Raw genomic sequence first — 57,671 nt, forward strand, 5'->3', positions numbered from 1 at the left:
TGCACGAGCTGGTTGGCGATGCGCTGGGCCGATTCGGCCGCATCGGGCACCACCGCGCGGTGCGGCAGCTCGGGCCGCATCCACTGCGATATCTCGTCCTTGAAGTAGCTCACGGTACCCGTGAGAAACATCGCATACAGGAACCAGCCACACAGCAGGCCGGCCCAGGTGTGCAGGTCCGACATGGTCTGGCGGATGCCCGGCGCCTTGGGCTCGTCCAACGGCACGTCGTCGTTGTTGTTCGTCGTCATTGGGAAGCTCCTGCAGAGGACCACACGGTCCATGCGGCCAGCAGCAGCGGCACGGCCGCCACCACCAGCCCGGCCCAGGCGCGCCAGGCGCTGCGCACCGCAAACACCCAGATCACCGCGCCCGTGTAGATGGCAAAGCTGGCCAGCATGCCCGTGATCACGGCCTGCGCCCGGGCCATGGGCAGGGCCAGCACCGCCACGCTGAACAGCGCCGCCAGCACATAGCCGCCGCCGATGGCCGCAACGATGCGCGACACCAGCGGCCCGGCGCGCCAGATACCGCGCAGCACGGGCATCATGGCAAGACTCCGGTCATGCCCATACCTCAGAAGTCCACTGCGGCCGACAGCATCAGCGTGCGGGGCGCGCCCACGGTCACGTAGTTGCTGATGACCCAGTAGTTCTTGTCGCTCACGTTCTCCAGGTTGGCGCGCAGCACCACGGGCTTGCCGGCCACCTTGGTGGCGTAGCGGGCACCGATGTCCAGGCGCGTCCAGGCAGGCACGCGCAGGCGGTTGGTGGCGTCGGCGTACATGCCGGAGGTATTGATCACGCGGCCGTTCACGCTCAGGCCCTGCAGCGGCGTATCCCAGTCCAGGCCCAGGTTGAAGGTGCGGTCCGGCACGCCGGCCGCGTCGTTGCCCTGGTTCACGCCACCGGCGGTGCGCGTGAGCTTGGCGGTGTTGAACGAGGCGCTGGCCATGGCACGCAGGCCACGCTGGACTTCGCCATAGGCCGTCAGCTCCAGGCCGCGGTTGCGCTGCTCGCCACCAAAGCTGTAGCGGTTGGTGGCCGGGTCGGTCAGGGCGCTGGGGCGCTTGATCTGGTAGATGGCGGCCTGGGTGGTCAGTTGGCCCCAGTCCACCTTGATGCCCACTTCGTTCTGCTTGGACTTCTGCGGCGCAAACGTCTCGCCCGCATTGGCCGTGCCGGGGCCGGCCGTGCCGCCACGGGTCAGGCCGGCGGTGTAGTTGGTGTAGACCGAGATGTTCTTCGTCGGCTTGATCACCAGGCCCGCCAGCGGTGTCACGGCACTGGCCTTGTAGTAGCCGGTGCCTGCGCCGGTGTTGACGTTGAAGCTGCCCTGCTCGATGGTCTGGTCGCGCACGCCCAGCGTCAGCAGGTAGCGGCCATTGTCGAACGACATGGTGTCGGCCAGCGCCAGGCTGTGCTGCTTGAGCTCGCTGCTCTTGCTGGGGTTGCCGCGCGGGAAGTTGATGGTCGGCAGTGGTGCGGGGTTGTAGATGTTGGACGGGGCGTAGGTGCTGGTCAGCTGGTAGAAGTAACCGATCTCCTGGTCCAGGTAGTTTGTGGCCAGGGCCACGGTGTGGCCGATGGCGCCGGTCTGGAACTTGGTGCGCAGGCCTGCGTCCATCGACGAGGTCTTGTTGTAGGCATCGTAGTAGCCGTTGGCCACCGTGAAGTTGCCCAGAGCGTCAACGCGCAGCCCGGCGGTCGGGAAGTGCTGCTCGTTGGTGTTGTGGGTGTAGCCCACGCCGCCGTACACGGTGGTGCTGTCGTTGATGTCGTACTCCAGGCGCGACATCACGGTGCGCATGTCGTCCGTCAGGTTGGCGCCGGGGTAGATGCTGGTGCGGTTGTCCGGCGCCGCAGGCATCTGCGTGACGCCGGCGCGGAAGGCCGTCTGGGGGCGGAACTGCCGGGTTTCGCCTTCGGTGGCGAAGGCGTCCAGCGACCAGCGCAGGCGGCTGCCGGCGTAGTCCACCCCAAGGGCCGCCACGTCGGCGCGCTGGCGGCCACCGTCGACATTGCCTTCGCCGTTGCGCACCAGCGCATTGGCGCGCACGCCCCACTGGTTGTCTTCACCAAAGCGGCGGCCCACGTCCAGGTGGGCACCGAACTGGGCCTTGCCCATGTAGCTGGTGGTCAGGCGCGTCAACGGCGTATCGGCCGCGCGCTTGGTCACCAGGTTGATGCTGCCGCCCACGCTGCCGCCGGGGCCCACGCCGTTGGTCAGGGCGCCAGGGCCCTTGAGCACTTCCACGCGCTCAATCATTTCCAGCGGGATGCGGGTGGACGGGCTCAGGCCGAACAAACCGTTCAGGCTCACGTCGGTGTTGGACACCGTGAGGCCGCGCACCTGGAAGTCATCGCCGTAGCCGCCACGCGCCTGCAGGCTGCGCACGGAGGCGTCGTTCATCACCACGTCGGCCACCGTCAGGGCCTGCTGGTTCTGGATCAGCTCGTTCGTGTAGTTGGTGGTGCTGAACGGCACGTTCATCTGGTCGGTGCGGCCCAGGATGCCCAGATCACCGCCGCGCGCGAACTGGCCGCCGTGGTAGGTCTTCTGCAGGCCGCCGATGGCCTCGGCCTGCTCGCGCACCTTCACCTCGTCGAGCGTGGTGCCGGAAGTGCTGGTCTGCGCAGCCACGCCCACGGCGGCAATGGCCAGCCCGGCGCCCAGGTATTGGCGGATCAGCAGGGGACGGGGAGCGAAGCGATGGAACGCGCGGACGGTCGAGGAATGCATGGTGGGTGGGGCCAGGAAACAAGAAAAAGACGAGCGAACCAAAACCGGCAGGGCCGGGTCGAATCCAGAAAAGGAGGTCATACAACCAGCGGCAGAGCCCTTGGCCTGCCGCCCTGGTTCTAGAAACAAATCAGAACGACAACTATTCGCATTTTAATTTAGCAATCTCTGAACGTGTTGGCCCTCCCCGGTAAAGCCCGCCAGAGGCCCATCCGTGCCGTGCCAGGAAAACCCCAATCCACCGCAATGCGTGGCCCGTTGCTACAAAATTCGCAGCAAAGTAGTTATCAATACGTTGCATCGTTGCAACGAAAATGGGCATTCCGGGGCATGCGACGCCGCCTGTCTGGGGGCAGTTGCACTCCGAGAATGAAGGTCGTATGGGTCCCCTCCACCCCGATTGGCCCCCAGAGGTAGGAGGACTGATCGACCGACTGCCGCAATCCCTGCCGGCGAGCCGACCCATCGATGGTGGAATGGAACCACGTACCGCCGCCCTGCGTCACACTGCCAACCATTCAAGGAGAAACGCGCCATGTCGCTGCTGCTGCCATTGCTGCACCCACCAAGCCCCGCCCGCCTTCTGGCTGCCGGCCTGCTCGCCGCCTGCGCCGCCATCACGGCGACCAGCGCGGCGGCGGGCACTGCCAGCGTCACGTTCACAGCGCCGGAGAAGTACACCGACGCCAGTTACGCCCACCCCGTGGCGAACGAATCCGACCGCGCCCAGGTGCTGCGCGACGTGGAGCAGCACCTGCAGCGCCTGGCCACGCGGGGCCTGGCACCCACCGACACCCTCAAGGTCGAGGTGCTGGACATCGACCTGGCCGGCCACTTCCCGCCCATGGGCGTGGGTGGCTCGGACGTGCGGGTGGTCACCGATGTCACGGGCCCGCGCATCAAGCTGCGCTACAGCCTGGTGCGCGATGACAGCGCCCCGGTTTCCGGCGGCGAAGAGGTGCTCAGCGACCTGAACTTCATGGTGCCCAGCAACAGGTATTCGAGCGGGGACCGGCTGCGGTACGAGAAGGCGTTGCTGGATCGGTGGTTCGAGAAGCGGTTTGGCACGCGGTAACAAGCAGGCGCTCACCTTGGGCGCACGCAGGTTCACGACCGATGTCTAATCTCGGCCAGGAAATCCATACCTGGTTGCTACTAACAAAGGGTGGTCATTACGTTAGCTCCAGCTAACGACTTTGTGGTCCTCTACATTTCCCATCAAAGTGCAAAGAGTGGTCATCGTCGCCATTTTTCGAGGCTTTTTAACAGAGTGTGGTCATCGCGGTCTAACTGATCAATCCGAGCATGCTTGCTGCCATGTCTATTCGAGAACTGCTGCCTTCTCCAACAGACGACGTCTTCGATTGATTCGCGTGTACACCTTCACCGCCACGGTTCTTCGCCGAGCGTCAAGGACGCGCTTTCGCTGTCTATGGTCTAACTCCGGCAGAAGGGATTGAACGATCCCTAAGGCACCACCTCTCTTTACAGCAACCCAATTTCCCTTGATTAGGAAATAGACAATCTTCATAGGCACCCCAAGCTGGTGTGCCCGCTTGCGAATCGTCTCGTCCACCTTGTATGGGTTCATGAATGTCCAGAGTGGAAAGTGCTTAGATAGCCCCACCGGCAGGGAGCTGTCCTCCTTAATACACGAGTGATAGAAGCTCGCGAGACCATAGACGGCCAGCACGGATTGAGGCGGTGTTCCTAGCGCAAGCGACTTTTTCAGCTCTCCTGGCGTGACGCCAATGCGTTCGCAAACTTTTTCCCAAGTCTTCACTCGCCAGAACTTCGCCATGACCTGACGTAGATCTATCCCATGCTCGATCGTCAGGTCAGAAAACCTGTCCAGAGCGATCTTCAACTGCTGCGGATGCACTTCAGGAGCGTTGCCCACAATCCCGCGCGCTATCATTTCCACATAGGCTTGGTAGCCGTCTGATCTATCACGGGTCATCGACCTTCCCGCCCTCGACCCGCAGCGTCGGCAGACATCAATAGGTCTGCGGGACCTTGCTTGGGTAGACCTGCTATCGAGCCCAGCACCGCAGTCACCGCAGGTTTCTTGCAACGAGCTGCCGTGCCCCGGACAGGTCCTAACGGTAGATATTTGGTGCACCGATCTTGCGAAAGCAAAGCCGCGGGCTTTCAAATCCTCTGAAACGCATTTCGGACACCGCCTGACAGTTGGCGCATCAAATCGCAGCATCAACGATGCCCTTCGCAGGGCGTCTGGAGGGGGCGATTTTGATGAAAGACCACTCAGAAGTTCCTGCCGCTCCTCCACATCCAAGGTCTCAAGTGCAATAGGCAAAGTCGAGTGCTCTAGTGCTATCTCGCCTGGAGTTCTGAGGTCACCAAACCGGGCATATGAAGAACTCGTCGAGCATTTGACTACGCATTTGTAGAAGATTCCGCCCGTAGAGCATTGAAGGAACTGCATGGCCCTTATCAGCGACGTGAAAGCGCATCCGCTAGGTGTTGTTGGAATCATCGCCGCACCGTCCAGTGCGAGGTTGCGCCCGCCAGCGCTGCATTTATTCGCACCCAATCGCGGACAGTTCCCGGCGTCACGCCGATTATTTTTGCGGCCTGGTTAGCATTCGCCGATCTCGTGCATGCGTGGAGAATCAATGAGGGCACATCGGCTGCATCGCCCCAGAACGATAGTTGGTGGCTTGACAGGTCCCGATCTCCGCTGAAGAAAACTTTGGCCGATGACCAAGAGCGCTCTTCAAAGTATGCGACCAAGAATGCCCAGCGCAGCGGACTTCTTTCCGACCGTCGGGATCGCAGGACATTTGTGATCCACATCGGGGGAAACGCGTTCGAGTCGGGGAACACGCGTTTGCACCATTGCGAAAGCGGTGAGCCTTGCCAGTCTGAATCCACTCTCTCTGGATCCAGGCGCTTGGCATCAAGCACCCCATAGGCTTCACTCACAACCGACTGAGCTCGCTCTCGCAACTCCTCGACCTCCAAGCCTCCGCTTTCAAATATGCAGACCGCAGCTTCGGCGGCCACGCTGAGGGACCGTATTTCTGATCTAGAGGCGACATCGATCTCGCGCACAGTGCCGTTGTCGGGCAAGCTCCAAAGTTGGCGTTGCTCCACCAATTCAATCAGCGGCCTTCCATGGTCCAGGCAGATGACTGCCCCTGGAAGCTGATGAGGCACGCGCCAAATTGCCATGCCCCAGAGGTTCTGATGTCGCTTTACACATCCACTGCAGTACCGCAGCCTCAGGGCGATACCCGTTTTTTCGCTCAGCACATGCGCAGGGTTCAAAGCTCCAGCCTCAATTCGATGCCGATCTGTATTCCGAGCCATCGCGAGAAACGATCCGACCGCAGTCCTTCGCCGCACGATATCTGCGGGTGAGCCAAGCAATCCCTTCGTCACAGTGCTGAAGTGGCCGAACGGATTGGGTGCGATACGCACTTTCGCGGCGCTGGGCACGCCGAACAATGCAAGGCCGGACACCCGAGTGCTATATAGGGTGAGGCGATGCCAACGGCAGCACCAAGAGTAAAGCGTCTCGTCGCCCGTCCAAGAAGGCGCGATAGGCAGCTCTGCGAGAGGCATGCCCGTAGCGCTCATGCTGGGGCCCTCATGCGCCTTTCTCGCGCCCATATCTCCTCAAGATATGCGACCGGCTGGTCGGTATAGCGCTGATTCAGAGCGTTGAGGTCCTTGTTCCTGTAAGCTTCAACGAGATCGTGCATTCCGCACATTGACGGGGACCAGAAGGCGGCGTCCATGTGCTTTACCGTGACCTGGCTTGCACGCGCTCTGAGTGCCTCGACCATGCACTCTCGGCGATAGAGGCTGAGCAGCGCAGGGATTCCTCCGGTACGCTCGTAAAGCACCTGCGCCAGATTTGGAACAGCTTCATCTGGGTGCGGGAGCAAGCTCCAACCCCACACACCCGGTACCAAGTCCTGTTCCCACTCTTCGTCCCGGTGGTCATACGCCGGCGTGAAGTCGAAAAGTCCCCCGCTGGTAAGCCGGCGCCGATCCTGGGTAAAGCTCATGATGTGGTCGAACGACAAAGGATTGCCCACCAGCACCAGCGGGATGCCTGCATTGAGAAATTTCAGAAATACATTGGCGAATTCGCTCCCCAGAATCTGGGCCTGAACGTTGCGCTCTTGGACTTCCTCAAGAACCAGCAAGGAACAACGGTGTACGGTCAGAAGCTTGAGTACCTCCACAAGCAGAACTTCCTGCGTCATCCGTGCAGTGATTCCTGATGCGTAGTCTGTGCCAAGCGCCTCGTCCAGCTTCCAGATGATGTTTATCAGCAATCCCTTCCTACTAGCATCCGAAGGCATTGGGACGCGCAGGTACACCAGCTGTTTGAGTGATATCCAGCCGCATTCGTCGTGGGGCCCGTGTTCGATGCACTGTGGAATCAGCCGCAGGAATGCATCGCAGGAGTGGGTCTTTGAACATCCAGTCGGCCCGCGCAGAATCATTCCCGAAGCGCCTTCACCGAGCCAAGGAATCTTGTTGATGTTCTTCGCATCGGCTTGGTCTGCGAACGTAGCAAGCTGGAAGAGGTATTTACGGTTGGCCGATACTCTCGGATCCCGTCGCCTGAGACTACCTATCATCATGGCGGAAAGATTCATCGCCAACGTGATGGCGCGTCGCGTGGTGATGAAAAGCTGGTCGATGTACTGAAAGTGACTTTCAGATATGAATTCCAGCGCTGGAATTATTCCGTCCCGCGGGTCGTAAGAAAGGCTCTCGCCCCACTCGACAAATGACCTCTCCGGTAGCAATGGCGCTAGGAGTGGGTTGCCTTCGTCGGATGAGAAAAGGTTTATTTGGGTACTCATAAGACCGAACCCTTTCGGCTACGCAGTTCCGCCATCAAATCGTTCGCAGCGCTGCGCGGTGGAGGCGATGACAGTGCTACGAATGAGGGCGCAGTGACGGGTTGCGCGGGCGCCCGTCGCTTGATATCCAACCCTTCGAGGTAAGCCCGTTCCAACTCCTTGTCACGGTTCTCCCGTTTGTCATAGCCTTTGGTCTTACCCTTTTTCGGACGGCTGGTCCCATTGGACAACGCGGCCTGCGCCGCCTTTTTGGCCCTTTTCGCCGACCTGTTCAATTCATCATTGCTCGCGAACGCCTGTGCATCGGAAGCTTCCAGAGCCTCTTGCATCCCATCCACCGTCTTCTTATCGCAGTCCGTCATATCCAGGTATTCGCACAGTGCTAGGCGACTAACCAATGGGTCCGTAGACTTGCGCCGCAGTTCATGCAGCTCGTCGTCCTTGTAGAGGTAGCAGACATCCAAATTCTGGGGATCAAGCTGAACTTCGCAACGGATGGATTTTTTGGCCGCCTTCTCACCCAACCCTGACGAAATCAACCACTTACCCGTATAAACCAAACCAGGGATCAACACCCGCTCATCTCGCGGATCGAAAATATGAAGGCCATTTCGATGCAGAACCGCTTTCAGCTTAGGCAGGCAATGGGCCTTAAGTGTTTCCAGAGCGAGTGGCTCGCTGGCTTCATAGTTCTGAGCGATGTTCCACTCGTAGATGGCGCGGCGCGTGGGTTCTACGCCATCACGGCGCATTTCGACCGAAAGCATGTGAGGCACTGGCTCCTCATTGTTGTGTCGCAGGATGGCTTTTATGACGTGCGGCATGTTTTGCTCGAAGGTTCTGCAAGCTTCTTCTTCCCTCGGCGCCTCTCCCCGCTCTTTTTTCTTCCCACGGGTTGAACCTGCGGAGTGGTGATCAGCTTGCCGGTGTATTTTCTTGTGGACAGCCTCCACAGGGCCCTTCATGTCGCCGCTGTATGACCGTACGAACTCGGCCGCTACCTCCATCAAACCGAGCGTTTTTATACCTTTTTCACTTTTTAGTTCGCCGTTATCTGCTCGAATGCGTTTGCACAATCGCGAATGCCATTCCCCGTCTTCAAGGACGATCCCATACTGCTGGCAGAAATCTGCTTTTGGCGATGCGCTGTTGAGGATGGCAAGGAGGCTCGTAAGGGTGCTGGGATACTCAAATCCACAGTAGAGGCCGAGGATGTACTCAGTGCACACGTCCATGCAGATTGTTCGATAGGTCGATGGCAAAACCCGGAGAGGATCGATGGAAGAAACAGGGGTTTGATCCTCGCTAGTGCTGTCAATCAAGCACACCTGCCCTACCGCGAAAACGCCGTCATTCGCATTGCCGGTTAGCGCGCGTTGCGTGAGCCGCCGAACGCGTTCGCCCATGTTGATACTTGAAGCAGAGAGCCGGCCCCGCACCTTTGCTGCTCGCCTGAATTGAGCGATGGTTGGGCGTTGGGAACGAGACGCGATGGAGTACTTCCGTTCTTGCTCATCCGCTTCAACCTCATTGCCTGGGAAGTATTTCACGCACATCCGCAGATAGGCGCACCGATCCGATACCCTCGGTTTCTTGAAGTAGTCCCATCCGTCGCACAACCGCCTACGATCGTTCTCAGTGACCACGTATTCGGATTCGGCATTTGGCTCCGCCCGACGCTTGCTAGGCCGCCCAGTTTTTACCCGACAGAATTTTTCAGTGCCCTTCGCGCCGATCTTTTCCCAATGTGGCAGCAGAGAATTCGGATGGCCACAGCCGAAGAGAAATCTGCGCATCGCCTGCACGATCTTTCGCTGACTTTCAGCATCTTGCTTCTCCGCAAGATCTTGAATCACATCGTTTAACAATCCAAGCTCTAGCAGCTCATAGGCACCGTAGGACGATGTGATTGGTGCAATCAGCGCCGCCCATTCTTCACGCTGCTCCAACCAACGCGGCAAGTCTCGGCGATTCTTGTCCAGACCCACGCCATGCCTCAACTGATCGTCGGTGAGATTCCATGTGCGAGGGACAACATAATCCACCAGTGTCACCTCGTATCCATCGCAAAGCAAGGCTATGTCTTTGCGTACAACTCGCCGAGGAGCCAGCAGCCTACGCCCTTTCTGAGAAGATTTTTCAGAGGGATCATTCGGAAATGGAATGTAGATGACGTCATCAGCATCTCTGCATTCATAAATTATTCGACCTAGGTCCTGGTGATTTTCGCCAACATGAATCCGGATCACCTTCCCCATTAGCACCTCAGACATTGTCTCCTCCAAACAATTTGACTCGCAGTGCATGCTTACGCTTTTTGGTATCAAAGCGTAAAGGTAAGCTCATAATCACGCGCTCGAAGGGATCGATGTCGATGTCTCCTCGCCAAGCACATGCACGAAACAGAGCGCGCGCCAATGCATCCTCTAACTTCATTCTTTCCGCCGCGTGTTTTATAGCCATTCTCACGGGCTCTCCCGAGGAACGCATAAACCAACCTGCAAATTCCGGCATGCGATCTTTGATATTTGGATTTACCCATTGAGATCGCAATGGACACAACCAATCCAAGTTTCCGATTAGCTGGGTCGTAAAATCAGTACCGTCAACTATCTTGTGGGTGATGCCAGTCGCTCGGCTGTAAGATCTCTCTAGCTCGATACGCTCCCATATCCGCTTCTTGTTGCGCGCCCCTTCTAGGACATCCTTCGGTTTGCAGCTCCAATGGACGAGCCTTGTTCCCCCTGGTAGACCGACTTCAAGCGTGAAGTCGATCGTGGCCACGTAGGGGATGCGCGTGCCCGGAAATACCCCGTGCTTGACGCCGATGTCTTTCGCCAAGCTCAGAAGACCCGGGGCGACGGGACTTGCAATAGAAGGGTGCCTGAGGCGACCCGTGCTTGGATGCGGATGAGGGTCCGGCCAAAGCGGATGCTGCTCTCTAAGCTCAAGGCATCCAAGCCAAAGAGCGACATTCGCTGCTGCAAACTCCAACCCGGAAAGTAGTTGCAGCGGCCGGCTATACAGCGGCGATGGAAGGCCATACAAATTCGACACCGGTGAGCTCAGTTTGCGCCGGATCCGTATCCAGGCCTTGTAGTCTTCATCTCGACCCATGCCGCAACCCTCGCCCGTCATCTTGTTCAGCCTGGCAAGTGTCATCACGCCTGTCATCGGCCTACCCCCGTCAAGGGCACTCCAGTATTGTGAGAAGCACCGCAGCCAGAATGCCAGGCAACTCGAATGCGCATGGCTCCGCCGCCGCGGCGGATACTTGACTGGTGAAATTTTTTTGCCCGTACTACCCGGTGCGCGCAAGCGTTGCAGATAGCGCGAAGTGTGCGTGGCCGAAACCCCGGGTTTAAAGGGCGAACGATCTCCGCACGGCACGCGCGGAGGATCAGCGGGAATACCTGCATAGGTAGCTCCTGTAGTGATGGAAAGATGACTGCCCAAGAATTAAGGCGAGTTGATCCAACCGACTCCGTCTCTTGACGAAGAACGTGGACCAGTCCATACTGCAGGCTTCCTTAGCCGGATAGAACGCAGTTGGACTGCACAGACAAGCCTGAGTTGACGCTCAGGCTTTTTTGTTGGCGAATTTAGGCGATAGGTTTTCCTCGGTTATTTTTTGACCTAGCAGGACCTTGTTCGTGCGCGCTGGATAGAAGGTCTTTCTGGTGCCGGACATTGCATTCCGCTTGCTCATGAGGCGAGTTCTTGGCGGACGCAGCTTGCGCTTCAGCAAGCTCAAGCAACTTCTTGCGAATCTCGAATGCTTCTCCTGACTTGCCCTTGACCCGCCCCAACAGCACGGAATAGACCAGGTCACGTGAGAAGCCGTTTTCTGACGCCCACACGCTGATCAAAGCTCCACGTTCGGCAAACCACTGCCGCGACAGATCAAAATTCATTTTGGACGGAATGCTCAGTTCTGCTCAGTTCTGCTCATCTACTCATATCTGCTCAGAGGATATCGAAGCACTCTTTGGGTGTCAAACGAACAAAATCAACTCAATAATCGTAACGACGCGATTTCAACAATTTCATTAAAAGCGGTGTCAATTCTCTGGATTCCTTGCATCTCAAAACTCTTGATCAAGCAAAAATCAATAGAGTTGACGCCAACTTACGCTGGCTACTAGAAATCTAGATTGCTGATTATTTTGGTGTCGCATCGACGAATAAGGCCGCCCTTACCGTGACTTCTAACAAGCGGCTTACTCGTTCTACTGGTGCCGACCACCCGCCCGAACACCGTGGGGCAACACCAGTTTTTATGAAGTCTGTGGTCCGGAAACTACAGCGCCCGTCCACCGCTGACCGGAATTGAAGGCCACGATTTGGGTCACGCAGATCGCTGAGCTCTAAGCGATGAGCTCCTGTACGAAAGCAACCATATCGCTGTCGAGAGCTTCGAGCCACAGCTTGAGCTCAATCACATCCAGTCGCCGCACGCCTGTTTCACACTTGCTCACCTCAGCCTGAGTCCATTCGAGGCGTTCGGCAAGATCAGCCTGGCTGAGGGCGGCGAGGACGCGCTTTTCCCTCAGCAACCTGAGCATGTGCTGGTATTGGCGACTGTAGAGCGTCTTTTGCATGGGCGAAAAGGAGCCCATGAGCTTCCATGCGATTTTGGAATATGCGAAAATCGCATTTTTTGCCGCAGTTTCGAAAGCGCTTCAGAGCAAAAAAGCAGCTTGTCGCTCACCAGCCCCCTCGGAGATTCCATGAGTCGGTTTGACCCCCAGGCACTGCCTGGAAATGCCTTGGGCAGCGCCGGCCCAATGGTCTTCTTGGCAAGCAACGCGCGGCTCGTGATGACGTTCGAGGACGGAGAGTCTCAACTTTGGTCGGCCGACATCCATGCTTCCAGGAGCGGTGGCGTGACCCGCGACTTCGCGAACGTGCTGTTCCTGGAGTCGGGCCCTAGAGCTAGCATCTATGGGATCGCGGTCGCTGACGAGTCGCGGAACATGCACGCCCCCGAGCTGGGGACACCCCAGGTGCAGTTCGTCCAATTCCTTCGCTTGGAGACTGCGCTGGATTTGGCCCTACTCGGACCGTTGAAAGCCCTATTTGGGAGCAGCCGTTACTCGTGTGAACTCAGGGTCACGACGGCATATCTCACACTGCGCAAATCGACTCTTCAAGCAGGCGTGGGGTTTCACGACGCCACGGGTGTCTATACCCTGAAGACAGTAGATCCCTTTGAGTGTTGACGGACGCGTCAACGAAACCCTCGATGAGGAAAATCCTGTATGTCCCGATGGAGACCGCCATGATCGAGCAGCACGACCCAAAGACTTCCCCCGTGGCTTGCCCTCGCTGCGACTGGCTGGGAAGCATTGACCAGGCAGGCGATGAATCAAGGTGCCCGGAGTGCGGGACCATTGTGTGTCCGCTGCGTCAAAAGGGCTTGGATAGCTTGCGAGCCCACCACCGTCAGCTGCTCAAAATGGGCTACAAGGTGGAGTGGACGCTGGAGCAGCGTGCCGCAGAGCAGGAACGAGTGGAGCGATTCTTCCAGCGCATTGGTCAGCCGCTGCGTGGCGATCAAAACCGTGACCGAGCCTGAACGAACCCCAGTCGGCTGTCATCACTGCGATTGCCTCAGAACTTTGAACGAGGTGGAAAACGTTGGAGCCTGCCCAGTTTTCCAACGAACGGGGAACCTGTTAAGGCAAAAGGGGTTGGAGAAGCTGCGCTCGCAATACATCTACCTTCGAATGGGGTGTTCGCCCAGGTGGATGCGCGAGCAGCTTGGACCCGAGATCGAAGGACTTTAGTATCTTTCACCCGCGATGGACCTAAACCATGAGCCTGGCTGACCTAGAAGCGAAATACCCTCTGATCTATACCCGCTGCCACCCCCGTGGGGGGCCAGGATGGATTGCTTTGCTTGATGTGTTGCTGGCGCAGCTTCAGGCGCGCGCGGACGCGGGTGGAATTCAGGCGAAGGCCCTTCACACGCGCGAGAAGTGGGGGCGTTTGAGCCTTCGCTTTCTTCCACTGGACCCTGCGGATCAAGCTATGGTCGATTACGTAACCGAGCTATCGATGCGCGTGTGCGATGTGTGTGGCGGACCGGGCGAGCACATTGTCGGTTGGCATCGCACTCGTTGCGAACTTCATAGTGATTTAAAACCCACGTGGCCAACTTCCGCTCAATGAGCCGCACCAGTTCCGACACTGTCAGACGTCTAACCTAGAGCTTCGAGCCAGCGCTCGAAGTCTTGAACGAACGCATAGCGGTTGAGGCCATCGCCGACCGGTTGGGCAGACCCCCGCAGGAAGCTCGCGAACTGGTCTTGGTAAGGCTGTGGTAGCGAATCGACCACGATATGGATCGAGTCGCGGTATCGATAGGTGCGAACGATGTCGCGGAGTCCAGCCACCGAGATCCGGGCCTCGGGCACTTTCACGTTTGTGTCGGACCGGCCCCGTCTCCAGACCTCCATGTCGTCGAATTCATTCGCGCATCCGGAGCAGACGATCCGATCCCCATGGCGCCTCACGCCATGGGCGTCACGCTCAACGACCTGGCGGTAACTGCTCGCCCCGCAAAGGCCACATCGATTTTGAGGTGCAGATTGATTGGCTTCCATCTCTAATTTGCTGTGTCGTAGCGCCGCCGCGATTTCCAGGAGGCAGGGAATGGAACATGGGCTGGGATGCCTGTGCGATATTCTCGTGGACACGCGGTTGAATTTAGCGCTTGAGCCGAGTCTCGCGAAAAGCAACGATTGATGCTACCTCCCGGCCGGCCGTATCATGCAGTCTCCCAAATTGAAAGCGAACATGCCCAGCTACAAGGAACTTCTCGCGCAGCGGCAAAACCTCGATGCACAGATAGAGGCTATGCGTAAATCGGAGTCTCAAGATGCGCTTGCAACCGTCCGCCAACTGATTTCCGAGTTCGGTCTCACCCAGGCTGATATCTTTCCTACTGGCCGAGCCAAGAGCCCGCTCAAGGGCAACACGGTCGCTCCCAAGTACCGTGACCCGGCCACAGGCTCCACCTGGACCGGACGTGGCAAGCCACCACTCTGGATTGCAAAACAAGACCGCGCCCAGTTCGAAATCAAGTAACTCATCTGACGGCAATGAAAACAGACCCGCAGCCAATTGAGCCTCATCTCACGCCAGAGGCATTTGCCCTCCGACGTAGGCTGAGCGAGCAGTTTGATCGCGCTGCGCACACTTTTGAAGAGTCGCTAGAGCACGCACGAGGGCTGATCGAAGAACTGAAGCGTGACCCCCGGTACAAACCCGTGCCGCCCTCCCATCTTGCCCGGGTAGGTCTTGGGGATGTGAATCAGGAGTAAGGGAACGGCGAATGGAAACCGCTGCACTTGGCGCTATCAGAAGCAAGGTCGGGGGTCAGCGTGCAGCCCGGTGAGCTCGTGCGGAACGCTGCGAACATCTGAGCAAGTGGGCAGGGGCATATATGTCGCCTGTCAATCGTGGCACGACTTAGAGCATGGCGGTTCGGGGGCAAGTGAGGGTACGACCAACTAGTTGGCTTAAGACAGATGCTGAATTCCAGCATGAGCCACAAACCTCGCGTGCGACTCCCATTGGCAAGCCTCAGAGAAGAACCTTCGGGCCTCTCTTCGTTGGTGCGCGGGCTTGCTGGCGCATTTGGGACAATCCCTTCATCCTTACCCCCCAACGATGAAGCACTTCCAATTCAAATGGGTCCTGCGCGACCAACAGTACGAGTTCTCGGCCCTGGCTCAGACCAGCCGCGGCCAGCAGCTAGAAGTCGAAGCAGAGCTGGTAGAAATTTGGACCTGGCTGCTGCGCCAGAAGCTGCGCCCAGGCCAGTTCGGCTGGGATGCAACCCGCAAGACCCTTACCAGCAAGATCGAGACTCTCTCCGTGAGGCAAGGCACTATCGATAGCGATGGTGAGACCATCTTCCATCCTCAGGAAACCCGTCTGGTGTTGACGTTGCCCGACACGGTTGCCGTCAACTTCCGATTCGAGTTCAACGTGGTGGACGATCGAGGGTAGAACTGCAGGCATGGAGTCATCTCAACCATCTCCCAGAAACTACGTAAGGGGCTGGTCATCCCATCTTGACGTGGGGCTGCTTGCGGTCGCGGAGTCTAGACTTTAGGACTCGACCACAAGCAATGACAACCACATCATCCATCGCCATGCTCACAATCATTCGTTCTGAAGAACCACGCGATGAACCCGCAATCGAGCTTGTCACCATCGAAGCATTCAAGCTTGCACCCCACACGGACCACACTGAACAGTTCATCGTCCGTGAATTGAGGTTGGCCAACGCACTCACGGTATCGCTCGTGGCCGAAGCCAACGAGCAGATCATCGGGCACGTGGCAATTTCACCCGTTCAGATCAGCAACGGAGCTGACTCATGGTTTGGGCTAGGACCCATCTCTGTGCTCCCCGCGCATCAGGGCCAAGGGATTGGCACACAACTCATGGAGGCGGCAATGCAGAAGCTCCATGCGAGATCGGCGAAGGGATGCGTTGTGCTGGGAGACCCCAACTACTACGGCCGATTTGGTTTTGTGCCCGTTGCAGGCCTGGTGCTCCCCGGCGTTCCTGCCGAGTACTTCCAAGCCGTGTTGTTGAACTCTGATACCCCGCAAGGCGAGGTCACGTATCACCTGGCATTTGAAGCAAAGCAGTGAAGCGTCGGCATGGCTCGGATAGAGTGAGCATCGGACGAGATGCACGTTCGTTTGGAGGCCTAAATTGCCACCAAATTGCGCTGCCAATTGTTCGGCAGCAGCTCGCCGATCTGACTGGCGCGCTGCATGGGCAGGCGTGCCATCACATCGCGCAGGTACGCGTAAGGGTCATGCCCGTTCATGCGCGCGGACTGAATCAGGCTCATGACCGCTGCTGCCCGCTGGCCCGCGCGCAGGCTGCCCGCGAAGAGCCAGTTGTTGCGGCCAATGGCAATCGGCCGGATCTGGTTCTCGATCCAGTTGTTGTCCAAGGGCAGTTGCCCGTCGCCCGCGAACCGGGTCAAGGCCTCCCAGCGCCGCAGGCTGTAGTCCAGCGCCTTGGCGCTTGCCGAACCCTCGGGCACCTTCTGGCGTTGCAGCACCATCCACTGGTTCAAGGCATCGAGCAGCGGCTTCGTTTGTTGTTGCCGGATGGCCCGGCGCTGATCTGCGCTGAGCTCCTTGACCTCGCGCTCAATCTCGTAGACCCGCGCGAACTGCTGCAGCGCGAACTCGGCGATCTGGCTCTGGTTCGCCGCGTGCAAGTCGAAGAACTTGCGCCGCGCGTGCGCCAGGCAACCTACCTCGGTCACGCCACTGGCGATCAAGGCCTTGTAGCCGCTGAAGTCGTCACAGGTGAGGCTGCCTCTCCAGTCGCCCAGGAAGCGCCGGGCATGTTCGCCCGAGCGTGATTCACAGAAGTCGTAGACGACCACCTTGGTGTTCTCGAAGGCGCCTGTGGCGTAGGCCCAGAGATAGGCGCGGTGCGTCTTGCCATTGCCCGGTTTGAGCATAGACACCGGCGTCTCGTCGGCATGCAGCACGCGGTGCTGCAGCAGTTCATTTCTCATGGCATCCACCAGCGGCTGCAATTGCACGCCACACGAGCCCACCCATTGAGCGAGTGTGGAGCGCGGGATGGCGAGACCAGAGCGACCAAAGATCGCTTCCTGGCGGTATAGCGGCAGGTGGTCGGCGTACTTGGCCACCAGCACCTGCGCCAGCAGCCCGGTGGTGGGGATGCCTTTGTCGATGATGTGCGGATCGACGGGTACCTGGTGAATGATCTCGAACTTCGCGCAGGCCCACTTGCCCCGGATGTGGCGATCCACCGTGAACACACCGGGCACGTAGTCCAACTTCTCGGCCACGTCCTCGCCGACGCGCTTCATCTGGCAGCCGCACTGGCACATGGTGGATTCGGGCTCATGGCGGATCTCGCGCCGCGGGAGGTTGGCTGGCAGCGGCGCACGCTTGGGAACCTTCTTCTCTTCAACCTTGGCGGGCGCCTGCGCTTCTTGTAGCGCATCGATCTCGGTGGCCACTGCCGCCAGGTCGGCCTCGATCTCGTCTTCGAGCAGGCTCTTCTGCTCGGGATTGAAGCGTTCGGATTGAGCCGCGAACTTCATGCGCTTCAAGAGCGCGTTCTCGTGGGTGAGTTTGTCCAGCAGTGCGCTCTGGTGGCGCAGTTGCGTCATGAGGCGCGTGGTCAGCTCACGCAGCTCTTCTGCGCTCAGGCTTTGCAGGGATTGAGGCTCGACCACCATGGGCATTCACTGTGCCAGCACTGGCGCACGCGCACCATTGGAGCATGCCCCAATTGGCAAACACCGGTCTGTGCGTATTTCGGGCTTCTTGGACATCAAGTTCGACATCGTTGACACCGTGTTCGGCACCGCAGTCAGCGAGCTTCTTTGAGCTCCCTCGAGAACTCCCAGGGGGCCATGCATTGTTGACAACTCACTGATTGGACTGAGTGGTGTCCTTGATCCTGCCAGGCGCCGCAGGCTTGCCTGCACCCCGTCGCTGGCCGCCCCAACCCTCTCTGCCCTTCCAAGCGCAAAGCCAGGCCTCTGCTCTGGCAGTGGTAGGAGTGAGCAGGTGCACTGATCCTCCAATGGCCTGCGCCACATCTACCCCTTTGTCCCCATACAGAACCCGTAGCAAAGCAGGCAGCAGACGGATTTCACCCTTGCGACCAGCAGCTTCCAGCTGTTGCGACCTGTGGGGCCTGTTGACAGTACCCGCGGGCGTCCCGGGGTTAGCGCAAGCCGGTCAAGGCTTAGGCCGCCAATGCTTGCCCAGGGGTGAAACGCGTGCGCACCGCGCCGTATTCCCCCGTCCGCCCAACATTCCGGCACGCAGCAGTCGGTGCCTTGTCGATGGCGTGACAGAAAAACTCTTTGCGTGCTCTGGAATAAACCACGTGCCGGCGCCGTCTGCCCTAGTGTCGGGACCTCTCGGACCCTTCATCCAGCACTCACCCAACCTGCATCGGAGCCCACCATGTTCAAGACTTTCGCTTTCGCCGCCACCGCCCTGACGCTCGCCGCCGGAAGCGTCTTCGCCGCCCCCAGCGACGACGCCCGCACGCACTTCCAGGCCATCGCCTCGGGCGACACCCAGATCGTGATGCGTGCCTATGCCGATCAGGCGCAGCTGAACTGGGTCGGTGGCCCGCTCGACGGCACCTACGCCACCACGGATGCCATCCGCGGCACCTGGGAGAAGTTCGGCAAGGCCGTCGGCCCGCTGAAACTGAACATCGGCTCGATCGAAGAGTCGGCCAACCCCAAGGGCGCCACCGTCTCGGCCAACGTCGTCTTCGAAGGCAAGATGCCCATCAAGGTGCGCTACGTGCTGACCTTCCGTGAAGGCAAGATCGTCAGCGAAACCTGGCAGATCGACCCCAAGCTGGCGGTGGCTGCGGCCTACTGATCGGCACGCAGCGCGGCCCCACGACCCTCAACTCACCGGTCATCACCATGAAGCACCTTCTCAACCTGGCCGCGCTGTCGATCGCCGCGGCTTCCTTCGCCGCGCCGCTCTCCAGCGCCATGGCCGCAGACGCCCCGGCCAAGCTCGTCAACGGCGCGCTGGTCGACGCCAAGGGCATGACGCTCTACACCTTCGACAAGGACGTGGCCGGCAGCGGCAAGAGCACCTGCAACGGCGGCTGCGCCGCGCTGTGGCCGCCAGCCATGGCCGGCGCAACCGACCAGCCCGCTGGTGCGCACACCATCGTCACGCGCGACGACGGCGCGCGTCAGTGGGCCTACAAGGGCAAGCCGGTCTACACCTACCAGGCCGACCAGAAGCCCGGCGACCGTGGCGGTGACAACTTCAAGGACGTCTGGCACATCATCGAGGAATGACATCCATTGGCGACCCACACCCAGTCCCACAGGCCACGACCCACCGATGCAAGACGACGCAAGCCTGCTGAGCTGGGTACCGCGCCTGCGCCGCTATTCGCGCGCGCTGGTGAACAACCGTGACGACGCCGACGACCTGGTGCAGGACACGCTGGAGCGGGCCTGGGCCAAGTCGAGCCTGTGGGGCGAGGTGGCTGACATGCGCGCTTGGCTCTTCAGCATCATGCACAACCTGCACGTCGATGGCGTGCGCCGGCCCAGGCTTCATACCGTGACCATGGACGACGACACGCCTGAAGTGCCGGTGGCGCCGACGCAAGGTGACCGCCTGGCGGTGATGGATCTGCAGGCCGCGCTGGACCTGATGCCCGCCGAGCAGAAGCAAGTGCTCCTGCTGGTGGCGCTGGAAGACATGGCCTATGCCGATGTGGCGCAGGCCCTGGGCATCCCCATCGGCACCGTGATGTCGCGCCTGTCGCGTGGCCGTGAGCGCCTGCGCAGCCTGATGGAAGGCAGGGAAGGCCGCGCCGAACCGGCGCGGCTGAAGGTCGTCAAATGAATGCATTGGAAAGCACCCCATGAATACCGACCGTCCGCCACCGTCCATTCCCCCGGTCACCGAGGCCGACCTGCATGCCTTCGTCGATGGCCGCCTGCCCGCTGAGCGCCAGGTCGAGATCGCCGCTTATCTGGCCGCACGCCCTGAAGACGCGCAGCGCCTGGAGGCCTACCGGGCGCAGAAGCGCGAACTGCACGCCTTGTTCGATCCCGTGCTGGATGAACAGCCGCCGCAGCGCCTGCTGAAATCGGCGCGCCCGCGCGCCGTGCCGCAGACGCCTTGGTACCTCCAGCGTCTGGCCGCTGGGATCGCCATCGCCGTCATCAGCGGCGCGACTGGCTGGGGCTTGCGGGGCGGCCTGCCCGCGGGGGGCGACGATGCCGGCCGCATGGCCGCCGCGGCACCGGCCGAGCGCGGCCTGACGCTGGTATCAGCGGGCGGCTTCGCGCAGCGCGCGGCGGTGGCCCACGCGGTGTACAGCCCCGACACGCGCCGCCCGGTCGAGGTGGACGCGGCGCACGAAGACCAGCTCGTGGCATGGCTGTCCAAGCGCATGGGCGCGCCGATGAAGCCGCCGCACCTGCAGGCCCAGGGTTACACGCTGGAAGGCGGGCGCCTGTTGCCGGGTGGCCAGGGGCCGGTTGCGCAGTTCATGTACCGCAACGAGCTCGGCAGCAAGCTGACGCTCTACGTATCCAACGATGTCGCCGACGTGGGCAGCGCAGCAGGCCCGGGCGCAGCCACCAAGCCAGGGGCGAAGAACACCGACACCGCCTTCCGCTTCGCGCGGGAAGGCACGGTCAATGTCTTCTACTGGGTCGACGGGCCTTTCGGCTACGCGCTCTCATCAGACGCCGACCGCAGCGTGCTGGCGCAGGTGTCGGCCGAGGTCTATCGGCAACTGGGCGCCCCGCGCTGAAGGCAGGGCGGCGTCAGCGCGACGCGCTGTCGGCAGGCGCCAGGGAATGAAACGGCCCGCGCCGCGCTCTTGATGTGAACCAAGCGCTGGGCTGCCGTGCCCGACTGTTCGTACGACTGCCCAGCGCACAGACATCTTCGGTCGATGCCGACAGCCTAGCCCGCGACACCACCGATCACCCCATCCCGACTACGAAAGCACCCATGACCACCCAACGCCGCGACATCCTCAAATTCTCACTGGCCGCCGCGGCAGCCAGCGCGCTGCCCGCAGCACAAGCCCAGGCACCGGCCGCCAGCACAAGCACCAGCACGACCGCGCCTGGCCCCGGCATCGACCCGCGCGACCGCGTCTTCATCACCAACGAAGACTCCAACACGCTCGTCGTCATCGATCCCAAGACCAACACCGTCGAGAGCACGATCAACCTGACCAGCTTCGACGAAGACCCGCGGCCGCCGTTCCGCTACGTCACCGCCGGCGTGGCGCCCACGCACGCGGCGATGATCCACAAGCCGCTGTACCACGGCTGCATCGACGCCCACGGCGCGGTGCCGTCGCCCGACGGCCGGCTGCTGGCCACCAGTGGGCGTGGCTCGAGCAACATCTATCTCATCGATACCGAACAGCGCCGCGTCATCGGCAACACGCCGAACCCGGCCGCCGGCCCCAGCACCAACCCCGAACGGTTGAGCAGCGGCCTGCTGCTGGGCCGCGAACCGCACGAGCCCACCTTCACGCGCAATGGCCGTGAACTGTGGGTCACGCTGCGCGGCGAAGACCGTATCGCCATCCTCGGCGTTGACCAGGCGGTGCGTCAGTTGAAAGGCGCCGACAGCCCGGGTTCAACCGCCATCCGCCAGTTCCTGCCGACGATCAACGGCCCGGCGCAAGTGTGGTTCAACCGCGAGGGAACACTCGCCTTCGTGGCCAGCCAGAAGGTGTCGCAGATCGACGTGTTCCGCGTCAACCCGGGCGCCGACGGCCACAGCCGGCCGCAGCGCGTGACAACCCTGGACATCAGCGCACAGGACAAGCCCGGCTTCACGCCCTTCATGAAGACCACGCCTGACGGCGCCGAGGTGTGGTTCTCGCACAAGCTGGCCGATGCGCTGTCGTGCCGCTCGACGCAGGGCGGCTTCGACCTGATCGACAGCGTGCCGCTGGGCATGGGCGCGCGGCCCAACCACGTCGAGTTCGTCAGCAATGCGCGCGGCAGCGTGGTCTATGCCAGCCTGGCGCGCATCGACGACGGCGGGCCCGGCGGCGTGGCGTCCAGCCCCATCGCCATCATCGACCGCAGCGCCCCCGGCGGCCAGCGCAAGGTGGTGGGTACCTTCTTCAGCCACGGGCGCGAGTCGCATGGGCTGTGGACCAACCCCGAAAACACACTGCTGTACGTGGCGCACGAGCAGGACGAGCTGCCTGGCACGCCCAACGCCGGCCAGACGGTGTGCAGCGCCTTCGACGTCAGCGACCCGCTGCGGCCTGCCTTCATCGCGCAGATCCCTCTGGGCAACCTGGCCCTGCCTTCAGGCGCGTTGCGCAACAAGAAGAGCATCAACCTGGTTTACGTGCGCGTGGGTGCGAAGGGGCAGACCGCATGAACGGCGGGGGAGCCAGCGCCTTCCAGCGCGAGATGGACGAATCGATGACGCGGATGATGCAAGACATGCACGGCACAGGCCACGTGGGCCATGCCGACATCGACTTCCTGGCGATGATGATTCCGCACCACGCCGGCGCCGTCGAGATGGCGCGGCTGGTGTTGCAGCATGGCCGCGACCCGGCCACGCGGCAACTGGCGGAGGAAATCATTGCCGGGCAGACCATCGAGATTGAAAGCATGACGCGGCGGCTGGCGGCTTTGCGGCAAGGGCGCAGCGGCGATGCGGCGGCCGAGTTCCCGTCGCTGGGCGGCACGCGCGGCCCCTAAGGGTCAGCCCTGAGGGTAACTACCAATGATCGGTATGGAATGAGCGGGCGCACCCAGCGCTCTTGATCAACATGCTCTTCCAGTCGGCCGAATCCCGCTACAACCAATGGGTGCGTGAGCACTACCGTTTCCTGCTGCGCAGCGCGTGGGCGTTGACCGGCTCGCGTGCGACGGCTGAAGACGTGGTGCAGGACTGCTTTGCCAACGCCTGGAAACATCGCGAGCAGTTGCGCGATGCAACGCTGGCTCGGGCCTGGCTGTTCCAGATCATGCGTCGCGCGGCCTTCCGCCAGGCTACGCCGGGCATGCAGTCGCTGGACGATGAAGAGCGTCCCGAGCAGGCCGCGCCCGACAGCGGGCTGGACGACAAGCTCGACGTCGTCAAGGCCCTGGCGCGTCTGGCGCCGATGCACCGCGAGGTGCTGGTGCTGTTTTATTTTGACGATATGCCCACCGCCCAGATGGCCGAGGCGCTGGAGATCGCGCCGGGCACCGTGCTGTCGCGCCTGGCGCGCGCGCGCGACGCGCTCAAGCGCGTGATGGGCGTGCCCGTGCAAGCACCCTCAGGCGCGCGCGTGACGCCGCTGAGAAAAACCTCAACATGAAGCTCCGAATCACCACCGAACCCGAGGACAGTGCATTCGACCTGCGCGCCCGCGCCGAGCTGGCGCTGGCCTTCGAAGCCACCGACCCACCGCCTCACCTGTACCGCAAGGCGCAGCCGATGCTGTCGCGACGCGGCTTCCAGCGGTCTGTGCTGGCCCTGCTGCTGGTCGGCAGCGGGACCGGCACCGTCTTGGCGATGCGCCCACCCGAGCTGGTGCGGGGTGCCATCGAGCATGAATATTTTGAGCGCACGCTGCGCGGCACCTTCATGGAACCTGCACCGCTGTTGCAGCACCTGGGGCTTGGCGGCAAACAAGTGGTCCCTGGCTTCCCGCAGTTGATGCGGCCTTGCGACATCGACGGCCACCTTGCCTATCACCTCACCACGTTCTTCGAGAAGGGCGGCATGGTCACCGTGTTTGCTTTCGACAAGGCCGTGGCGCTGAAGGAAGGCGGCGGCTGGTGGGGCAATGTCTACTGGAAAGTCATCACCTCGCGCGACGGCAAGCCGCTGGTGCTGGTTGCGCAAAAGAAACAAGCACTGGCCGTGGCGCAGAACCAGTTCGGCAAGACCAGTGAAACACCTACACCCACATCCACACCCACCACCACCCCCAAGGAGACACGATGAAACAGACCCTGAACTTCCTGCAGCGGCGCCAGTTGCTCGCCGGCAGCGCCAGCGCCGTGGCCGCTGCCGGACTAGCGACTTTTGCGCGCGGCGCCGCCGCTGCTGGCGAAACTCCTGTGGCCAGCGCCACGCTGAAGCCGCTGCCCGCCTACGTGAACTGGAAAGACCCGGCCAGCGTCATCGTGCACAGCAGCACCACCATCGAGACCAAGCGCACGGCCTTCGGCAGCGGTGTCATCACGCCGGCCGAGCAGCTCTACATCCGCAACAATCTGCCTGCGCCAGACGCATCCATCATTGCCGACCGCGACGCCTGGGAAGTGGCCATCGAAGGCGTGAAGGCCCCGCGCACACTGACGCTGCGCGAACTCAAGACCCTGGGCGTGGAGACCACCGCCATGGTGCTGCAATGCTCTGGCAATGGCCGTGGCTACTTCCCCAGCAAGCCCAGCGGCACGCCGTGGCAAGTGGGGGCAGCCGGCTGCGTGATCTGGAGTGGCGTGCCGGTGCGGGTAGTGGCCGAGGCGCTGGGCGGCATGGTGCCGGGCGCAGGCTTCATGACCGGCACCGGCGGCGAGAAGCTGCCCGAAGGGCTGGACCCGCTGAGCATCATCGTTGAGCGCTCGGTACCGGCCGCGGCGATGGCCGATGCGCTGCTGGCGTGGGAAATGAACGGTGTGCCTATCTCGCTGGCCCACGGCGGCCCGCTGCGCCTGATCGTGCCCGGCTACACCGGCGTGAACAACATCAAGTACATCAAGCGCTTGGCCTTCACGGCCAAGGAGACGGACGCGAAGATCATGTCGCACGGCTACCGCATCTCGCCGCCGGGCGGCAAGGGCGACCCCAGCCAACCTTCGGTGCAGGAGATGACGGTCAAGTCGTGGATCAACTCGCCTGGGCCCGACGCAGCCGGCGTGAAAGCCGGTCTGGTGCAGGTGCAGGGCGTTGCCTTTGGAGGGCTGAACGGTGTCAAGCGCGTCGAGGTGTCGCTGGACGGCGGCAAGACCTGGAGCGACGCGCGCTTCGTCGGCCCCGACCTCGGTCGCTATGCCTGGCGCCAGTTCGTGCTGGCTGCCAGGCTGCCCGCCGGCAGCCACACGCTGGCCAGCCGCGCCACCGACTCCGCAGGCAACGTGCAACCCGAGCAGCGGCAGGAAAACGCCGGCGGCTACAACAACACGAGCTGGTCCGACCACGCCGTGAAAGTGACGGTGGCCTGATCATGCGCAGCACCATTCAGCAGCACCCTGTGTTGCATGCCTTGAGAGTTGCGTCGATGCTTGGTGCCTGCCTGGCGCTGCCCGTTCTGCCCGCGCTGGCGGCCGACGACAGCGCGCAGTTCGCCCTGGGGAAGAAGCTGTTCCTGGAAGGCGTCGTGCCTTCGTGCGCGGTTTGCCACACCTTGCAGGCCGCGGGCGCCGAGGGCGCCGTCGGCCCGGTGCTGGACGAGTTGAAGCCCGACGCTGCGCGCGTGGCGAAGGCGCTGCGCAACGGGCTGGGCCAGATGCCTTCGTACAAGGAAAAGCTCACCGATGCAGAGATCGCGGCGCTGGCGCTGTATGTGTCCAAGGCCAGCGGGGGTGCCAAGTGAGACTCTGTGCGGGTGGAATCTGCGGGTTAGCCCGCACCGATGAACGCTCACCCGCGCGGGCCGCAAGAAACTGATCGACACCGAATCGCAGGGCATCTTCAGCGGTTGCCGCCGTCGAGGGCCTACCCGTCCTGGCAACCACGGGGTCACACCCCGCCAGGATTGAAGATGGCGTTGGTCGAGCCCTGCGTCTGCCCGGAATCAACAGGTGTCAAGCGAATGGGGCCCGCCTTCGCGGTCTAGGTCCGCTTCCCTGCAGTCTCGACGGTCGGCAACGGGTCGGGAGCTGCCGGTTACGCATAGAGAGAGGACGACTCTGCCCAGTCTTGACCGTTCAGTGGACAGCTCGGGGCGAACGACTGCTCGTGGCGATTGGTGAAGTCTAGCCGGCCGCGCACCTGCCCGCCTAACCAACATGGCGACTGGGCGCCGCAGCGTCGACGCCTACTGGCAGCACATTGTGCGTGTCCATGAGTGCCGAACTGGGTCCCATCTCCCGCCGTTCCCGCTGTCCAAGAGAAACCGAAATGAGTGTCCAGCAGCGACCGAAATACGCAGTCTGCGCTCCAGAGTCAGACCACGGTGATTACACCACCGTCGCCAAGGCGCTGCCAGGGCAGGCCCAGCACCAGCGCATCGAACTGTGCGCGGGTGAGCGCGGCGGTGCTTGCCGCATCACGCGGCCAGACGAACTTGCCGCTGTTCAGGCGCCGCGCTGCCAGCCACACCCCGATGCCGTCGTGCACCAGCACTTTCATGCGGTTGGCTCTTCTGTTGGCGAACAGATAGGCGTGGTGCGGGCGTGCAGCGCCAAAGACCGACACCACACGGGCCAGCGCCGTCTGGGTGCCCGCTCGCATGTCCAGCGGCTCGGTGGCCAGCCACAGGGCATCCACCCGGATCACTTGAGCAGCTCTCGCATCCATACTGCGCACTGATCGGCCGCCGCCAGGGGCCAGGTCACTGACACGCTGGTGGCACCACGGCGCAACTCGATGCGGATGTCCGGTGCAGATGCACACGCCGCTGGTGGCAGCGGCACTGGAACAAATGCGGGAGCCTGCAGGGCAGGCAGCGCCCTACATCCCTCTCGACGCCACTTGTGCACGACATTGGCGTTGATGCCGTGGGACAAGGCAATGCTGGCCACCGATGCACCCGGCTCGTCGCACTGAATGAGGATCTGCTGCTTGAGCTCGGCGTCGTATCGCCGGCGGGTCTTCTTCTTGGCTTCATTCATGGTGTCCACCTAACTTGTTTGGTGGACACCATCGTTGCCGCTTAGACCGTTCCCTTCAAGGGTGGGATGACCGCACGCTTACGAAACTACTGCGGCATCTGCCGGGCGACCAGCTACCGCAAGGTGATCGCGCGCGACGACAGCGGCGCCATGCGCACAACGGAGCGGCTGCGATGCACTGGCTGTGGGCGCGAGTTCCTGGATGTGCAGTCCTGGCGCCAGGGCTTGCCACGGATTGATGCGCCACCCGAGGACGACCAATGAGCGGTACCTACCTTGTGTCTGTGTACAAGGACAGGGACCGCGTCAATACGCTGGGTGCCCGCTGGGATCCGGCGCGCAAGCAGTGGTACGTCCCCGATCGCCTGGCGCTCACGCCGTTCGCCGAGTGGCTTCCCGCCGCCGGCGATGCGTCTCCATCCTCTTTACCGCATTCATCAGCCCAGAGCTGGACCAGGGCGGCTCCAGGAGCCTCTCAGCCTCACCACGGGGCATCCCCCTGTACTAGCTTGCTCATTGGTGTCGCCTCGGCCGTGGCATAGGCCTTCCGGGCCGGCGTATGGACCTTGGTCGAAGTCGCGGACGACACCCGCGTGCGCGGCGGCCACTTCTACCTAGAGGTCTCCGAGCGGGATGGCAATGGCGTCGTGGTGGCCAAGACCAGTACGGACATCTGGGCGAACACGGCCAGCCGCATCCTTCCCGAGTTCGAGAAGGCCACTGGCGTGTTGATTTCCATCCAGAAGGACCCTTTGCGGTTTAACGGGGGTGCGCCGGCACTAACAGCCCTCTCAACCATCCCCAGGAACTGCTGCAGCATCTTTCGCGTGACCAGCTACCGCAAGGTGATCGAGCGCGACGGCAGCGGCGCCATGCGCACAACGGAGCGGCTGCGCTGCACCGGCTGCGAGCGCGAGTTCCAGGACGTGCAGTCATGGCGCCAAGGCGTGCCACGGGTTGATGCGCCACCCGAGGTAAGCCAATGAGCGGTACCTACCTCGTCTCTTCGTACAAGGACAAGGACCGGGTCAAGAAGTTGCGTGCCCGCTGGAATCCAGCGCGCAAGCAGTGATAAGTCCCCGATGGCCTGGCGCTCACACCGTTCGCCGAGTGGCTTCCCGCCGGCAGCGATGCGCCTCCATCCGCTTTCGCCGCATCGATCAGCCCAGAGCTGGACCAGGGCAGCTCAAGGAGCCTCTCAGCCTCGCCTCGGAGCATCCCCATGTCCCAATTGCTCAGTGGTGCCGGCCAAAGCGCCGGCCGTCCCGGCCGGGGTCTGGACCCATGCTCGAGGTGGTAAACACCCGCGTGCGCGACAGCCCGTCCACGATCAGGTCGCCCGGGCCAGCAAGGCGGATCAGTGCGTGTGGCGTTTGTAAGCACCTACCAACAATGAACAAAGCTTGAAACTCATAAAACCCTGCAAAAAAAATGTTGACATTCCATTTAAACGGAATAGTATTCACCACATGCATATCATATAAACGATATTCCAAAGCATGATTGCAATGCTTTGGCCCCGGATCTGCCAGAGTGTGCGAGTCCTGACCATAAGACATTCGTATCAGAGGCATAGCTACACCAGAGGAAGTCATGGAAATTTATGATCTTGGACAGCTACGCAAGAGTGCTGGTCTAACCCAGGTACAGGTTGCGGAAGCGCTTTCGCTTTCGCAACCCCAAGTGTCAAGGTACGAAGCTGACCCTTCCGAGGCGTCAATGAAGTTGGTGAAGGCTTGGACGGAACTTTGCGGTGACGTAAGAAAGACTCGCGGGATAACTATTGAGCCCGACAATAAGCGCAAGAAACTTGAAGACGCTCTGCACGACCTTTATGGTTGGTTCAAGTTTGCCCCCCAGACCCAAGGCATACCCGATCTTCCTGACCTTCTGCAGATGCACGCGATGATTGCCAACATGGCGCGCAAGCCCCGCATGGCCGTCGCAGGTAAGTTCGACACTGGTAAGTCGACACTTCTTAACTATCTGCTTGGCGGCAAGCACCTTCCGACAGCCTATCAGCCAACAACATCTCTCGTGTGCCATATCAGGCATCTGGATGACAAGCCTAGTTGGCAAACGGAGCCAGTGTGGATCATGGGACAGGGCTACAACATGTCCTCACCGGATGACCAGCAGAATGCAGAGGCACATAAGCTGTTTGCGGGCGGATACGACACACTCAAAACCTATGCCCAGCATCCGGGGCGAGCAACAGAAGATTTCCGGCCCCCTGTTGCAATCGAAGGCGCAGTTGCCGCTTTGGTCTACATCAAGGCGCCCGTACTCGAGGCGGTGGATTTTATTGATCTGCCAGGCTACGAAAACGACGAATCAGACTCACAAAAGGCAGGCTTGGTTGGAGGGGTGTTTGACTCGCTAATTTATACCTCTACGGTATCTGGCTTTTTTGGCGGGCAGGATATGGTTTATCTCCGTGTACTGCTCGATCAGTTACCTGCACTCTATACAATTAAGTATGCAGCTCCATTGGCGAATCTTTTTGTGGTTTGTACACAGATTCATGCCATTACCGCAGACGCTGATGGACAGTCGCGCGCGCAGATTTTGCACGGAGTCTTTGAAAGTGCTGTAGTACGTTCGGAACATCAATTGGCGGAAGCCCTATTCGATGCTAGTAAGCGCTGGAATACAAATATCACCGCGGATACACTGCGAGCGCGCATGTTTGGATTTGCAGTCGATGACTCGACAAGCCAGATCACTGATGAGTTGCTAGTCGATCTGAAGCAATACATAGGAAGCACTGCTCCGCTGACCGCATATGAACGTATAAAACATTCCCTCGAAGACGGTAGGTCTTCTCAGACCGCCGCTCTTTCTGCCCTCGCAGGTCGCTTTGAGCAAGGCATCAGCGATCGAGAAAGTGCGCAGAAGCAGTATGACGAGTATTCAGCAAAAAAAGAATTGTCCAAGGCTAAGTTTTCGATTGAGAGCCAACGGCTCAATCGGATGATCGACGAGCACTTGGACACGACGCAAAAGATCGTCAAGAGTGTCTACAGCAAGTACATCCAGCTAGAGTTCATTGAGGCCGAGGTGCGTCAGAACTACAAAGACAAAAAAGACGCAGAAAAGTACTTGGGAGGATTCCTCATTGATAAAGTGCAGCGCGATATTAATCGACAGGTCTCTGTACTCAGCGACAACCTCAATGCGGAGCTGAGCCGAGTTCTCTCGTCTATGGAAAACTATCTGACTCCGGTGGGCTCTGTGATGAGATTCGATGCTCAAAGCGCATTTCTCTCAGCTCTGACCGGCGTGGGTGCAGCTGGGGCACTTGCCGGTTGGGCTGCCGCCGTTGCAGGGGGAAGCAATCTCGGAGGGTACATTCTGGCTGCGAAGATAGTTGGCTGGCTTTCCTCCATGGGAATCTCCGTAGGTGGTCCAGCCGCTGTGATGACTGTCATCTCTGCTCTCGGCGGTCCAGTAACTATAGCCATCGGTATCGGGGCTTTATTGGCTGCAGGTCTGTTCGCGCTTTTAGGAAGCGACTGGCAGAGGCGCATCGCAAAGAAGACAGTGGAGCAGTTCGAGAAGGAAAAGGTCGAAGATCAGATCGTTGTTTCCTTGAGGAAATATTGGAAGGACACAAAGGTTGCCCTAAATCACAGCATGGCTGGGACCCTGAATTCCTACGACGTTTACCTGGCGCAGTTGGAGCGCTCACTCGCTATGAGTAAAGAAGAATTGAACCATAGACTCGAGTCAATCAGGAACGTAGAGGCGTTTATTCGAACAATGCCCACTATTCCTGAAACTGTCTGAGCATTGACTTCTAACGCAGCGAGAAAATTTTATTTTCGCGGGGAAGAATCCGCGCAATATTTCAGCAACCGAAGGAGGGAAACATGGGCTATCGAAGCGACAAAGATATAGATTTCATCGGCGAACTCGCCTCTGAGGACTTGAATGACTTAGTCTATTGCCTCACACATGACAAAGATGGAGAAGTGCGATTCACAGAAAGCTTAACTGTCGATGCCAAGTACAAGCAGCACTACCCTGACCACCACGCCTACTGGACACTTATTGCAGCTGAAATCCAGTGCTTTGGCGCTAATAGCATAGCGACCATGCTCCGTCGCGGAGAAGGCGTACTTTACAAAGAAGTTCTGACTGATGTGTGTGACAAGCTCAGCGTAAATTATAACAAGAGCTCAGGCGTCGAAGTGATCGAAGGGAATCTTCTCATGAAGATTGCCACTGATGCCATTGAAAAAATGTCTGAAAGTGAAGTGCGCGAACTTGCACAGTCTATGGGTTTAAAAGATCTATCAGTGACGAAAGAAATAGTCCTCGGTTCTTTTCAAGCCATTTTTCGAGCTGGCGGATTCAAGTCATATCAACTAACGCTGATAATAGTCAATGCCGTTTTGAAAGCGCTTATTGGCAGAGGGCTTTCCCTTGCAGGGAATGTAATACTTACAAGAACCATGTCTATTCTAGCCGGTCCGATTGGCTGGGCCGTAACCGGCGTCTGGACTGCTGTGGATATTGCCAGTCCAGCATACAGAGTAACTGTGCCGGCGGTCATTCAAGTCGCATTTCTGCGACGGAAATACCTATACGCCGAAGTCGCGGAAGAGATCAATTTTTCATAACGTGGTCGACCAGGGTGGTGCAGCTTGGTATCCAGGTTGCACGACTAATAAATTATTCATGTAGCAATTGTTTCAGCCGGCAACCAACATAAAGTATTGAGCAATGATAATCATTTGTACCACACCCTTACGGCTTCTTACCTCATACTTACTTGTGACGGCAGTTTGCGCGGGACTTGCACTCATTGCCAAGGCTAATTGGGAGTCGAAGGCGGCAGCTAAATACGCCCAGCAATAATGGCAGCCTAGCGATGCTCTGATGGCGCAGTTGACGCCGATTCACACTCGCAAATTTACAGACGCCTGAAAGCAACTGAAAAGAGGAACCTTGATTTGATCAACAATCCAATTGACCAAAAATACTCGGCACTGAATTCAGAACTGCTTGCCATTCAATACCGCATCGACTCGCATCAAGCGGCTGTACAATGGTTCGATAGTTGCGATTTTGGTGATTCAAAAATGCAGGTCGCCCGAATTAACCAACGAATGGAAGAAGCAACCAAAGAAATAGATCGACTTGACCAAAAGATTCGCACTGATGAGCTCACTTGTTTGAATCTATCTCCTCAAGCAAGCCTGGGTTTTAATCCTCGTCACTGGTTCTCATCCGAGAGAGCCATGGCAAAGATGCAACTCTCCGAGCTAAGGGGCAACTTAAAACAATTCGCAGATCAAAAAGCACAGATTCAAAAGACGAAAGATGCACTGCGAGTGCGCTCCGAGAGGCTCCAGGAGGAATTAGCGAGATACAGATGCTTTGACAAGCTATCTGTACAAGCAGAGGTGCGATTTCTGTCTATGGAAATAGAAAAACTGAGACCTCAAATAACAAAATTGCTTGCAAAAAAGGAAAATCTTGACAAGCTAATTTTAGCTCCCATGAATCGGCTTTCTGATTTAGGAATTTTACGAAACAAGATCGATGCCGATATCAAACGAGCTACTGTTTTTGAGACGGAGCTTGGTAAGGCCGAAAATTCGTACGAACGTAAAAAAATCCACGATAGGTGCTCTCTCTATTTCTCCACGGGGAATCCTCGATCGATTATAAATGACCTGCGCCGCCAAGACAGATCTGCCGAAGCTGACATAAAAAAGCTCACCTCTCGCGTCAATGAAATCATCGCAGCATCCAATCGAGAAATAGATAGCATAATTATTGATGGAAACAATCTTTGCTACGAACAGGATAGGTTTATTGGCCTCTCAGCTCTCGACGCACTAATCCCTGTGATTTCCGAAAATTACGCTATTTCCATAATATTTGATCATGGCATTCGTGGACAAATGAGAATGAATGATAGGGACCTCCGATTGAGATTTCCGCACGCTAAAGTGCATGTGGTGGCCGAGAATCGGCGTGCCGACGAAACCATTTTGATGGGGGCGGAGATAGACAGTAAAATCTTCGTATTAAGCAATGACCGATTCGCTGATTTTCCGGAAAAGAAAGCTGTGTTTGGGAAGAGAATAATTCGACACGAAATTGTTTACAGCACGATTTACATTCACGACATGAACATCGCTATTCCGTTGAGCAATTCACACCAAATGTAAATTCTTGCGACCGAAAAAAGTCGCAGTGCGTTTCAAAAAAATTTATTAAAACAATAGCGCATTTGGGCGGTTGTAAAATGTTGCAAATTGTGTATAAGCTTGACTCAGTGCCATCAATCTAGGCGGCACTACCCTTGGGGCTTCGCAAGGCCTAAATTTCTACATTGACGATAAAAACGAGGATCGGATCATGGAAAAAGAGAGCAAAGCCGCACTGGCGAGCGCAGGAGGAGCCGCGACCGGAGGTGCAGGAGCTGTGGGTGCAGTTGCAGCCCTGGGTGTGCCAGGCCTCGGCGCCACAGGAATTACATCTGGGCTCGCGGCAGTGGGTACCGTGGTAGGGGGTGGTATGGGCGCGGGCTTGCTAATCACGGCTGCTGCTCCGCTGGCCGTAGGGGCTGCTGCCTACGGACTGTACAAGTGGCTTAAAGACTGAACAAAGGCAGTGCATCACTTTGCGCGATCATCTGCGCAAAGTGGCTGCATTACCGTGATCCGAAGCGACGTAAAGAACTACCGGTCCGAATGGAATTGCAGGGCAGCTCATAGGGGTGTGACCCTTCGCCACAACTAGACGACGTCGCTATGCGACATGGTCATCACAGGGGGGAGTTAACGCGCGATTGCGCTTCCCTTCATCGCGTCCACGTCCCACTGACGAGTTCTCTGAGACGAGACGCAAACAGCAAGCGTCCATGCGGCCTTAAGATCTGCCCCCTATTCAGCGAGCATGCGTCGTAGTTCTGGCGCGCTGGACAGCAATGATGAAAGACCAGATGGACCAAAAAAATCTCTCTCTACTTCTGCAGATACGGCTCGTAGTGGGTGTTCTGGGCGAGCGCAACCAGTTTGCATGGTGGCCTACCTCGTTCTATGACCAATCAAGCCGCTTATTTTTGGACCCTGTGTTCTCGAAGACTCACAGGCTCGCGCAATACCACGGGACATTAGAGGCAGCTAGGCGGCTTCACGACGAGCATCTGAACGCCGGTAGCTACCATCTTTTCCGTCTACCGGAAGAGGTCGAGCAAGATCTTCATACGCTTGTGCAGAGTGGCGTCGAGGACGGACTTATCAGCAGTGCGGGCAGCGACCAACTTTCTGCGTTGAATGAATTGAAAAAACTAGCCAAGGAACGCCCACAGCTTATCGAAGGGCCGATCGCCTTCGGGAGCGCTGTAGACATTGAGGCTGTTCCCGTTTTGAAAGAAATTGCAGGAGCCTACTTGTCTGCCTTTAAGCACAATACCAAAACTTACCCATACTTTGTGGGCTGATGTGAGCGAAAGAGCACTCTACACCACACAGCTGCAGGCAGGCCTTGGGTTGGTTGATGAAGCAAAGACGCTCCTTGAGCTATGGAGCCCTGGAATGTCGGCAAATCAGTTGCAACAAGTAGCATTGGGATCGGGCAGATTCCCAACAATCACTGCCCGAAGGCTGCGCAATGTAATTGTCGAATGTTTCGCACCTCGCTACTTAGTCGATGGTGGTGCACCCGCCAAACACCTGAAGCTGCTATCGCCCATCATCTCCTCCGGCGAGCTTGTGCAGCTACTTCTGCTGTTCACAAGTCGAGCCAACCCCATCCTTGGAGATTTCGTGCGCCAAGTTTATTGGTCACGATACTCAGCGGGCTACACGCACATTTCGAACGCGGATGCTCGCGCGTTTGTTGATCGAGCAATTGACGATGGAAAGACGATCAAACGCTGGTCGGATAGCACAGTCAGACGCGTCTCTGCATACCTGTCTGGGTGTTGCGCCGACTACGGCATGCTTGAGCGCGGAAGCAAGTCCACACGCCACATCCTGCCATTTCGGATGTACCCCAATGTGGCCGCGTACATTGCATACGAATTGCACTTTGCTGGCGTCGGTGACAACGCCCTGCTCACTCACGAAGACTGGCAACTTTTTGGACTCGCGCGTGAAGACGTGCTGGAAGAGATCAAGCGGCTCTCGCTGAAGAGTCTTCTCATCGCCCAATCAGCTGGTGATGTGGTCCGAATCAGCTGGAAGCAACCAGACATGGAGACACTCTGTAATGTCCTCACTAAAAGCTGATTTCGATGAACTGCGCGAGCGCATCCGGCATGGCCGAGAGCTGGGACATGCGAGTTTCGAGCCAATTTACTACCTTGTCTTCTCACCAGAGCAAATTCTGGAGGTGAAGCGGCAGACGCCAGCCTGGATGGCCAAGCTCCACCATGAAGGATGGAACGTCCACACTTTCTCCATTGCAGAACAGATCTGGGCTGTCCTTAAAGAAGACCCGTTTTGGTCACTCTGCGTAGCTGAAGACAAGTCTGCACCGCTCGATTGGCCCCGCACCAACAAGGCCTTGGCCGACATCCTCACTGCCGACAACGGCTTGTTGAGGCGACTAGAAGACGCTTTGCGACCGCTTGAGGGCCAGCACAGTGCGCTCCTCCTGGTGACAGATTTGGAGGCACTACACCCGTTTCTGCGCATTGGTGCTATTGAAAGCCAGCTTCAAGGCAAATTTCATGTGCCGACGATTTTTCTGTACCCCGGCATTCGGACCGGTAAAACGCGACTGAAGTTTCTCGGCTTTTATCCGGAAGACGGCAACTACCGCTCGGTTCACGTCGGCGGCTGATCAGATCAAAGAACACAGGGAACACCCCATGACCATTCGCTCACTTTTCGACCCCAGCAAGGACATCTACCGGACCATCGAAAAGGTCATCACCTACGGAGCCTCGCAAGAAGGCCGCCTCAAAGCTGAGATCTCGGAGTACGTGGTCACCGAGAGCATCGAGGAGCAGTTCCGCAAGCTTTTGGACCGCATGCAGCTCGCAATGGAGTCGGGCGGAGAAAACGAAGTCGGCGTATGGGTGTCCGGCTTCTACGGTTCCGGTAAGAGTTCGTTCACCAAGTACCTTGGCTTGGCCTTCGATGATCAGCGCAGCATCGACGGCACACCATTCATCAAGTATCTGCAAGATCGGCTACACAAGCCACAGACCAAGGCGCTTCTCAGTACTGTGGCACAGCGATTCCCGGCAGCAGTGGTGATGTTGGACTTGGCCAGCGAGATGCTTGCGGGTGCCACGATGGAAGATGTTTCCACGGTCCTCTACTTCAAAGTCCTCCAGTGGGCTGGTTACTCGCGCAACCTTAAGGTCGCTGCTTTCGAGCGAATGATCGAGAAGGATGGCCGCACGCCGGAGTTGCATGAGCGCATCGCAAAGGCGCTACCGGGCGCCACTTGGGCACGCGTTCAGAACAACCCCCTGGCCATTGACGGACTTATTCCGAAGATTGCGCACGAGATGTACCCAGCGCTCTTCCCGGAGGCCAAGTCATTCTCATCTAGCACCGACGGTTTCTTCCAGTTCGAAGACCAGCGCGTGCAGGAGATGATCGACATCGTCCGCGAGAAGAGTGGCAAGCAGAACATCATCTTCATCGTCGATGAGGTGGGCCAGTACGTCGCTTCGCGCGACAACCTGATCCTCAACCTCGACGGCCTGGCCAAAAACCTTAAGCGCCTGGGCGATGGCAAAGCCTGGATCATTTCTACTGCCCAACAGACTCTGACCGAAGACGACCCCCGTGCGGCGCTGAACTCAGACAAGCTCTACAAGCTGAAAGACCGCTTCCCCATCCAGATTGATCTCGAATCGAGCGACATCAAGGAGATTTGCTACCGACGTCTGTTGGGCAAGTCTCCTGCGGGCGAGACCGAACTGGGCAAGTTGTTCGAAGCCCACGGCCAAGCGTTGCGGCACAACACGAAGCTGCAAGACGCCAAGTACTACGACGCCGATTTCAGTAAAGCTAGCTTCACCAATCTGTACCCATTCCTGCCAGCGCACTTTGACATCCTGCTGCACCTGCTCGGCGCCTTGGCCAAGTCCACTGGCGGCATCGGCTTGCGGTCTGCGATCAAGGTGATTCAAGATGTTCTTAAGGGCGAGGGCGGTTCTAGGGCCATGGCCGATCAACCGGTGGGCTGGCTGGCCACCACGGTCACGCTCTACGATGAGCTGGAGAAGGACATTCGGCGTGCGTTTACGTCAATCCACCAGGCGGTTGGCAAAGTACAAATTCGCTTCCACGATTCTCAGCTCCACCAGGACATCGCAAAGTCTGTTGCCGTGCTGCAGATCCTTGGAAACTTGCCCGTGTCAGTGCAAAACGTCGCCAGCCTCATGCATCCGTCCATCACTGCGCCTTCGCAGCTGGAAACGGTGCGCAAGGCAGTCGAGGAAATGCTCGTTGACGTGCATGTCCCTCTCGGCGAGAAGGACGGCAACCTCGTCTTTCTGAGTGAAAAGTTGCGCGATATCGAGCAGGAGCGAGGTGCCATCGCATTGCGTACGGTAGACGTCAAGCGCATTTTCAACGACGCCCTGCGAGAATCCTTCGACCCGCTACCCCGTGTCAGCCTGCACGGCACCATGGCAGTAGCAACAGGATTGAAGGTCCAGTCGGGCAGCGCTATCACCAGCCTGGCGGGTGATCAAAGCGCCATCCAGACAGTGGTTGAATTGGTCGCATCCAGCGACTACGACGCGGCCAAAAACCGCATGCTCGACGACTCTCGCAGCCGCTCGGGCCGCAACACCCTCGGATTGCTGTCCCGGACGAACCCCGATCTCGACGATCTGGCCAACGAAATCTATCGCTGCCAGCGCATCGCCGAATTGCATCGCAACGAACCCGACCAAGAAGTCAAGGACTACTGTACCGGCCAACTCGACCGTGCCGCCAAGCTCGCGACCCAACTGCATAGCAAAATCAAACAGACCCTGCAGGCGGGCTCATTTGTCTTCCGGGGCCAGGCCACGGCGGTGTCGGCGTTGGACGGCGACCTGCTGGATGCAACCAAGAAGTTGCTCTCCGATGTGGCCGGCCAAGTTTTTGACCGCTACGTCGAAGCTCCTGTACGCGCAGGTACCGATACGGCGGAAAAGTTCTTGAAGGTGGCCAACCCCGCAGCCATCAGCAGTGCGCTGGACCCGCTCGGTTTGGTGCAAACGGTGGCTGGTCGCGCGTCGTTCAAGACTGATCACAAGGCCATGATCAGCATTCGAGACTACATCGACAAGCGCGGCACTGTTGACGGAAAACGCCTGCTGGACGACTTCAGCAGCGATCCGTTCGGCTGGTCGCCAGACACCACGCGCTACATCGTGGCCGCCATGTTGATGGCCGGCGAAATCAAGCTCAAGGTGTCCGGCCGCGAAGTCACAGCCGCGGGCCAGCAAGCCATCGATGCGCTGAAGACCAACAACTCGTTCAAACAAATCGGCGTTTCGCTGCGAGATGAGCGCCCCTCGATCGAAACGCTGGGTCGCGCTGCCGAGCGCCTTAGCGAGTTGGTGGGTGACATGGTCATCCCGCTGGAGCAGGAGATCAGCAAGGCAGCCGCCAAGCAATTTCCGCGCTTTCAGCATGATTACGGATCACTGGCTGAAAAGCTCAGTGGCCTCGGGCTGGCGGGTAGTGAGCGCATTCGCACCTTGAACCAGGACATTGCAGACGTATTGTTCACCGATGCCTCTGACGCTCCTCAGCGCATGGGCGCCGAAACCTCCGCTATTTACGACAACCTGAAGTGGGCGCTTGATGTAAAGCGCGTGCTCGACAACGGGCTCGACATAACACTGCGGGACCTTCAAGTGCATCGCCGCGACATCGAATCGTTGCCAAACACAGGGGTACCGGGCGAGTTGCGCCGCGAACTCGCCGATGACCTGGGCGCCTTGTCAGAGCGGCTCGGCAAAGAGGACTTCTTCAAGCACACACCCGACTTCAACTCTCAGCTCACTCACCTGAAGGGCAGGGTGCGCGATGCTGTCATCACACTCGCTGAACATCAAAAGTTGCGTTTGAAGGAAGGCGTTGAGGACTTGCAGCGCGTCTCGGAGTGGGAAGAACTTACCCAGGAAGAACGCGGCAACGCCGTGGACCGGCTGGATAGCCTCGCCCTGGCAACAACTCACGACTTGGCCGGACTCAAAAAACTCCTGGCCCGCGACTACGACATCAACAGCACCATTGAAGATCTCAAGCGCTTTATTCAACGCCAAGGCCAAGAACGCAAGCGTCACCGACTTGAGGAGATGCAAGCAAAAGAGGGAAATACCGGACCGTCCAAGCTGAGCAAGCGAGTGAAGGTGCCCAAAAAAATTGGAGCAACTATAGAACTTGACGTTCTCATTCAGCAGTTGCAGGAATTGAAATCAGACGCATCGCTGTACGCCGAGCTGGATATCAGCTTTGCCATAGACGCTGACTAGTCTATTGACTCATCAGGGAAAGAATGAAGTTATGAACCTGTCAGCAGTAGAACAGCAGCACGTCCTGAAAGTTGCGACCGATTCACTCAACATGCTGACTCGCGTGGCTGAAATAGCCCGTGGTCAAAGTGCGCACAAGGGTTTGGGAGCTGATGCGTTCGCTTCAGTGAATACGCTCAACACGGCTGGGGCTACCCGGGCGCTTGCTGATGTCAACCACGCCAACCAGGAAAGTGTCCAGGTGTTGATGCGAGAGCCTGCCATCGCCCGAGTGGTCGTTATCACAAACTCAGGCGATGAACGGGTGTACTTCATCTGCCGAGCAACTCCAGTGTCCGGTGCACCGGGGTTTTTAGCAAGTTACAAAGCGCCTGTCGGGCGCTTAGCCTCGCTGCTGGTCGGTGACAGATTTCATCTCCCGAATGGGGAAACGGTAGAGGTCGTTGAGCGCACCCGCCTTAGACCGGAAAAAAATGCAGGCGTATGGGACTCCAGAGAGTCTGTACTCGAGGGTGACAAATTTGGGCCGTTCACCATTGAGTCCCTTCGGGCGTTGCTGCAGGACAAGAAAGCACCCGAAGGGGTCAAAGACTTGCTAAGCCAGGTGCTGGCCAGCGACGCCGAAGAAATAGAAGTTTTCGAGGGCATTCGCAGAGAGCGAATCACAAAAATGGGCCTTAGGGACCAGCCTGTTCTGGACAAATACCAGGACGAGATATTTCGCCTTCCACTGAATCAACGCTTGCTACTTCTTGGGCCACCTGGCACCGGAAAAACCACAACGCTGATCCGGCGGCTGGGCCAAAAGATAGACATCACCGCGCCAGACAGCCTTTCGGCGGGAGAGCGTCAAACCATTGAGCGGGCATCACAAGGTGGCAGTGCCGCTCACCCTGATAGCTGGATGATGTTCACGCCCACCGAACTACTAAAGCAGTATCTAAAAGAAGCTTTTGCGCGTGAAGGCGTGCCAGCATCTGACAAGCGGTTGAAGACATGGATCGACTACCGCCGTGAGCTAGGTCGCAATGTGCTCGGCATCTTGCGCCTACCTGGAACTGGCGGCTTGTTCACGCTAAAAGAGCATGCCGCAATCCTGCATGCGAATGCACACAACAACCCCAGTGATTGGTTCGACGCGTTCAACATTTGGCAACGCCTTACCTTTGTTCAGGACATGCAAACCGGGGTTCTGACTCTGGTCAGCGCTGCCCATCCGCTAGCGGCACAGGTGGGCACGAAGATCTCGTCCGTTTTAACGGGGCAAGACTCCTCCAACATGGCCAGCCTTCTTATCGAACTTCAAGCTGAGTCCGTCAGTTTGCAGAGTTTGGTGACTGAACTCAAGGCCGCTTCTGACCAAAGGATTGACGATGCGCTCAATCTGGCACTCAACGGAAACAGTCTTTTTCTAGATGAGTTGGGACAATTCATAGACCAGCTTCAAGCCAGCGCTTCTGTCGATACCGAAGAAGAGGCTGAAACCGATGGAGACGAGGACGAAGACCCCACTGTGCCCAAAACAGGGCGTGGCCCAGCCATCAGTGCATTCCGCTCTGCGCTGAGGGCGCAAGCACGAACATCGGCGGCGAAACGAGTGGTCCCCAAGGGCAGCAAGAACGCTCAAATCATTGAATGGTTGGGCGAACGCTCACTGAAGCCGGAGCATCGCGCCAACGTGGGCACTCAACTGGTGTTGCTTTCTGCTGCACGGAGGTTTGTCAGCCCCGTCAAGCGCTATTTGGATGGCATTCCAAGGCGCTACCGCGCCTTCCGAAAAGCACAGCAAGAAGTAGGCACCTGGTATCGCTCTGAACCATTCCCGGCCACAGATATTCACCCGTTGGAGCTGGACATCGTCATCTTGACCAGTTTGCGCTCTGCTGGTGATTTGTTGCGCAACGCCACCATTGCTCGCCGTTTGAAAGACACGTATTGGAGTGCTTTGCAAACGGTGCAAGGCCTTCACAAGAACCAAATTCTGGTGGACGAAGCTACTGACTTCTCGCCGGTACAACTTGCCTGCATGGCGGCACTTGCCAACCCGCAGCTGCGATCGTTTTTTGCCTGCGGTGACTTCAATCAGCGCTTAACCACCTGGGGCAGCCAATCAGTTGAGGATTTGAAGTGGTTTTTCCCCGAAATTGAAGTCCGCCGTGTCAGTGTTTCGTACCGGCAAAGCCGTCAACTAAACGACCTGGCGCGTGCCATCATCCAAGAGCTGGGTGGTGATACGCAAGACGCATCCTTGCCGCCACACGTCAACAACGAAAGTGAACGGCCTGCCCTTCTAGAGTCAGCCGATTCAGATGAGACTAATGCTTGGCTGGCTGACCGAATTCGCCATATCGCCAGCTATCTGAAGCAGCTTCCATCTACGGCGATATTTGTCAACAGCGAATCAGATATTCAACCTCTCGCGGATTCGCTGAACGAAATTCTTGAAGATGAAAACATTCAAGTCGTAGCCTGCCCCAAAGGCCAAGTCATGGGCAACGACAACGACGTGCGCGTTTTTGACATCCAGCACATCAAAGGCCTTGAGTTCGAAGCAGTGTTTTTTGTAGGCATCGACGCACTCGCACAGCGGCACCCTGACCTCTTTGCCAAGTACCTGTACGTTGGCACGACACGGGCTGCAACGTACCTCGGCGTTACCTGCGCTGAGAGAATTCCGCAAGCCATGGAACCGCTCCGGCCCCAATTCACCTCCGTCTGGTAACCACGATGGCTTTTGACCAAACAACAAGAAACCGCCTGCAGCGCTTCGTCAACGACGCACGCCGCGTGCTGGAAGAAGAATTCACCCGCCAGCTTCAGAACGACTACGGCATGGACCCGAACGCGGGCACCGTGGCCGATCTGGCTAGCCTGCGCCATATCAACGACGCCCAGCGCGAAACGGCGCGCATTCTGCGTGACACCCTGGCGCACTACACCGCCAGTGGCGACATGAATTCCGCCCAGGGGCTGGACCGCATCGTCCGTGAGCAAGCTTTTACCGTGCTCAACCGTCTAGCAGCACTGCGCATGGCGGAGGCGCGTGGCCTGTTGGTTGAATCGGTCGGCAACGGCTTCCAGGCCAAGGGCTTTCAGCTCTATGCACGCTTGGCTGGCACCGGCTTGGGCGAAACCGGCGATGCCTACCGCGTATACCTGTTCAGCGTTTTCGACGAACTTGCCCAAGACCTGCCGGGCCTGTTCGACCGCTACTCGCCCCAGGGTCGCCTGTTTCCGCGCGAGGCCGCGTTGCTGCAAGTGCTGAACCTGATCAACGATGCCGAGATTGCCCCGCTGTGGGGCCAGGACGAAACCATCGGCTGGATCTACCAATATTTCAACTCCAAAGAAGAGCGCAAGGAGATGCGGGAGGCCAGTCAGGCGCCGCGCAACAGCCGCGAACTGGCCGTGCGCAACCAGTTTTTCACGCCGCGCTACGTGGTGGAGTTCCTGGTCGACAACACCTTGGGACGCCTTTGGTACGAAGCCACCCAGGGTACGACCGCTCTGCGCGATCGCTGCCAATACCTGCTCTGCACGCCACAGGACGTATTTCTGCGCCGGTTTGACACAGATGAACTTCGCCCAGGTTCGATCACGGCCCTCGTTCAGGCTGGCCGGTGGTCAGATCTTCCCACCTTCGACACTACCGAAGCTGGTGTCCAGGCCATGATCGAGTTTGCGCATTGCGTGAACACGTACGACCGCTACTCCAATGACACTTGGGGCGATTACTTTCAGCGTCTCGAACCCGCCTTGCGTCAGCAGCGCTTTGCAGACCTGCGCACGCAAGAATTGTGGGACGGCATATTTCTGGTTTGCCGGGCAGACCGGCATGGCGGTGATGGCAGCGTCTACCAAGAGCGCTGGTTTGTGGCCATCTGCCAGGAAATCGTTGAGCGTCTGGTGAGCGAAGAACCACAGCGCAAGGCCAAGGTCATTGCCCACCACCCGGTGCGCGACCCGCGCACGCTGAAACTGCTGGACCCTGCTTGCGGCTCGATGCACTTTGGCCTGTATGCCTTCGACCTGTTCGCCGAGATTTACCGCGAGGCCTGGGCCTGGGAGCAGCGGCACGGCCCCGGCTCGCTGCAGGTTCCGGCCGATGCCGCACGCACGGCAGAATATGCATCAAAAACGGCTCTAGGCCAATCGGGGAAAGCACGAGCAGCTATCAATACAGAGGCAAACAAACCAGTGCCTGGCGCTTGTGCGCCTCTGTGCCAAGCTTACGCCGACGAAGCAGCTTTGGTGCGCGATGTGCCGCGCCTGATCATCGAACACAATATCTACGGCGTGGACATCGACCCGCGCGCCGCACAGATTGCCTCCCTGGCGCTGTGGCTGCGGGCGCAGCGCGCTTGGCACGACGCTGGCGTCAAGGCCAAAGACCGACCGCTGGTGGGGCGCGGCCATGTGGTAGCCGCCATTGCGCCCCCGGCAGAGCCTGAGTTGCGCCAGCAGTTTGCCGCCACCCTGGACCACTTGGACGCCGAGCTTTTTGAGAAGACGCTGCAACTGCTGAAAGGCTTGCCCGAGCTGGGCGTACTGCTCCAGGTGGAGCAGGAGTTGCCAGATTTGATTAGGCAGGTTTTTGGTGAGCATGGCAGCCTGTTCAAAGAGGCGGACATGGAGCAGTGGCAAAAAGCCGAAGCCCGCTTGCGGGTTGCGCTGACCGAGTTTGCCCAGGCGGCCAAATCCACTTACCAAGGGCGGCTTTTTGCGCAGGATGCTTTGCAGGGGCTTCGGCTCATTGATTTGTGCCGGGAAGTTTTTGATGTGGTGGTGATGAATCCGCCATTTGGGGCGCTCTGTGTCGGCGTTAAGAACCAACTCACCAAGGCATATCCGATATCAAAGAATGATTTGGTGGCGATTTTTGTTGATCGTGCGCTGGAGCTTCTTCGGCCTGCTGGACGTGTAGGAGCAATTACGTCCAGGACTTGCTTCTTTCTATCTCGGTATCAGCCCTGGCGTGAGCAGGTCGTTCTTCAGATCGCCCGGCCAGAGGTGGTCGCCGACCTTGGACATGGAGTGATGGATGACGCGATGGTTGAGGCGGCCGCCTATGTACTGGAGAAAGTCTAATGACTCTATTTTTGCGATTGCTCGATACGGCAGATAAGGAAAACGCCTTGGCCAGCTCAATTGAGAAATTGAGAAATGGTGCGATTAGTCGTCTTGTGTTCTCACTCGCCCCAGAGTCTTTCCGGCGAGTACCAACATCACCATTTGCATACTGGGTTAGCGAACACGTTCGTGGCTCATTTAGCCGCTTCCCTGCACTGAATTCGTCCAGACGTGAGGCTTGGATGGGGCTTTCGACCGGCTCAAATTTTCAGTGGCTCCGGCTCTATTGGGAGGTTCCTTGCAATCTCTTACTGTCCAGACGGAGCGAGGGAGGCAAGAAATGGGCATACCTGGCGAAGGGTGGAGAATTCGCGTCTTTCTACCAGAAAGTTCATGTGGTCGTAGATTGGCACGGCGACGGCCAAAGCCTAGGCCAGTGGAAACTTGCTGAATTAGAGATGGGGAGAGCTTCAGAAAACAACTCAAAGTGCTGGAACCAAACAAAGTACTTTCGACCCGGCATCACATGGTCGGCAAGGAGCCAAAAGGGTGCCAGCTTCAGAGCTTTGCCGCCAAATTGTATTTTTGGAAGCAAAGGCCCGGCGATCCTGACAGGTGACAATGACCCCGAAGAACTATTGGCTCTTATTGCGATCACCAATAGTTCAGCATTTGAAATGCTCCTGAGTATTCAAATGGCTTTCGGTTCTTACGAAGTCGGTGTGATTCAGCGAACACCTGTCCCAGACTTATTGGCGGACCAACGAGCCAAGCTTGCATCAGCTGCGCGTCGAGCTTGGTCACTAAAGCGCGCATTGGATTCTATTGATGAAGTGTCCCTTGCATTCTCGCTGCCTGCGACACTGCGTGCCCGTTTAGGCGATTACGACACTCCCGCCATTGAATCTGAGTTGGTGCGCATCCAGAACGAAGTCGACGGTATTGCCACCAATCTTTATGGTTTTAGCGAAGCTGACCGTGCTGCCATGCAGGCCGGGCAAAGCGCGGTAAGCGAGGGCGAGACCAACGCCAGCACAGTAGACGAAGGGGATGAAGAAGACGACGCCGTGCCTGTCGATCAGACGGCTGGTTTATTGAGCTGGGCAGTCGGTGTAGCCTTTGGTCGCTTCGACTGGCGGTTGGCCACCGGCGAGCGCACCGCACTCAGCGAGCCGGAGCCCTTCGACCCGCTACCCGCCAAAAGCCCTGGCATGCTGCCCGATGGCGCAGCACCGTTTCACGACCACGCCGGCATCCTGCTGGACGACCCTGGTCACCCGCACGACCTGGCGCGTCTGGTCGAAGAAGTGCTGGCTCGTGTCGATGCACCCGTGCCCAGCGACGTGCGCCGCTGGATGCAGCGCGACTTCTTTGCCTTCCATTTGCAGCGCTACTCCAAGAGCCGCCGCAAAGCGCCCATTTACTGGCCGCTGGCCACGCAGTCCGGCAGTTACACGCTGTGGGTCTATTACCCCAGCCTGACCAGCCAGACGCTCTACACCGCCATCAATGACTTCGTCGAGCCCAAGCTCAAACAAGTCGATGCTGACGTGGCGGCTTTGCGCAACAAGGGTTCTGCCCGCACGCGTGACGATGAAAAGCAGTTCGAGACTTTGCAAACCTTCGAGCTGGAGTTAATTGAGCTGCGCGACACCTTACTCAAGCTCGCCCCCACCTACAAGCCTAACCACGATGACGGCGTGCAGATCGCCGCCGCGCCGCTGTGGTCGCTATTCCGCCACAAGCCCTGGCAGAAGGTGCTCAAAGAGACCTGGGCGAAGCTGGAAAAAGGCGACTACGAGTGGGCGCACCTGGCCATGAACTATTGGCCTGAGCGAGTGCGTGAGAAGTGCAAGACCGACAAATCTCTGGCCATTGCGCACGGTCTGAAGGATTTGTACGTCGAGCCTGAAGCAGCACCGAAGAAAACACGCGGTAGGAAGAAAGCAGGAGTAGGCGAATGAGCATCATGCAGCAGTCCAGCAAAGCCCAAGATAGAACCCTTGGCGTCTGGTTCCAAAATATCCAGCAAGGCATGATCAAGCTGCCGCGCTTTCAGCGTTTCGAGGCTTGGGATCGTGGCCGAATCGCGAGTTTTCTGAACACCATCATCAACAATCTGCCGGTTGGCGTGACGCTGGCACTTGAAGTGGCCGGGGCGGAGAAGTTTGAGTCGCGCTACATCGCTACATCTGACCCCGCCGGGCCAGGCACCGTGACGCAGCATTTGTTGGATGGGCAGCAGCGGCTTACGGCGTTTTGGCGGTCGATGCACAACAACTACGAGTGGGAGACGTTCTTTGTCTATCTGCCGGAGTTTGATCGCGGCGAGAGCAAGTCGGGGGCTGACGCTGAGATCCGCTGTATTCCGCGCTGGGTGAACAAGCACCAGCTTCGCATGCCGCGCTGGGCAGAGGAGCCTCCGCAGTGTTTTAAACGCGGATTGCTTCCCGTATCTTTGCTTCGACCCGGCGACATTTCGACCGAAATAGACCTCTGGCTCAACGATGCGACCAAGCCACTTGAGCCTGCGGACACGGACCCGGATGCGTTGTCCAAGTACAAGGCTTACACCGCCACTCGCGACAAGATAAAAGCAGAGATCACAACGCTGCGCGAGCGCGTTACTCATTTCAACTTGCCCTACCTGTCTCTGCCGGCCGATACCAGCAAGGATGTGGCGCTGCAGGTGTTTATCAACATGAACACCAACAGCAAGCCCCTATCTCTGTACGACATCATCGTGGCCGAAGTTGAAAGCGTTGCGGAGAAGTCGCTCCATGCCCTGGAGGCCAGTCTGAACGACAAGTGCCCAACGGCGCGGCGCTATGGCAATTTGTCGGACCTCATTTTGTCCACTTCGGCGTTGTTGCAGGAAAAGCTACCCAACACGCGCGGCATGATCGAGATGGACAAAAAGCAGCTACTGCAAAACTGGCCGAAGCTGGAGCGCGGGCTTGAGCGGATGGCGTCTTTCCTGGACAGCCAGCGTGTGTTCGATGAAGCCCGGTTGCCGACGAATGCGGTGCTTGCCGTTATCGCGGCTGCCTACGAGTTGATACCGGACCACGGTGACTTTTTGGCCAAGGCAGAGAAGCTGCTGCGCCGGTACTTGTGGTCGGCCTTTTTCACAGACCGCTATGAGAACACCGCAGCATCTCGGGCGTTTGCCGACTTCAAGGCGCTCAAGGCAATGCTGAAGAATCCCGGCTTTGCCGATGCCGAGTTGGCGACCGTGCCCGCGCTGAATCGTTCCGAATTCCCGCTGGCGGATGTGGATTCGCTGATGGCTGCTGGCTGGCCGAAGGCTGCGGGGATAGAAGCACGCGCCATCTTGGCGGTAACGACCTACCTGGGTGCAATCGACTTCGCAGACCACAAACCCGCAACCTACGACAGCATTCAAAAGCGTGAGTACCACCACGTGTTTCCAGATGCGTTGCTGTCAGAAGCTGAAGTTCCGAGCTACCTGGCGCTGAACTGCGCGCTCATCACTTGGAAGACCAACCGGATGATCGGCCGCAAAGATCCGCTGGACTACCTGAAAGAGCGTGTTCAATGGGCTGACGAAAGTGTTGTGCGAACGCGCTTGGAGTCCCATCTGATTTCATATGACCTGCTCTCCAAAGCGCACTATGCCGCTATTGACGGTGCGGCGTTTAAGCAGAAGTTAAGGGATGATTTCAACCGGTTTTTGCGTGGTCGGGCTATTCTGGTGGTCGCCGCGATGGGTGAGCTTGCCGCTGGAAACAGCCCCACACTCGACGCGTTGTGGTCGACTCATCTCGACAAGAGCACAGAGAGTACGGAGTCTGTTGCATGAGCATTGCCGAATTTATTCGAGAGAGCGTACTGCGCCCGCGCTTGAAGCAAGCTGGCGCACTGGTGGTGTACGACGCTGATAGGCGCTACCGCGAACAATGCTTCGATCTGGCTGCCGACAAGGTACGGGTCGTCGATGTATCTGAAAGCAGTATTGAAAGCCGCGAGGCGGCCCTGCTGGCACTGCGCGAGGTGGGGCAACCCAAGGCAACGCTGGAAGGCGTGTTGGTATATGTGCCAGCCAAGCGCCCCGAAACCGACGAGCAAAAGCAGATCGATCCGTTCGCCCTTTATGCGGCCTGCGGAGCAGTGTTTCCCAAGTTGGATGATGGGGATGATTACCTGAGTATCTGCTTGAAGGCACGCCCGGACCATGCCACCGAGATCAGGCAGGTGTTTGCAGGCTCTCCAACTGGCCCTTCCTTTGCAGTCATTGATGCAATCGGAGGCGGCGTAAGCTGGCCGCATTTGCGCGCGACGCTCAGGGTGGAGTCGGGGCGCGAGATTCTCGCCGCACTGTTGGCACCGAGCATCCACCAGGCGGATGCGTTGAAAGCCCAGGAGGGGTGGGCGCAAGAGGCTCGGGACTTCCTGCGGGCAACCCTTGCCGTGAACGTGAAGACGCGTGCCAAGAGCTGGTCCGCTCTTGCCGACGAGCTTTGGCGCTATGTGCTGTTCAGTGAGTTTGTTTTCGACCTACCGACGGCGCTGCCCGACAGCCTGAAAGGCGTTCCCCATGCACCAATGGAGGCGAGGCCCATCGTCGAGGATGTGTGCGAACGATTGCGCAACGACCCCAAGTCGCGTGCTGTTTACATCGAGCGGGCTGAAGCCATTGAAACCGAACTCAAACTGGTAGAGGTTTGTGGCTCCATTGACGATCTGGGTGTGCGTGATACCTTTCCATTTGAAGAGCGGACCTTTCTGCGCACGGCCATCAATGGCATCACCAACAACGATACGGATTCCACCCGCCGTGTGCTGGCGCGCTACAAGGGATCGGTGTGGCTTGGAAAGGGCGAAAGCCAAGCCCAGTGGGAACTGGTGCGTGCCGGGTTGAGTTTGGTGGAAGCCTGCGAAGACTACGAGCGTCAATTGCCCGACCACACTCGCTCGCAGGCAGACTTACTCGACTTTTACCTGGGCAGTCTGCGCGAGGCGGATCGCCTCCAGCGAGAGTTCGAACAGGCCGTCGGTGATTTTCTCGATCAACATGGTTTGATGCATGAGGTGGTCAGCCAAGCGCGGTCACGCTATCGCCGCCTGGCCGAAAGGGTGCAAGGCGTGTTCGTGAAGCATGTCGACACCGCCGGCTGGCCGCCAACCGGCCGCATGGCAAACGCCGACGTGTTTGATCGCTTGGTAGCAGGCCGCCTGAAAGAGAGTGGGCGCAAGGTCGCCTACCTGATGGTGGATGCACTGCGCTACGAGTTGGGGGTGGCGCTGGAGAAGCTTCTGGCTGAAGACGGCCCAGTTGAGCTGCAAGCGGCTTACGCACAGTTGCCAACCATCACATTGGTTGGGATGGCAAGCCTGCTGCCAGGGGCACGAACTGACTTGACCCTGGTGCTTGAGAACGACAACCTGGTACCAAAGCTGTCGGGATCTTCAGTTGCGAACGTGAGCCAGCGCATGGATGCATTCAAGAAGCGCCTCGGTGACCGATTTCACGAGATGGTGTTGAATGACTTTGTGCGTGGAAAGCCGCAGATCGCCGACACGGTTGATCTGCTGGTTCTGCGATCAACAGAGATTGACAGCCAACTGGAAAGCAACCCGGAGACGACGCTCGGGCTCATTCCGGGCACGCTGAAGCTGATTCGCGTGGCACTTCACAAGCTGCGCGGTATGGGCTTCAAAGATGCGGTGATTGTGACAGACCACGGTTTCTTTCTCAACGCACAGGCAGAGGCGGGTGATGTGTGTGTGAAGCCCCAGGGAAAATGGCCTGTAAACGCGCACGATCGCATCATGTTGGGCGACGGTACTGGGGACGGTCACAGCTTGGTCATCAACGCGGAGAAGGTTGGCATTCGAGGGGACTTCGCCCAAGTGGCCTTTCCCCGCAGCATGGCACCGTACCGCGCCGGACACTTGTACTTCCACGGCGGGGCATCACTGGCAGAGGCTGTCGTGCCAGTGCTGGTGGCGCGCCTGGACACGGCCTCGCACGCCGAGCAGCGCAAGGTGATGGTCGAGCTCACCTACAAGAACGGGGCAAAGCGCATCACGACGCGGTTGCCGGTCGTTGAAGTGATGCTGGCCTCTGACGATATGTTCTCGCAAGACGTGAGCCTGGAGATCTTGCTGGAGGCCCAGGACAGCCAGGGCAACGTCGTCGGCGAACCGCGCCCCGGTGGTGATGTGAACCCCGCCACCCGAGCAGTGACCTTGATGCCGGGTCAACGCAAGCAAATCGCGCTGCGCATGGACGACGAGTTCAGGGGCAAGTTCCGAGTCAAGGCGATCAACCCTACGACTCTGGCCCTGGCGTCAAAGGGCAGTGAACTGGCCCTAGAAACTGATTACACGGAGTGAGCCCGATGGACGAACTGGACAAGAAGCTGAACGAAATCTTCGACGGGAAGGTGCTGCGCAAGGACTTATTGCACCGGATCAAGAAAGGAACCAACGTCCCTACCTTTGTCTTGGAGTTTCTGCTCGCAAAGTATTGCGCCAGCAATGATCAGGCAGAGATGGACGCAGGAATGGAGGCGGTGCTATCGTCTCTGCAGGAAAACTATGTGCGGCCGGACGAGGCCAATGCCGCGCAGTCGAAAGTGGCGACCAAAGGCAAACATCGGTTCATTGACAAGGTCCACGTGCGCTATGTGGAGAAGGAAAAGCGTCACTGGGCATCTCTCGAGAATTTCAATTCGCAGCGCATTGCCATCGGCGAGAAGTTCTACAGAGACAATGATCGCCTGCTGGAAGGCGGCATTTGGGCAGAAGTCACGCTGGCGCACAACGATATTGACGAAGACGACTATGCCTTCTCGATTGAAGACCTGCGGCCCATCCAGCTCTCTCGATTCGACTTCGAACGCTACACGGAAGGGCGTGCGGCCTTTACACGCGACGAATGGATTTCCGCTGTGCTCAGGTCAGTTGGTCTGGAACCTAGCAAGCTATCGAAACGCGTGCAAATGCACTTCATTGCCAGGCTAGCGGCACTGGTTGAGCCGAATTACAACTACATAGAACTTGGACCGCGTGGGACCGGTAAATCCTACTTCTTCAGTGAGTTCTCTCCTTACGCCACATTGATCTCAGGTGGCCAGGCGACGAAAGCCACGCTTTTTTATAACAACGCTCGTCGCAAAGTAGGGTTGGTTGGGTACTGGGACACCGTAGCGTTTGACGAAGTCGGTGGAATAAAAGTGCGTGATCCCGACACGATCCAGATCATGAAGGACTTCATGGCCAACGGGCGCTTTTCGCGAGGCGCTGAGGTCATAGCTGACGCCAGCCTGAGTTTTGTGGGCAACATCGACCTCTCGGTTCAGCAAGTGGTGAACTCCAACGAGTTTGACCTTTTTCAGCCGCTACCAGCCGAACTTGACCTAGCAGTGATGGACCGATTTGCAGCCTACATCCCCGGCTGGGAAATGCCAAAGAACAGCAGCGAGTTCCTGACCAACAAATACGGATTCATCACCGACTATCTGGCCGAAGCATTCCACTATCAGTTCAAGCACACAAATCGGTACGAGGAGGTCAGCAAGCGAATTCGACTAGGCAAGGCTATTGAAGGACGCGACGAGAAGGGGATCAAAAAGACTGTGTGTGCGTTCCTAAAGATCCTGCACCCACATGCACCACCTACAGATCTCGAATTCGAGGAGTACGTGGCGTATGCGACAGAGTGCCGCCGCCGAGTCAAGGAACAGATGAACAAGCGCAAGCCTGATGACGAATTCGCACTCATTAACCTGTCCTTCTTCAGGTCAAGTGGCGAAGAGGTTGTTGTTTATTGCCCAGAGTCGAAAGACGCTTCGGCAACCCAGCAGCCTGCCCGGCGGCGGCTCAGCCATTCGGGAGATCTGTTGTCCGCTGCCACGGAAATTGCATCTGCGCCCCCTCTAGAGAGCGCTAAACCCAGTGCCAACGCCGCAGTCGTGGCTATGACCGCGCCGATCACGACGACGCCAACTCAGACACCGAGTGCCAGCGAACTTAAAGAGCAGCACTTCACCATTTTGTACGGTGACACTGGCCACAGCTATGAATCAATACTTGGCCGGTATCTTCAAGGAGCTAAGGCGGTTGTCATCGAAGATCCGTACATTCGTCTACAGCATCAGATCCAAAATTTCGTGCGCTTCTGCGAGACTGTTCTGAAAGCTAACACGGTGAAGAAGATTCATCTGATCACTGGATACGATGACAAAACGCAGCTTTCAGAGATCGCTGAGAAGCTCGATGAACTCAAGCAGAGTCTTCTGGAGCTTGATGTTGAATTGGAGGTGAAGCTCAATCCCAACATGCATGATCGCGAAATTCGCATAGACAACGGATGGGTTGTGAAAATTGGCCGAGGCCTGGATTTCTTCCAGAAACCGGGCGGATGGTTTGAAGTAGGCGCCAATGACCTGACCCTTCGAAAATGCCTAGAGACTAAAGTAGATATCTTTCGCACCGAAAGCGCTTAGCGTCTCGCGCCCACCCGACTCCCCAATGATCACCAGCAAGGTCCCATCATCGGTTGAGACCATAGAAGTAGACTCTGACACGAAAAGATGTGCGTATTTCGGTCACTGCTGAACAGTCGGGAGATTTCAGTTGGACGGCAGGAGCGGAGTGAACTGGACACATAGATCAACTCGCTTGGACATTCCCAGGTCGCAAACGATGAGCATCTGATCAATCGGACGAGGCTGTGTGGAAACTCTCAACGAGCATGCGGTCCAACCCCCTCCTGCGTCACTGATCCGCATCTTCCGCCAGCGCTGTTGTAGAGTTGGTTCGGGAGCACATGGGGTTTGTTGGCGCATTTCTGAGCCATTCTCGGCCTGTACATGGGCTTACGCCTTCAACATCCGCATCGCTAGCATCATCTGCGCGATGCCTATCACGCCCAAAGTCAGTCGCACCTCATCAAAGCCGGCCCAGAGCCTACACCTTGCACAAACCGTTTTTTGATGATGCAGGACCCCAATTGAGAAGGGCTTGTTGCCCAGCCGTGGACGTGCAGCCCATTGGATGTGGATCAAAGGGCTTGGACAGCTGGAAGGCAGTCCACTGCACAGTCCAATACCTTGCGGAATCCCGCGCTTTCTTGGAGCGTTCCGTCCTCGGAGGGCGCATCAGGGAATGTTGCAAGTTGCTCCTTTGGCGCGAAGGGAGGACCGGCGAGAGGTCGTTGGATCTCCTGACGATCTCGTGCTCGCCTCCATCATGATGCTGTTCTGTGAGGTGGTTGGTTCTAGCAGTCCGTTTGAGCAGGTACTTGCGGAATACTCCGATGGCAGAAGACGTGCGGACGTTTGCAGTACTCGTATAGGCCATGTGCGCGCAGTCTAGGTTCTGCGCGATTGAGTTAACCCGCCGTATGACAATTTGATGGAAGCTGCTGGCCTCGCCAAGTCTTTTTCGGCAACAACAAGCCACTCTCTGTTTGGAACTTGGCCACGCATTGTTTGCAAAAGCCACTCTCTGTTAGCAACAACCAATACCCACCCATGCTCCACTACCTCACCGTCCCCGTCACCGCCTTCCAGCAAAACTCCTCCATCCTCTGGTGCGACGCCACGAACAAGGCCACCATCGTCGACCCCGGCGGTGACCTCGACGTGCTGCTGGCCGAGGTGGAGCGCCTGGGCCTCACGCTCGACCAGATCTGGCTCACCCACGCCCACATTGACCATGCGGGCGGCACGGGCGAACTGGCCGAGCGCCTGTCGCTGCCCATCGTGGGGCCGCACCCCGGGGACCAGTTCTGGATCGATGCGCTGCCGGATCAAAGCGCGATGTTCGGGTTTCCGCCCGCGCAGCATTTCACGCCCACGCGCTGGCTGGCCGATGGCGACACCGTGCAGATCGGCAACGAGACGCTGCACGTGCGCCACTGCCCGGGGCACACGCCGGGCCACGTGGTGTTCCACGCGCCGCAGATCGACCGGGCCTTCGTGGGCGATGTGCTGTTTGCGGGCAGCATCGGGCGCACGGACTTCCCACAGGGCAACCACCAGGACCTGATCGACAGCATCACCGGGCGCCTGTGGCCCATGGGGGACCAGACGGTGTTCATTCCCGGCCACGGCCCGGAGAGCACTTTCGGCCGCGAGCGCAAGAGCAATCCCTACGTCGGCGGCACCTGAGTCCCTCCCTTTGCGGGTAACGTAGAACTGGGATGCTTTGCCCCGCCTGATCCGGCGATGCGCTGCATTGCAACTTTTTAAGATGTGACATTCTGTTAACAATCCCGGCGGTCGGAGGCGCGTGCCGGGCATCGTCCCGCCATGGCATCCCCTGCAAGCACCGTTCCCACCGCCCATCCTCCCCGCCCCTTCGCCATTCCACAGCGCGGCTCCAGCGTTGCTGGCAAGGCCTACTGGGCCATGGCGCAGCGGGTGGCGCTGACGGCCGCAGCCATTGACTGCGGCTACATCCTGCTCTTCCTCTGGCTGGGCTCGGTGCCGCTGGCGCTGGTCAACCTGGCCAGCATCGGCATGTACCTGGGCGCCTACGCGCTCATCAAGCGGCGGAGCAACACGGCGGGCATCTCGCTGATCTGGCTGGAGGTGATCTTCCACTCGGCACTGGGCTCGCTGCTGGTGGGCTGGGACAGCGGCTTTCACTACTACCTGCTGCTTTTCATTCCGGCTGTGGTCATTGCCAACTCGGGCCGCTACGCCGTACCGATCGTGCTGGCACTGCTGACCTACTACCTGGGCCTGCGCCTTGCCTGCGACCACTGGGGCGCCCTCGCTCCCCTGGCCGGCAAGGGCCAGCAGGTGGTCAACGCCATCCACGTGTGCATCGTCTTCGGCATGTTTGCGGCGCTGGCGGCGTTCTACCGCCGCACCATCCTCATCGCCGAAAACCGGCTGCTCAAGCAGGCCACGCTGGATGCGCTGACCGGGCTGAACAACCGCGCGCATTTCCACACCTTGGCCGGGCACACGCTGAACCGCACCCAGCGCACCGGCGAACCGGTGGCACTGCTGCTGTGCGACATCGACCATTTCAAGCAGGTCAACGACCGCCACGGCCATGCCATGGGTGACCGCGTGCTGGTGACCGTGGCCGGCGTGCTCGCGCGCAACCTGCGCGAGAGCGACGTGATCGCGCGCTGGGGCGGCGAGGAGTTCCTGGCGTTGATGCCGGCGAGCCCGCAGGCGTCCGCCATGGAAGTCGCCGAGCGCATCCGAATGGCGATGGAGCAGATCCAGATGGACTGCCAGGGCCAGCCGGTACCTTTGAGCATGTCCTTCGGGGTAGCGCAGGTGGCCCATGGCGACGACCTGCAGGCGGCCATAGCACGGGCCGACCAGGCGCTCTACCAAAGCAAGAACAACGGCCGCAACCGCGTCACGGCAGGCTGATCAGCCGTCAACCCTTGCGCGCAGCTTCGTAGAGCTTCTGCACCTTGGGCACGTTGAGCTCCAGCTGCTGGATGCGTGCCGGGCCCGAAGGGTGGGTGGACAAAAAGGCCAGGCCTCCCTGCTTGCTGCCCGTGGCGCTGCCCATCTTCTTCCACAGGCTCACCGACGCATCGGGCTGGTAGCCCGCGCGCGCGGCCAGCTCCAGGCCCACCAGGTCGGCATCGCTTTCGTCCGAGCGGCTGAACTGCAGTGTGAGCAGTTGCCCACCGAGGCTGGCGGCGGCATTGCCCAGGTCACCAAGGCCCAGCAGCTGCGAGCCCAGGCGCAGGCCAATGTTGGTGGCCTGGGTCTTGGCCAGGCGCTCGCGCGCATGCTCGCGCAGCGCGTGGGCCATTTCGTGGCCCATGATCATCGCGGCTTCGTCGTCGGTGAGCTTGAGCTGGTCGAGGATGCCGGTGTAGAAGGCGATCTTGCCACCGGGCATGCAGAAGGCGTTGATCTGTTTGCTGCCGATCAGGTTCACCTCCCAGCGCCACTGGCTTGCGCGCTCGTTCCAGGGCTTGGTGTGCGGGATCAGCCGCTGGGCGATCACGCGCAGGCGCTGCAGCTGTGGAAAGTCATCGGGCGCGAGCGCGCGCTTGGCGCGGGCCTGTTCCAGCATCTGCTGGTACTGCTGCGCGGCGGACCGCTCCAGCGTCTCGGCCGGTATCAGCTTGCGCAGGGTGGAGGAGGTGCCCACGTCCACCTGGGCGATGGCCGGGGCCATGGCGCCCGCCCCCGCCGCCAGTAGAAATGCGCGGCGCGCGGACCACATCGATGATGGCGCGGCGGAAGGAGAGGGGCAAAGCATGCACATGCAGGAATAATAGACAAAAACCCAGGTACCCATGTCAGACACCTCCCCTATCCCGACCGCTACGGCCGTATCTGCCGCGTCGACCGACGCCCCCCGGCCCACCTGGCTGCAGACGTTGCGCGTCTACCTGGAGCCTGCGAGCCTGCGCATGCTCACCCTTGGCTTCTCGGCCGGCCTGCCGCTGCTGCTGGTGCTGGGCACGCTGAGCTTTCGGCTGCGCGAAGCGGGCATCGACCGCAGCACCATCGGCTACCTGAGCTGGGTGGGCCTGGCCTATGGCTTCAAGTGGGTCTGGGCACCGCTGGTGGACCGCATGCCCCTGCCCCTGCTCACCCGCTGGCTGGGCCGCAGGCGCAGCTGGCTGCTGCTGTCGCAGGCCGTGGTGGTGGCCGGCCTGGTCGGCATGGCCCTGGCGGACCCGCGCGAGATGCTGGGCCCCATCGTCTGGTGCGCGCTGGCCGTGGCCTTCGGCTCGGCCACGCAGGACATTGCGCTCGACGCCTTTCGCATCGAGTCGGCCGACGCACGGCACCAGGCGGCCCTGGCCGCTTCGTACCAGACGGGCTACCGCCTGGCCATGATCTGGGCCGGCGCGGGCGTGCTGTGGATAGCCGCACGCGCCGAAGTGGCACCCGCCGTGGGCCAGGCCGTGGCACAGGGCGCGGCTGCCTACCAGAACGGCGCCTGGCAGGTGGCCTACCTGGCCATGGCGGCGTCGATGGCGGTGGGCATCGTCACGGTGCTGTTCTCGCGCGAGCCCGCGCAGGTCGTGCTGCCACCAGCAAAGAACGCGGCCGAGTGGATCAAGGGTGCGGTAGTGGACCCGTTCGCCGACTTCCTCACCCGCTATGGCTGGCATGCGGCGCTGATCCTGGCCCTGATCGCCGTGTACCGCATCAGCGATGTGGTGATGGGCATCATGGCCAACCCCTTTTACGTGGACATGGGCTTCACCAAGGACGAAGTCGCGGCCGTG

General features: G+C 59.0%; 51 protein-coding genes and 1 pseudogene (2 of these 52 running past the window's edge). 35 read left to right on the plus strand and 17 right to left on the minus strand.

The genetic code is table 11. The features are described 5' to 3' along the window. The 3 genes in view from ASE31_RS15000 to ASE31_RS15010 are tightly spaced (at most 26 nt apart) and all read right to left on the minus strand, a layout consistent with a single transcriptional unit that may run on beyond the window. Positions 1-251, minus strand: partial view of a PepSY domain-containing protein gene (locus ASE31_RS15000; RefSeq protein ID WP_157412487.1) — the start only. Its footprint begins 1,405 nt before the window's first position; 251 of the gene's 1,656 nt are visible here — the first part of the coding sequence; the start codon lies at positions 249-251; the stop codon falls past the left edge of the window. Then, positions 248-550, minus strand: a complete 303-nt coding sequence (locus ASE31_RS15005) for a DUF3649 domain-containing protein (RefSeq protein ID WP_057202629.1) — start codon at positions 548-550, stop codon at positions 248-250. The genes ASE31_RS15000 and ASE31_RS15005 overlap by 4 nt, the downstream gene beginning before the upstream one ends. Before the next feature lie 26 nt (positions 551-576). Continuing rightward, entirely contained in the window at positions 577-2,742 is a 2,166-nt protein-coding gene (locus ASE31_RS15010; protein ID WP_057202630.1) for a TonB-dependent siderophore receptor, read from the minus strand. Between the two features lie 535 nt (positions 2,743-3,277). Between ASE31_RS15010 and ASE31_RS15015 the strand changes: the two genes are divergently transcribed. After that, positions 3,278-3,817 carry a DUF3016 domain-containing protein gene (locus ASE31_RS15015; RefSeq protein WP_057202631.1) on the plus strand — a complete coding sequence of 180 codons (540 nt, stop codon included), beginning with the start codon at positions 3,278-3,280 and terminating at the stop codon, positions 3,815-3,817. Positions 3,818-4,063: 246 nt separating this feature from the next. Here ASE31_RS15015 and ASE31_RS31615 read toward each other — a convergent pair whose 3' ends face one another. The 8 genes and pseudogenes from ASE31_RS31615 to ASE31_RS15035 all read right to left on the minus strand — a co-directional run bounded on the left by ASE31_RS31615 (position 4,064) and on the right by ASE31_RS15035 (position 12,190). Next, positions 4,064-4,702 (minus strand): hypothetical protein, encoded by a 639-nt coding sequence (locus tag ASE31_RS31615; RefSeq protein WP_157412488.1) that lies wholly within the window; start codon positions 4,700-4,702, stop codon positions 4,064-4,066. Between the two features lie 126 nt (positions 4,703-4,828). Further along, a pseudogene (locus ASE31_RS33120) lies at positions 4,829-5,239 on the minus strand (hypothetical protein); the annotation flags it as partial. Beyond that, entirely contained in the window at positions 5,236-6,345 is a 1,110-nt protein-coding gene (locus ASE31_RS31620) for a TniQ family protein (RefSeq protein WP_235514481.1), read from the minus strand. The gene ASE31_RS31620 and the pseudogene ASE31_RS33120, both read right to left, overlap by 4 nt. Next, on the minus strand, positions 6,342-7,589 hold the full coding sequence (locus ASE31_RS15020) for an ATP-binding protein (RefSeq protein WP_082604162.1): 1,248 nt from the start codon (positions 7,587-7,589) through the stop codon (positions 6,342-6,344). The genes ASE31_RS31620 and ASE31_RS15020 overlap by 4 nt, the downstream gene beginning before the upstream one ends. After that, positions 7,586-9,862 (minus strand): hypothetical protein, encoded by a 2,277-nt coding sequence (locus ASE31_RS31625; protein ID WP_157412490.1) that lies wholly within the window; start codon positions 9,860-9,862, stop codon positions 7,586-7,588. Before ASE31_RS31625 ends, ASE31_RS15020 begins: the two co-directional genes overlap by 4 nt. Beyond that, positions 9,855-10,754 carry a TnsA endonuclease N-terminal domain-containing protein gene (locus tag ASE31_RS31030; RefSeq protein WP_162261396.1) on the minus strand — a complete coding sequence of 300 codons (900 nt, stop codon included), beginning with the start codon at positions 10,752-10,754 and terminating at the stop codon, positions 9,855-9,857. Before ASE31_RS31030 ends, ASE31_RS31625 begins: the two co-directional genes overlap by 8 nt. 437 nt (positions 10,755-11,191) lie before the next feature. Continuing rightward, positions 11,192-11,503, minus strand: coding sequence for a hypothetical protein (locus ASE31_RS31035; RefSeq protein ID WP_082604164.1), 312 nt, complete (start codon positions 11,501-11,503; stop codon positions 11,192-11,194). Positions 11,504-11,956: 453 nt separating this feature from the next. Next, positions 11,957-12,190 (minus strand): helix-turn-helix domain-containing protein, encoded by a 234-nt coding sequence (locus tag ASE31_RS15035; protein ID WP_057202730.1) that lies wholly within the window; start codon positions 12,188-12,190, stop codon positions 11,957-11,959. Between the two features lie 680 nt (positions 12,191-12,870). On the opposite strand from ASE31_RS15035, the gene ASE31_RS15045 reads away from it, so the two are divergent. Continuing rightward, entirely contained in the window at positions 12,871-13,167 is a 297-nt protein-coding gene (locus tag ASE31_RS15045; protein ID WP_157412491.1) for a hypothetical protein, read from the plus strand. A gap of 625 nt (positions 13,168-13,792) precedes the next feature. Here ASE31_RS15045 and ASE31_RS31635 read toward each other — a convergent pair. Further along, a complete protein-coding gene (locus ASE31_RS31635; RefSeq protein WP_157412493.1) occupies positions 13,793-14,197 on the minus strand; it encodes a hypothetical protein in 405 nt (134 codons plus the stop codon). Positions 14,198-14,390: 193 nt separating this feature from the next. Here ASE31_RS31635 and ASE31_RS15055 point away from each other — a divergent pair, with 193 nt between their 5' ends. The 3 genes from ASE31_RS15055 (at position 14,391) to ASE31_RS15065 (ending at position 16,261) form a co-directional block, all read left to right on the plus strand. Then, on the plus strand, positions 14,391-14,681 hold the full coding sequence (locus ASE31_RS15055; RefSeq protein WP_057202638.1) for an H-NS family nucleoid-associated regulatory protein: 291 nt from the start codon (positions 14,391-14,393) through the stop codon (positions 14,679-14,681). A gap of 585 nt (positions 14,682-15,266) precedes the next feature. Beyond that, positions 15,267-15,608 (plus strand): hypothetical protein, encoded by a 342-nt coding sequence (locus ASE31_RS15060; RefSeq protein WP_057202639.1) that lies wholly within the window; start codon positions 15,267-15,269, stop codon positions 15,606-15,608. A 146-nt stretch (positions 15,609-15,754) separates the two neighbouring features. Beyond that, positions 15,755-16,261 carry a GNAT family N-acetyltransferase gene (locus ASE31_RS15065; protein ID WP_056059000.1) on the plus strand — a complete coding sequence of 169 codons (507 nt, stop codon included), beginning with the start codon at positions 15,755-15,757 and terminating at the stop codon, positions 16,259-16,261. A gap of 59 nt (positions 16,262-16,320) precedes the next feature. On the opposite strand, the gene ASE31_RS15070 is transcribed toward ASE31_RS15065, so the two are convergent. Continuing rightward, positions 16,321-17,844, minus strand: coding sequence for an IS66 family transposase (locus ASE31_RS15070; RefSeq protein ID WP_369819461.1), 1,524 nt, complete (start codon positions 17,842-17,844; stop codon positions 16,321-16,323). A 742-nt stretch (positions 17,845-18,586) separates the two neighbouring features. Here ASE31_RS15070 and ASE31_RS15075 point away from each other — a divergent pair. The 10 genes from ASE31_RS15075 (at position 18,587) to ASE31_RS15120 (ending at position 25,700) form a co-directional block, all read left to right on the plus strand. Then, a complete protein-coding gene (locus ASE31_RS15075; RefSeq protein ID WP_056058996.1) occupies positions 18,587-19,018 on the plus strand; it encodes a nuclear transport factor 2 family protein in 432 nt (143 codons plus the stop codon). Between the two features lie 47 nt (positions 19,019-19,065). Beyond that, positions 19,066-19,455, plus strand: a complete 390-nt coding sequence (locus ASE31_RS15080; protein ID WP_056058993.1) for a hypothetical protein — start codon at positions 19,066-19,068, stop codon at positions 19,453-19,455. Between the two features lie 46 nt (positions 19,456-19,501). Then, positions 19,502-20,014 carry an RNA polymerase sigma factor gene (locus ASE31_RS15085; protein WP_056058991.1) on the plus strand — a complete coding sequence of 171 codons (513 nt, stop codon included), beginning with the start codon at positions 19,502-19,504 and terminating at the stop codon, positions 20,012-20,014. A 19-nt stretch (positions 20,015-20,033) separates the two neighbouring features. Further along, complete coding sequence (locus ASE31_RS15090) at positions 20,034-20,933, plus strand: anti-sigma factor (protein WP_056058988.1); 900 nt, start codon at positions 20,034-20,036, stop codon at positions 20,931-20,933. A 203-nt stretch (positions 20,934-21,136) separates the two neighbouring features. Further along, positions 21,137-22,540: a YncE family protein gene (locus ASE31_RS15095; protein WP_056059015.1), complete on the plus strand. Its 1,404-nt coding sequence runs from the start codon at positions 21,137-21,139 to the stop codon at positions 22,538-22,540. After that, entirely contained in the window at positions 22,537-22,869 is a 333-nt protein-coding gene (locus ASE31_RS15100; protein ID WP_056058985.1) for a DUF305 domain-containing protein, read from the plus strand. The genes ASE31_RS15095 and ASE31_RS15100 overlap by 4 nt, the downstream gene beginning before the upstream one ends. Before the next feature lie 71 nt (positions 22,870-22,940). Further along, positions 22,941-23,474 (plus strand): RNA polymerase sigma factor, encoded by a 534-nt coding sequence (locus ASE31_RS15105; RefSeq protein WP_056059012.1) that lies wholly within the window; start codon positions 22,941-22,943, stop codon positions 23,472-23,474. Continuing rightward, complete coding sequence (locus ASE31_RS15110; protein WP_056058982.1) at positions 23,471-24,106, plus strand: hypothetical protein; 636 nt, start codon at positions 23,471-23,473, stop codon at positions 24,104-24,106. The genes ASE31_RS15105 and ASE31_RS15110 overlap by 4 nt, the downstream gene beginning before the upstream one ends. Further along, positions 24,103-25,329 (plus strand): sulfite oxidase, encoded by a 1,227-nt coding sequence (locus ASE31_RS15115; protein ID WP_056058980.1) that lies wholly within the window; start codon positions 24,103-24,105, stop codon positions 25,327-25,329. Before ASE31_RS15110 ends, ASE31_RS15115 begins: the two co-directional genes overlap by 4 nt. Before the next feature lie 56 nt (positions 25,330-25,385). Continuing rightward, a complete protein-coding gene (locus tag ASE31_RS15120; RefSeq protein ID WP_235514482.1) occupies positions 25,386-25,700 on the plus strand; it encodes a cytochrome c in 315 nt (104 codons plus the stop codon). Positions 25,701-26,272: 572 nt separating this feature from the next. Here ASE31_RS15120 and tnpB read toward each other — a convergent pair. Continuing rightward, entirely contained in the window at positions 26,273-26,626 is a 354-nt protein-coding gene (gene tnpB, locus ASE31_RS15125) for an IS66 family insertion sequence element accessory protein TnpB (RefSeq protein WP_156379439.1), read from the minus strand. Beyond that, a complete protein-coding gene (locus ASE31_RS15130; RefSeq protein ID WP_056058970.1) occupies positions 26,602-26,940 on the minus strand; it encodes a transposase in 339 nt (112 codons plus the stop codon). The genes tnpB and ASE31_RS15130 overlap by 25 nt, the downstream gene beginning before the upstream one ends. 260 nt (positions 26,941-27,200) lie before the next feature. Here ASE31_RS15130 and ASE31_RS32615 point away from each other — a divergent pair, with 260 nt between their 5' ends. The 3 genes from ASE31_RS32615 to ASE31_RS32620 are packed head-to-tail and all read left to right on the plus strand — an operon-like array spanning position 27,201 to position 28,012. After that, positions 27,201-27,482, plus strand: coding sequence for a DUF5710 domain-containing protein (locus ASE31_RS32615; RefSeq protein WP_235514483.1), 282 nt, complete (start codon positions 27,201-27,203; stop codon positions 27,480-27,482). Positions 27,483-27,506: 24 nt separating this feature from the next. Further along, on the plus strand, positions 27,507-27,926 hold the full coding sequence (locus ASE31_RS15140; protein WP_057202641.1) for a hypothetical protein: 420 nt from the start codon (positions 27,507-27,509) through the stop codon (positions 27,924-27,926). Beyond that, positions 27,923-28,012, plus strand: a complete 90-nt coding sequence (locus tag ASE31_RS32620) for a DUF5710 domain-containing protein (protein ID WP_235514484.1) — start codon at positions 27,923-27,925, stop codon at positions 28,010-28,012. Before ASE31_RS15140 ends, ASE31_RS32620 begins: the two co-directional genes overlap by 4 nt. A gap of 163 nt (positions 28,013-28,175) precedes the next feature. Here the strand turns inward: ASE31_RS32620 and ASE31_RS31640 are convergent, their stop codons facing one another. Beyond that, positions 28,176-28,535: a hypothetical protein gene (locus tag ASE31_RS31640; protein WP_157412494.1), complete on the minus strand. Its 360-nt coding sequence runs from the start codon at positions 28,533-28,535 to the stop codon at positions 28,176-28,178. Here ASE31_RS31640 and ASE31_RS31040 point away from each other — a divergent pair. The 16 genes from ASE31_RS31040 to ASE31_RS15215 all read left to right on the plus strand — a co-directional run bounded on the left by ASE31_RS31040 (position 28,534) and on the right by ASE31_RS15215 (position 55,839). After that, entirely contained in the window at positions 28,534-30,729 is a 2,196-nt protein-coding gene (locus tag ASE31_RS31040; RefSeq protein ID WP_082604165.1) for a helix-turn-helix transcriptional regulator, read from the plus strand. The two genes, ASE31_RS31640 and ASE31_RS31040, sit on opposite strands and share 2 nt — an antisense overlap. Before the next feature lie 83 nt (positions 30,730-30,812). Continuing rightward, positions 30,813-31,565 (plus strand): DUF3944 domain-containing protein, encoded by a 753-nt coding sequence (locus tag ASE31_RS31045; protein WP_082604166.1) that lies wholly within the window; start codon positions 30,813-30,815, stop codon positions 31,563-31,565. Between the two features lie 333 nt (positions 31,566-31,898). Then, entirely contained in the window at positions 31,899-33,125 is a 1,227-nt protein-coding gene (locus ASE31_RS31645; protein WP_157412495.1) for a hypothetical protein, read from the plus strand. Positions 33,126-33,889: 764 nt separating this feature from the next. Further along, positions 33,890-34,402: a BrxE family protein gene (locus ASE31_RS15155; protein WP_235514488.1), complete on the plus strand. Its 513-nt coding sequence runs from the start codon at positions 33,890-33,892 to the stop codon at positions 34,400-34,402. A 1-nt stretch (position 34,403) separates the two neighbouring features. Further along, on the plus strand, positions 34,404-35,192 hold the full coding sequence (locus ASE31_RS15160; protein WP_057202645.1) for a DUF1819 family protein: 789 nt from the start codon (positions 34,404-34,406) through the stop codon (positions 35,190-35,192). Next, a complete protein-coding gene (locus ASE31_RS15165; RefSeq protein WP_057202646.1) occupies positions 35,173-35,748 on the plus strand; it encodes a BREX protein BrxB domain-containing protein in 576 nt (191 codons plus the stop codon). Before ASE31_RS15160 ends, ASE31_RS15165 begins: the two co-directional genes overlap by 20 nt. A 28-nt stretch (positions 35,749-35,776) precedes the next feature. Further along, a complete protein-coding gene (gene brxC / locus ASE31_RS15170; protein WP_057202647.1) occupies positions 35,777-39,400 on the plus strand; it encodes a BREX system P-loop protein BrxC in 3,624 nt (1,207 codons plus the stop codon). Between the two features lie 31 nt (positions 39,401-39,431). Beyond that, positions 39,432-42,122, plus strand: a complete 2,691-nt coding sequence (locus ASE31_RS15175; protein ID WP_057202648.1) for an ATP-binding domain-containing protein — start codon at positions 39,432-39,434, stop codon at positions 42,120-42,122. A 5-nt stretch (positions 42,123-42,127) separates the two neighbouring features. After that, positions 42,128-44,488 carry a hypothetical protein gene (locus ASE31_RS32240; RefSeq protein ID WP_200961115.1) on the plus strand — a complete coding sequence of 787 codons (2,361 nt, stop codon included), beginning with the start codon at positions 42,128-42,130 and terminating at the stop codon, positions 44,486-44,488. After that, a complete protein-coding gene (locus ASE31_RS15190; protein ID WP_057202649.1) occupies positions 44,488-46,434 on the plus strand; it encodes a hypothetical protein in 1,947 nt (648 codons plus the stop codon). The genes ASE31_RS32240 and ASE31_RS15190 overlap by 1 nt, the downstream gene beginning before the upstream one ends. Continuing rightward, the gene (locus ASE31_RS15195; protein ID WP_057202650.1) at positions 46,431-48,293 is read left to right on the plus strand and encodes a DUF262 domain-containing protein; all 1,863 of its coding nucleotides are present in this window, start codon (positions 46,431-46,433) and stop codon (positions 48,291-48,293) included. Before ASE31_RS15190 ends, ASE31_RS15195 begins: the two co-directional genes overlap by 4 nt. Beyond that, entirely contained in the window at positions 48,290-50,830 is a 2,541-nt protein-coding gene (locus ASE31_RS15200) for a PglZ domain-containing protein (RefSeq protein WP_057202651.1), read from the plus strand. The genes ASE31_RS15195 and ASE31_RS15200 overlap by 4 nt, the downstream gene beginning before the upstream one ends. Before the next feature lie 5 nt (positions 50,831-50,835). Continuing rightward, on the plus strand, positions 50,836-52,944 hold the full coding sequence (gene brxL / locus ASE31_RS15205; protein WP_057202652.1) for a BREX system Lon protease-like protein BrxL: 2,109 nt from the start codon (positions 50,836-50,838) through the stop codon (positions 52,942-52,944). Between the two features lie 661 nt (positions 52,945-53,605). Next, positions 53,606-53,815, plus strand: coding sequence for a DUF1810 family protein (locus ASE31_RS33125; protein WP_162261397.1), 210 nt, complete (start codon positions 53,606-53,608; stop codon positions 53,813-53,815). A 158-nt stretch (positions 53,816-53,973) separates the two neighbouring features. Continuing rightward, a complete protein-coding gene (locus tag ASE31_RS15210) occupies positions 53,974-54,612 on the plus strand; it encodes an MBL fold metallo-hydrolase (RefSeq protein ID WP_057202653.1) in 639 nt (212 codons plus the stop codon). A 141-nt stretch (positions 54,613-54,753) separates the two neighbouring features. Then, positions 54,754-55,839 (plus strand): GGDEF domain-containing protein, encoded by a 1,086-nt coding sequence (locus ASE31_RS15215; RefSeq protein ID WP_082604168.1) that lies wholly within the window; start codon positions 54,754-54,756, stop codon positions 55,837-55,839. 7 nt (positions 55,840-55,846) lie between these two features. Here ASE31_RS15215 and ASE31_RS15220 read toward each other — a convergent pair whose 3' ends face one another. Next, on the minus strand, positions 55,847-56,653 hold the full coding sequence (locus tag ASE31_RS15220; protein WP_235514490.1) for a M48 family metallopeptidase: 807 nt from the start codon (positions 56,651-56,653) through the stop codon (positions 55,847-55,849). Between the two features lie 73 nt (positions 56,654-56,726). Between ASE31_RS15220 and ASE31_RS15225 the strand changes: the two genes are divergently transcribed. Then, positions 56,727-57,671 carry the 5' portion of an MFS transporter gene (locus ASE31_RS15225; RefSeq protein WP_057202654.1) on the plus strand. It continues 453 nt past the right edge of the window, so only the first 945 of its 1,398 coding nucleotides appear in the window; the start codon lies at positions 56,727-56,729; the stop codon falls past the right edge of the window.

The organism is Acidovorax sp. Root217, assembly GCF_001428645.1.
Lineage (GTDB): Bacteria > Pseudomonadota > Gammaproteobacteria > Burkholderiales > Burkholderiaceae_C > Acidovorax.

What these genes read in the sequence shown, in the direction of transcription:
- brxL (WP_057202652.1), top strand. Translation starts at nt 50,836, where the DNA reads ATGGACGAACTGGACAAGAAGCTGAACGAAATCTTCGACGGGAAGGTG.
- ASE31_RS15045 (WP_157412491.1), top strand. Translation starts at nt 12,871, where the DNA reads ATGATCGAGCAGCACGACCCAAAGACTTCCCCCGTGGCTTGCCCTCGC.
- ASE31_RS15035 (WP_057202730.1), bottom strand. Translation starts at nt 12,190, where the DNA reads ATGCAAAAGACGCTCTACAGTCGCCAATACCAGCACATGCTCAGGTTG.
- tnpB (WP_156379439.1), bottom strand. Translation starts at nt 26,626, where the DNA reads ATGGATGCGAGAGCTGCTCAAGTGATCCGGGTGGATGCCCTGTGGCTG.
- ASE31_RS15115 (WP_056058980.1), top strand. Translation starts at nt 24,103, where the DNA reads ATGAAACAGACCCTGAACTTCCTGCAGCGGCGCCAGTTGCTCGCCGGC.
- brxC (WP_057202647.1), top strand. Translation starts at nt 35,777, where the DNA reads ATGACCATTCGCTCACTTTTCGACCCCAGCAAGGACATCTACCGGACC.
- ASE31_RS15110 (WP_056058982.1), top strand. Translation starts at nt 23,471, where the DNA reads ATGAAGCTCCGAATCACCACCGAACCCGAGGACAGTGCATTCGACCTG.
- ASE31_RS15130 (WP_056058970.1), bottom strand. Translation starts at nt 26,940, where the DNA reads ATGAATGAAGCCAAGAAGAAGACCCGCCGGCGATACGACGCCGAGCTC.
- ASE31_RS15220 (WP_235514490.1), bottom strand. Translation starts at nt 56,653, where the DNA reads ATGTGGTCCGCGCGCCGCGCATTTCTACTGGCGGCGGGGGCGGGCGCC.
- ASE31_RS15155 (WP_235514488.1), top strand. Translation starts at nt 33,890, where the DNA reads ATGAAAGACCAGATGGACCAAAAAAATCTCTCTCTACTTCTGCAGATA.
- ASE31_RS33125 (WP_162261397.1), top strand. Translation starts at nt 53,606, where the DNA reads ATGTTGCAAGTTGCTCCTTTGGCGCGAAGGGAGGACCGGCGAGAGGTC.
- ASE31_RS15075 (WP_056058996.1), top strand. Translation starts at nt 18,587, where the DNA reads ATGTTCAAGACTTTCGCTTTCGCCGCCACCGCCCTGACGCTCGCCGCC.
- ASE31_RS15200 (WP_057202651.1), top strand. Translation starts at nt 48,290, where the DNA reads ATGAGCATTGCCGAATTTATTCGAGAGAGCGTACTGCGCCCGCGCTTG.
- ASE31_RS15215 (WP_082604168.1), top strand. Translation starts at nt 54,754, where the DNA reads ATGGCATCCCCTGCAAGCACCGTTCCCACCGCCCATCCTCCCCGCCCC.
- ASE31_RS15010 (WP_057202630.1), bottom strand. Translation starts at nt 2,742, where the DNA reads ATGCATTCCTCGACCGTCCGCGCGTTCCATCGCTTCGCTCCCCGTCCC.
- ASE31_RS15190 (WP_057202649.1), top strand. Translation starts at nt 44,488, where the DNA reads ATGACTCTATTTTTGCGATTGCTCGATACGGCAGATAAGGAAAACGCC.
- ASE31_RS15195 (WP_057202650.1), top strand. Translation starts at nt 46,431, where the DNA reads ATGAGCATCATGCAGCAGTCCAGCAAAGCCCAAGATAGAACCCTTGGC.
- ASE31_RS31635 (WP_157412493.1), bottom strand. Translation starts at nt 14,197, where the DNA reads ATGGAAGCCAATCAATCTGCACCTCAAAATCGATGTGGCCTTTGCGGG.
- ASE31_RS15105 (WP_056059012.1), top strand. Translation starts at nt 22,941, where the DNA reads ATGCTCTTCCAGTCGGCCGAATCCCGCTACAACCAATGGGTGCGTGAG.
- ASE31_RS15020 (WP_082604162.1), bottom strand. Translation starts at nt 7,589, where the DNA reads ATGAGTACCCAAATAAACCTTTTCTCATCCGACGAAGGCAACCCACTC.
- ASE31_RS15060 (WP_057202639.1), top strand. Translation starts at nt 15,267, where the DNA reads ATGAAGCACTTCCAATTCAAATGGGTCCTGCGCGACCAACAGTACGAG.
- ASE31_RS32620 (WP_235514484.1), top strand. Translation starts at nt 27,923, where the DNA reads ATGAGCGGTACCTACCTCGTCTCTTCGTACAAGGACAAGGACCGGGTC.
- ASE31_RS15120 (WP_235514482.1), top strand. Translation starts at nt 25,386, where the DNA reads ATGCTTGGTGCCTGCCTGGCGCTGCCCGTTCTGCCCGCGCTGGCGGCC.
- ASE31_RS31620 (WP_235514481.1), bottom strand. Translation starts at nt 6,345, where the DNA reads ATGAGCGCTACGGGCATGCCTCTCGCAGAGCTGCCTATCGCGCCTTCT.
- ASE31_RS15095 (WP_056059015.1), top strand. Translation starts at nt 21,137, where the DNA reads ATGACCACCCAACGCCGCGACATCCTCAAATTCTCACTGGCCGCCGCG.
- ASE31_RS15065 (WP_056059000.1), top strand. Translation starts at nt 15,755, where the DNA reads ATGCTCACAATCATTCGTTCTGAAGAACCACGCGATGAACCCGCAATC.
- ASE31_RS15100 (WP_056058985.1), top strand. Translation starts at nt 22,537, where the DNA reads ATGAACGGCGGGGGAGCCAGCGCCTTCCAGCGCGAGATGGACGAATCG.
- ASE31_RS15090 (WP_056058988.1), top strand. Translation starts at nt 20,034, where the DNA reads ATGAATACCGACCGTCCGCCACCGTCCATTCCCCCGGTCACCGAGGCC.
- ASE31_RS31625 (WP_157412490.1), bottom strand. Translation starts at nt 9,862, where the DNA reads ATGTCTGAGGTGCTAATGGGGAAGGTGATCCGGATTCATGTTGGCGAA.
- ASE31_RS31040 (WP_082604165.1), top strand. Translation starts at nt 28,534, where the DNA reads ATGGAAATTTATGATCTTGGACAGCTACGCAAGAGTGCTGGTCTAACC.
- ASE31_RS32240 (WP_200961115.1), top strand. Translation starts at nt 42,128, where the DNA reads ATGGCTTTTGACCAAACAACAAGAAACCGCCTGCAGCGCTTCGTCAAC.
- ASE31_RS15015 (WP_057202631.1), top strand. Translation starts at nt 3,278, where the DNA reads ATGTCGCTGCTGCTGCCATTGCTGCACCCACCAAGCCCCGCCCGCCTT.
- ASE31_RS31640 (WP_157412494.1), bottom strand. Translation starts at nt 28,535, where the DNA reads ATGACTTCCTCTGGTGTAGCTATGCCTCTGATACGAATGTCTTATGGT.
- ASE31_RS15080 (WP_056058993.1), top strand. Translation starts at nt 19,066, where the DNA reads ATGAAGCACCTTCTCAACCTGGCCGCGCTGTCGATCGCCGCGGCTTCC.
- ASE31_RS31615 (WP_157412488.1), bottom strand. Translation starts at nt 4,702, where the DNA reads ATGACCCGTGATAGATCAGACGGCTACCAAGCCTATGTGGAAATGATA.
- ASE31_RS15210 (WP_057202653.1), top strand. Translation starts at nt 53,974, where the DNA reads ATGCTCCACTACCTCACCGTCCCCGTCACCGCCTTCCAGCAAAACTCC.
- ASE31_RS15165 (WP_057202646.1), top strand. Translation starts at nt 35,173, where the DNA reads ATGTCCTCACTAAAAGCTGATTTCGATGAACTGCGCGAGCGCATCCGG.
- ASE31_RS15175 (WP_057202648.1), top strand. Translation starts at nt 39,432, where the DNA reads ATGAACCTGTCAGCAGTAGAACAGCAGCACGTCCTGAAAGTTGCGACC.
- ASE31_RS32615 (WP_235514483.1), top strand. Translation starts at nt 27,201, where the DNA reads ATGAGCGGTACCTACCTTGTGTCTGTGTACAAGGACAGGGACCGCGTC.
- ASE31_RS15085 (WP_056058991.1), top strand. Translation starts at nt 19,502, where the DNA reads ATGCAAGACGACGCAAGCCTGCTGAGCTGGGTACCGCGCCTGCGCCGC.
- ASE31_RS15005 (WP_057202629.1), bottom strand. Translation starts at nt 550, where the DNA reads ATGATGCCCGTGCTGCGCGGTATCTGGCGCGCCGGGCCGCTGGTGTCG.
- ASE31_RS15055 (WP_057202638.1), top strand. Translation starts at nt 14,391, where the DNA reads ATGCCCAGCTACAAGGAACTTCTCGCGCAGCGGCAAAACCTCGATGCA.
- ASE31_RS31035 (WP_082604164.1), bottom strand. Translation starts at nt 11,503, where the DNA reads ATGAATTTTGATCTGTCGCGGCAGTGGTTTGCCGAACGTGGAGCTTTG.
- ASE31_RS31045 (WP_082604166.1), top strand. Translation starts at nt 30,813, where the DNA reads ATGGGCTATCGAAGCGACAAAGATATAGATTTCATCGGCGAACTCGCC.